Here is a 57,671-nt window from a genome sequence, read left to right on the forward strand (position 1 = left end):
TCAGGCCAGTTGAAGGCCTTAGACCGTGTCCTACGTGGTGAGGCGGACGTTGACCCGGTATGGGGCGGGGAACGTGGAGCTGGATCGTGCCGGACGGGTTGTGGGAGATCGCCAAGCCGTTGATCCCTCCGTCGCGGGTGCGGCCGCAGGGCGGCGGAACGCAGGACACGCCTGATGAGACGCTGTTCGCGGCGATCATTTACGTCCTGGTCAGCGGATGCGCCTGGCGTCAACTTCCGCCGTGTTTCGGCATATCGAAGTCGACGGCTCACCGCCGCTTCCTGATCTGGTCGAGAGCAGGAGTCTGGGGCCGCCTCCACGAAGCAGTGCTGCACCGGCTCGACGACGCCGGCCTCATCGACGTCACCCGCGTCGTCCTCGACACGGCGCACGTGAGGGCTAAAAAGGGGGCGAACACACAGGTCCGAGCCCCGTGGACCGGGGCAAGCCGGGTTCCAAGATGCACATCCTGTCGGACGCGAACGGCCTGCCCCTCCTTGTCGGCATCTCGGCCGGCAACACCCACGACAGCGAAGGGCTGAAGCCCATGATCGAGGGTCACCAAACGAGACACGACCCCCACCGCGGCCGGCACTTCAAGCCTCAGCGGCTGCACGCGGACAAAGCTTATGACCGTGCCGACCTGCGCAGATGGCTCCGATGGAAGCGGATCGGAGTACGCATCGCCCGCAAAGGGATCGAGTCCAGCGAACGATTAGGGCGACGCCGCCGGGTCATCGAGCGCACGATGTCCTGGCTGTCCGGCTACCGCAGACTCAGCTCTCGCTACGAACGAAATCCCCGCAACTACCTGGCCTTTCTCGGCCTCGCCGCCGCCCTGTGCTGCTACAAGCGACTCGTCCGCCTCACCACGTAGGACACGGTCTTAGACATTACGGTCGCGCTGGCCGAAAGGTAGATCGCGGCGATAACGCTCCACCCCGTGGATCACGTCGAAGCGTGCGAGGTAGGACAGGCGACCCGCGGTCCCCGAGGTGAGCGATCCATTGGTCGGCTTCGTCATGGTGCAGGGACTGGACGACGGGGCCCGCCGTTCGCGCCCACACCACGAATTCTGATCGCCTTGCCATACAAAGCCGCGTGGGCGCAATAACGAACCGGTCGTCATTGCGCCCACGCCCTACACGGCTCAGATGAGCCCATTGACGCGTGCACCTATTGCTGCGGCGGCCACTGGCCCTGAGGTGGGGTGGGCTGCTGCTGGTACGGGTTCTGTTGCTGCGGGGCAGGCTGCTGCTGGCCGTATTGCGGGTAGCCAGCCGGGCCTCCAGGGCCACCGTTCTTGTCCTTGTTGCGTCGGGACAGCTTCACGATCAGGAGGACGATGAGGCCAATTACGACCAGAACGACGACACCCAGGACGACGAGGAAGATCATTTGCTTCTGGTCTGCCTTTTCGTTTTCCGCAGCGTAATCAGCTTCAGACTTTCCGGTGCTCGGAGCGGCGGAGGGGCTCGCGGATTCGGCCACTGGGGCCTTGAGTGGTCCGTACTTCGAACCTGCGGGGATGTTCTCCGTCAATGCAGCGAGCGGGCGAATTTCTCCGTAGCCATACTTCTCGTCGGGAAGGGTAACCCCCTTGGCAGAGTTCGGCAGAACGGCGGTCTTTACGAGGCGATTCGCGATCTGACCTGCCGTGAGATCAGGGAACTTCGATCGCAGCAAGGCGGCGACTGCAGAAACGTAAGCGGCGGAGGCTGAAGTTCCATCTCCAATACGCAGCTTGTCTCCGGTAGCACCTGCGCTAACAATCCGCGTCGCAGGAGCTGCCAGCAGAACCTCGGGACCGTAGTTGGACTTCGTCCAAATCTCCCCACTTTGATCGACACCACCCACTGTCAGAGTACCTGGGTACTCTCCGGGGAAGTAAATATCGTGGGCTTTCCCATTATTTCCTGACGCTGTGACGATCAAGGCGTCATGCTGCAATGCATAAGCAACCGCCTCACGATCGGCAGGGTTATCTTCACCAACATACCCAGAAATATTGATGATGGAAGCACCCTGGCCTACCGCATAACGAATCTCATCGGCAAAACTGCCGTCGCGCTCGGTATCGTCTCGGATCGGCAAAATCTTTGATTCAGGTGCCAACCCCATTACTCCGTCAGCGGCACCTACCCCGTGGCCATGCCCAGCGATGATCGAGGCCATTTCGGTACCGTGATTGGTCTGGGCCTGCGAGGTTTCTGGCGAGGTGTCATCATCACCGTCGAGAAAATCCTTGCCCTTGAGCACATTCCCCTTAAGGTCAATGTGCTCGGCGTTTACGCCGGTATCGATTACAGCAACGGTGACACCTTTACCTTTCGAAATCTTCCAGACGGATTCAGCCTGCAGCGTGTCCAGTGCCCACTGGTCACGTCTGGTCTGGTCGGCAGATGAGGTGGGTGCCGACGCCAGGATCAGCGCGCCCGTCAGTGCTGTGGCGCCCAGTGCATGCACCACCGTTCGCGTGGAGGCCATTCCGTCTTCCCTCTGCCGTACTGAACGTGGGTGTGACCCGAAAGCCACACCCACGCATCCTGTCACGAGCCGGTGAGCGTCAAACGACTACTCGATGACTCGAGGCGCCACGTCGGTATGCGGAGCCCAGGTCTCCTCGTCCTCGACCAGGTAGTCGGGGCGCTCGTTCTCGCGCTGCTCCTCATCCTCGGGGCGCCCCTTGCGTCCGCCAGGAGCACCCACCATGCCTCCCTTGCGAACGGCACTGGCTCCCCGTCCTGCGGCTCCGCGGCTGCCGTGCAGGCCAGAGCCACCGGCAGTGCCCCTACCACCAGCGCCAGCACCGGCACCGGACTTGGGCGTGCCACCAACTACGCCATTACGAGCTGCGCCACCAACCCGTCCGCCTGCACCACCCTTGGCGGCACCTGCGCCCCCAGCGCCAGCGCGACCCGCCATGCCGGCAGCGCCGGCGCGAGCGCCAGCGGCCCCGCCAACCGCACCACCGACGAAGCCAGCACCGCCACCGACTCCCCCCACGCCGCCGCCAGTAGCGGAAACACCGCCGACCGTACCGGTGCCGCCAATTGTGGGCCCTCCGGTGCGACCACCGGAAATGCCGTCAATTGCGGTGCCGACCTGAGGCTGTGTCGTGGTCGGCTTGTGTGCCCCACCGGTAACACCCGAAGGTGGGGCTACGGGCTTCGACGATCCAATCGCCCCAACCTGACCACGGCGAGCAGTGCTCGAGGCTACGGCCTTCGGGCTTCGAGGATTGAACTCTGTCGGCACCACCACAGGAGCGGGTGCAGCGCCTCCGGGATCGGGCGGATATTCCTCGCTCTCCTCGCGCCTGCCCCCTGGTTTGATGGGCAGCTTCTGACTCCACGACCCCATCTCCGCAGCCCGACTGTTATAAGCCGCCCCGAGGATCTCCATCTGCGCAGCCATCTTGAGCTGCGCCTCGCGCCCCTCCGACAGACTGCCCGCATTGTTGTCGAGGGCTTCCTGCGAGCTACCGCCTTTCCTGATGGAAGCGTCCGTAGCCGAAGCGTCTCGGTGTCCCATGTTGCCGAGGAAGTCCATTCCGCTGGAGACCGTGCCCGGTTTCTCCATCGCCAGGACCGTCGGCTGAACCCTCTCAAGGATCACCGCGGCCCCCGTGAGGGACTGTGAAACGTTTTGAGCGTACGTCGCACTGTTCGTAATCTTCTTGGCGATCAGCTGCGCTCGCTGCTTGAACAAGTCCGCGCTCTGGCCTTCCCAATGGGCAAGAACGTGTTCAACAGCGGCGTCAAGGGTCTCCTTGATCCCGCCGCTTCCGACAAGATCGTTGTGGAGGTCTGCCCAACCACGTGAGACGGACTTCACAGTTGCCGGGTCGGCGCTTCGGACCATTTCCTTCATTTGGTCCATGTCGAAGTCGACTCCGAACATCGTGGTGTGCTTTGCAGCGAAGCACTGGTTCGCCGGAGCATACTCGAAGTTGTCGATGCCTTCGTCTTGGCCGGCCATGGCTACTGCCCCCTCATCTCCATGTAACAGAACACCTGGTCACTTCCGATTGAAAGCAGCGAGGTTCTGCGCCTCAGCATCACTGTACGAGGCGTGTGTCTTCTTGGTCTTCTGCCCGAAGTCGTCCAACACCTGTTCCAGGTACGCGACGATCTCGTAGAGGCGTTCCTTCATCGCTTCATGCGCGCCGTACAACTTGTCGGCCTCGCCGAAGCCTGTCCCGAGCGCGCCCTTCGGCAGGAACGTCTTGTTCTGGCAACTAGCCGAAGAAGTCGACATGTCCTTAAGGACACCGTTCAGCTTGGTGATCGTCCCCTCGATCTCACTCAGATCGACCTTGTACTGCTCAGCCATAATGCTCAGCTCCCCGTTGACTCCACGTTGTTACCCACACCCTGCTTGCGCCGCCAGTCACTCAGCACCCGTCCGCCCCCGAACAGCAGAAGCACGAGAGCGAAGCCGGCTGCCAGGACGTACAGCGCGTAGCGTTCCGTTCGTTGCTGTTCCGTCTCGCCGAGGACCAGCGTCGCGGCCTGGACGTCGGCGGAGCCGCCCGCGGGGCCGCCGACCGGGTCCGGCTTCGGGCCGTCGGCGGAGGGTTCCGTCGAGTCGTCGTTGACCGCGGCGGACGGGTCGATGACGCCCCAGCCCACGAAGTCGTCGCGGTCCGACTTGGTTCGGTCGGCGGTCTGCTCGATCTGGGTGATGACCTGCTTGTAGCCCCACTCCGGGTGCTTGGCACGGATCAGCGCGGCGACACCCGAGACGTACGGCGCCGCGAAACTCGTGCCCTGGTCCACGCAGTTGCCGCCCACCGGCACGGTCGAGACCATGTCGATGCCCGGTGCCGCGACCCCCACGAACGGGCCCGACTGGGAGAAGGGGGCGCGGGCGTTGTTGCGGTCCGAAGCCGCGACCGCCAGCACGCCCGGATACGCCGCCGGGTACGTCTCCTTGACCTTGCCGTCCGCCCCGTCGTTGCCCGCCGCGGCCACGATCAGCGCGTCCTTCGACTGGGCGAACTCGATGGCCGAACGGAAGGCTGCGTCGACCGACGGGTCCATCTTCGACGCGGTGTCCTGCGAGATGTTGATGACCTGGGCGCCCTGCGCGGCGGCCCACCTGATGGCCTGCATCATCGTGCCGACATTGCCGCTGCCCTGGTCGTCGTTCTGACGGATCGGGATGATCGTCGCTTCCGGGGCGAGGCCGATGAAACCGGTGCCGTCGAGCTTCCTGGCCGCGATGATGCCCGCCACCTTGGTGCCGTGGCCCACCTTGTCGATCTTGCCGTTGCCGCCGGAGTGCAGGTAGTCCTTGCCGTTGACGACGGCCGTCTTGAGCTGGGCGTTGACGGTGTCCACACCGGTGTCGATGACGGCGACCTTGACGCCCTTGCCCTTGGTGTTCTGCCACAACTGGTCGAGTACGACGCGCTGCAGCGACCAGGGCGTGCCCTTGATGATGTCGGACGGGAACGAGCAGCTGGTGTCGTCGACCTGGAAGCGCACGTCGTCGTCGGCCAAGACGGTCCGCACCCGGTCCGCGGCGGCTGCCGGCGCGGCGCCCGCGAAGGGCAGCCCACAGGCGAGAACCGCCAAGGCGGCGGTGCCTGCGGCGCTCCGATGCGCGGCGCGCGATGCCCCGGATCCCACTTTGTTACGTCCTCCCGTTTTGTTTCTGTACAGGGCGCATGAACCAGCTACGAGCCGATGACCCTCTATGGGTCGATGACCTGTTATGGGTCGATGACCGGCTATGAGCGGGAAAGTCCGCACGTCCCCGTGAACCGCCGATGGGGGCGAGCGCGCTGTCGCGCACCCGCCCCCATCGAGCGATCACGTCACGCGCCCCAGATCTTGGCGTTGCTCGACTCGGTCGCCTGGTAGTTCTGGGCGGCGCTGTCGAGGGCCTTGGCGATGGCCTCCAGCGTCTGCTGCATGGAAGCGGCGCGCTGGTCCCACTCGGCCTGCTTGGCGCGGTAGGACTCCTGCGCCGAGCCTTCCCAGCTGGCGGAGATCCGCTTCACGCCGCTCTCCAGCTCGTCCAGCTGCGTGCGGATCTTGCCCGCGGTGCTGCGGACGTCCTGCGCGGCCTGGGAGATCGTGGCGAAATTTACAAGAATCTGCCCGGACATCTCTTCTATGTCTCCTCAGATGTGTGGATGGTCAGTCACGGACGTGCGCCGCGGCGCACGGGTCCGATCATCCGAAGGGGGACGAGGCCGCGATGTTCTGGATGGACGCGCGCTGCTCCTCTTCCGAAGCCGCGTAGGCCTTGGTGCTCTGGTCGATCGCTTCCTTGATGTCGTTCAAGATCTGGTTGATCTTGTTCGCATCCTGGTTCACCTGCGACTGCAGGTTGTTGTACGCGGTGGCCGCCGAGCCCTTCCAGCCGCCCGTGATGGTGTCGATCACGGTCTGCAGCCGGGAGATTTCGCCCTGGATCGAGGAGTTGACCGAGGAGATCTTGCCGCTGAACGCGACCATCTCCTCCTCGGTCATGGTGAACTGCTGTCCAGCCATGTTGTGTCCCCCATGAGACGTAGGAGTTCTGAGTAGACCTCACTCGGAACGCCGTCACCGAATGGTGGCAGGCGTAGCCAGTCCGGTCTGGTTCCACTCTAGTCGCATCCGCTGACAGAGCGAACATCAGTTGGGGCTTGTAGCAACATCGCGATGAAGTCAACTCACCTCTTTCACAAGTGCGTTCGTGAAGTGTGAGTGGTGGACGGGCACACCCGCCCACCCGGACCGCGCCCAACCAACGGTCCGGGTTCGGGGTCCGGCAGGCCTACGACCCCTGCGCCTGCTCGGCGTTGCCACTGCTCAGCTCCGGCCCCGCCGCCAGCAGGTCCGCCCATGTCGCCGGAACCGACGCCGCGCGGATCTTGCCGTAGCCGAGCCGGACCTGGGAGGTGTTGGTGGTGGTCTGCTGGGAGTCGTCCGACTTCTCGCCGCCCGTCACCTCGCTGTCATTGCGGGCGGGGATCGAGTAGCGCAGGCCGGTGTCCGTCACCAGGAAGGTGCTGCCGCCGCCGGCGTCGGTGCCCGTGATCCGCTTGAAGAGCAGGCCGCTGCCGGGCGAGACGTATGTGCGGGAACCGCTCTGGGAGACGTCCTTCGGGAAGTCCTGGCCGGTCCAGACCGACATCAGCGGCCGGCCGGTCTTCTGGTTCGTCTCACCGCCGTGCCAGATGCTGCACGAGGTCTTCTCACCGCCCTTCTCCCAGACGGTGTTCGCCTGGGTCACCGGCTCGGCAGGCCAGTTCTTCTCCTTCAGCCACTCACCGGTCTCCGGCTGGATGTCGTTGAAGGTGACCTGCACCGGCTTCGGGACCGTGGCCCCGTACACGGCGCTGATGAAGGGGTTGCGCAACCACATCTGCGCCGTGAAGTCGGAGACGGCCTTGACCCCGTCCTTCAGCACGATGAACTTCTGCGTCGTACTGCCGGAAGGAGCCTCCAGGACGAGGCCCACCTTGGAGTACTGGGGCAGGAGTCCCTCGATGTTCGCCTGCGACCCCGCCTCCGCCCCCAGGTCCTGCAAGGTGGGGAACTCGAGAGTGCCCGCGACGTTCAGCGTCTTGATGAAGTCCGCGCTGACCTTCTGCGGCTCCTTGCCGTCACCGAACACGGCACGCTCGATGTCCTGCATCGTGTTGTCGGTCGCGAGCCGCCACGTCTGACCGCCGATCAGGTAGGCGCTCCCGTCGGAGGTGACCATGTACCGCTGGCCACGCCCGACCTGCGGGTCCGTCGGGCCCTCGATGTACATCACCTGGTTCTGCTTCAGCCGGCCGCCGCTCTTCTCGAACAGCTTGGTGCTGTCGCTCTTGTCCAGTACGTACGTCGCGCTGACGGGCTGCCCGTCCTCGCCGGGGGCCTGGCACAGCGCCCAGGTCTTCGCCGTCTTCGCGTCGTCCGCGGTGGGCAGCCGGTCCGGGGCGAAGGGGATGCCGACGGTCGCGCCCATCGGGTACTTGCTGTTGTCGAGCACCGACTCCTTGATCTTCATGACCTGGGGGTTCTCGCCGTTCAACAGCAGCTTGGCGGACGCCAGGTTGAGGACCGGGTGCAGACTGAGCTTGTCCTCGCCCTTGGTCTTCACCAGCACATAGCGCGTCGTCGACTCGCTGCCGACGAGGATGTTCTTGCCCTGGCTGTTCCAGCCCTTCGGCGCGGTCGGACTGAGCATGCCCCAGGCCCCGAATCCGATGAGCACCAGCGCCGCCACACCGAGACTCGGCAGGACGGTCTTGAGGGGCCGCGGCGCCGCCTCTTCCGAACCGTGCGGCGACGGCTGAAGAAACGCCGCCACCGTGCGCCTGCGCGCGAAGGAGTAAGCGTTCAGCTCATCCCGACGTGTCGCCATCGATGGGTCAACTCCCCGTTTTTTCGCTTTGTTGCCGAATACGGAACTCCCCAGGGCCGCCCGGTACTCCGTGGCGTTTGCTCCTGCAGGGGCCTCTACTATGCCGTGTGACGATCGCACCGTACGGTACGGGGTACGGTGATCCGCCGCCAGCTCAAGTCGCGGCCAGACAATGCAAAGGGGTTGTACCGGGGGATGAGCACTGCGACCAGGTCCCGGCGCCGTAACGGCCGCCGTCGTACCCAGGAGAACCAGGGGCCGGGGCCGGAACCGGCACAGCAATCCGCACCCCCGAGTCCGGCCTCGCCGTCGCTCGCCAGACGCCCCGGCAGCATCGGTCCCATCCGGGTCCAGCAGCTGGTCGGCATCGAACTGGCCGCCGCCGTCCTGCTGATCGGCTGGCTGCTGCGCCCCATCGGCCTCACCGTCGGCATCGTGCTCGCCGTACCCCTGGTCCTCGCCGGCCTGCTGCGCCGGCGCGGCCGCCCGCTGCCCGAGTGGTTCAGCACCGCCCGCGCGCTCCGGGACCGCCGCAAGCGCAACGCCGAACCCGTGCCGCCCGGCACCGACCCCGGCTTCGCCCCCGCCGTGGAGTGCGACCCGGCGCTGCGCACCTACAGCTTCCAGGACCGCGAGCAGCGCGAGATCGGCATGATCGGCGACGGCACCTTCCTCACCGCGCTGGTGCAGGTGCAGGCCGCCGACACCCCCCTGCGCCCCACCTACGGCACCGGGGACATCCCCCTCGATCTGCTCCAGGGCCTCCTTGAGGTGGACGACATCCGGCTCGCCTCGGTCCAGGTCGTCCAGCACACCCAGCCCGCGCCCGCCCCGCACCTGCCTCCGCAGGCCATGGCGGTCCGCTCCTACGGTCCGCTGCAGGCCCAGAGCATGACGCCGGCTCTGCGCATCACCTGGGTCGCGCTCAAGCTGGACCCGGAGCTGTGCCCGGAGGCCGTGGAGGCCCGCGGCGGCGGTATGCAGGGGGCCCGGCGGGCGCTGCTGCGGGTCGCCGACCAGCTGGCCAGCCGCCTCATGGGAGCCGGTATGCAGGCCAAGGTGCTGAGCGAGGCGGACATCTGCGGCGCCATCGCGACCTCCAGCTGTGTCAACCCGATGGCCACGACAGGCGGTGCCGCCCTCGACGGCAGCCGCTCGGGCCGTCGTACGGCGGAGAGCACCCGTACCTGGCGCTGCGACGACCGGCTGCACACCACGTACTGGGTCTCCCGGTGGCCGCAGTTCGGCGGCGCCGGTCCGGCGTTCCCCCGCCTGGTCGGCGCGCTGACCTCGGCGCCGACGCTCGCCAGCACCTTCTCGCTCACCATCAGCAGGCGGCGGGGCAACGTCCTGGCCCTGTCCGGCCATGTGCGCCTCACCGGCCGCGGTGAGAACGAACTGGGCGAGGCGGCCCAGCACTTGGAGCGGGCGGCGTCCGCCTTCAAGGTGGGTCTCGTACGACTCGACCGTGAGCAGCTGCCCGGAGTTCTGGCCACCCTGCCGCTGGGAGGTACCCGCTGATGTCCGCTCCCACCGTTCGTCCCTCGGGCCGCTCCGGCTTCGGATCCTCCAACGCCCCCGGTTTCCCCGGCCAGCGTCCGGGCCATCTGCCCCGCACTCCCGAGCCCGCCCGGCTCGGTCCGGAGCGGCGGCTGCGGGCGGCCTTCGGTCTGCTCGGTCCCCGGCGTGAGCGTCATCTCGTCGACGCCGACGTACTGGCGCAGCTGTCCCTGCCCGTCGGCGACGACGGTCTGATTCTCGGCATAGATCAGGACAACCAGCCCGCGGTGCTGGGGCTGTGCCGCCCCACGCGTCTCGACATGGTGCTGGTGGGCGGCACCTGGATGGCCCAGGTCATCGCCCTGCGGGCGGCGGCGATCGGCGCGCGCGTGGCCGTCGAGACGGCGCGTCCGCAGCTGTGGGCGCCGATGGCGCAGGCGGCCGGCGGCGGCCAGCAGTGCGTGACCGTGCACCAGGTGGGGCGGATCGCCCCGCAGGGCCCGTCCCCTGCCAGCCCGGTGCTGATCATCCGCGACCTCGGTATCCGCCCGCCGCGCAGCCGTCTCACCACGGCGCCCTGGCAGTCGGTGCTGACCCTGCTCCCCTACCTCGGCCCCACCGCGCCCCGCCTGCTGGCCAACGCCGATGTCGTCGGCATACAGCGGATCTCCCCCCAGGAGTCCCAAGTGGTCGGCAAGTCCATGCGGTTGCCCCAGGGCGACGCCGCGTCCCTGTCGTCACTGTCCGACAACGTCGCCCTGTGGTGCACCCAGAAGCACCGGCAGTACGTGATGACCCAGCCGACCGACGCGGAGACCGGTCTGCTCGGGGCGCCCCGCCGTATGGACTGACGGACCGACCCGTGCTGCGGCCAAGGTGTCGGCCCTCCACGTGAGTTCGTAACCGAACCGTTGCGCCGTGTGAGAGGGCCGAGGCCAAGTAGGGTGCTCCTGCACCAGGTTCGCTCATGAGAAAGGGCCCGCCGACCATGACTGACGCGGACGACATCGCCGCAAAGACACCGGACGACGACGTCAAGGCGCGAAAGGCGAGGGAACGGGACGAGCTGTACGGGCTGGACATCTCCGGCGTCGAGTGGCACAGCGCGCCCGGCACCGAGGAGCACGAGGAGCGCGTCGAGATCGCCTACCTCCCGGAGGGCGCGGTGGCCATGCGGTCCTCCCTGGACCCGGACACCGTGCTGCGCTACACGGAGGCGGAGTGGCGGGCCTTCGTACTCGGCGCCCGCGACGGCGAGTTCGATCTGGATCCCACACCGCACGACGACGGCCTCGCGGCGGAGCAGGCCGAGTAGCGGAGCAGGCACCGCAGCCCGGCCTCAAGAGACAGACAACCGCCACAAGGACGACAAGGACGACATCGAGGCAGGCAGCGGTCCGCGGTGCGTGCGAGCGCACAGCGGACGGGCCTGCCCCGCCGACCCCTGTGGCGTTTACGCTTGATGCGGGTGCGACGTAAGAACCCACGGGTGGGTTGTTCGCGTCCAGGGGACTTCAGACGGATCGGACAACAGGAACGGTCGCCCCCCAGCCCGGCACATGAGTGCCCACACGGCACGAGGGTGCTCGACCACACCAGGAGGAATTGTGCAGAGCGATCGGGACGGGCTGCGCGCGGGCTGGACCACGCCCAGCGACGACCAGTCCGACGCGGAGTCCGCCACCGAGATGACGGGCGAGTTCACCATCGACTACGCCGCACCTGCCTGGTACACACAGAGCGCGGCGCCCGAGGCCGAGGCGCCCGCCCCTGCCCCCACCGCGCCTGCACCCCACCCCGGTTACCCCGATACATCCGGTTCCGCACCGTCGCCGGTCGGCGCACCGGCACCCGGCCCGCAGTTCGACCCGTCCACAGGCGCGCCCGGCACGACACCGCCGCCGCCCCCGCCGCCGTGGGCGGGCAGCCCGGGCGCGGGCCCGCAGCCGCCCGCTCCTCCGAACCCGCAGACCGGCTACGGCTACCCGCAACCACCCGCGCCCCCGAACCCCCAGGGCGCTTACGGCTATCCGCAGCCCCCCGCACCGCCGAACCCCCAGAGCGGCTACGGCTACCCGCAACCCCCCGCCCCTCAGAACCCTCAGGGTGCGTACGGCTACCCGCAGCCCCCTGCTCCTACGGCACCCCCCGCGGCCCAGGCGCCTCCGGCCACCCCGGCCGCTCCCGCACCTCCGGTGGCCCCAGCAGCTCCCGCACCCCCCGTGGCCCCCGCACCGCCGGTCGCTCCCGTGGCCCCCGCGCCCCCGGGACCGCCCGGCGCCCAGGGCGTCGACGCCGCCGCAGCCGCGACCGGCGGGGACGCGGACGGCCGTAGCGACACCCCGTCCGCCGCCGCTACGACGACGAGCGCACCGCAGCCCCCCGCCGCCCCGTCGGCCGAGGCACCCGCCCCGCCCACCGCCCCCGAGCCGCCGGCCCCCGCCGAAGTCCCGCCTGCGTCCCCGGAGTCGGAGGCAGGCTCCGAAGCGGCGGCCGCCCCGGCTCCGAGCGAGGCGGCGGCAGCCGCATCTGCCACCGACGACGAGCCCGGAACCACCGGCCAGGGCGCGGACGCCGCCCAGACGCCCACCGCCGAGACCACAGCAGCGGAAGCCCCGGAAGCCCCCGCACCCGAGGCCGCCACCCCGGGCAACGAGACCGTCGCCGAACCGCAGACCGCCGCCCCGGACGCCCCGGCCACGCAGACCGCCGTACCGGAGCAGCCCCCGGCCGCCCAGAACCCCGTACCGGAGCAGCCCGAGGCACAGCCGGACGGCTGGCGGCCCCCACCGGCTCCACAGGGCGCCGTCCCGCCGCTCCCGCCGCAGTTCGCGTCGGCGGACTCCGGCGCGATGCCGCCGTCGGCTCCGGAGTGGTCGACGGGCGGGCAGCCGCAGCCGCCGGCCGCACAGCCCGGCACCCCGCCTCCGCCCGCGCAGCCCCAGGCGCCGCAGCCCGCGCCCTCGGGCTGGTCGACCACCCCGCCGCAGCCCGAGGCTCCGGCGGCACACGGCGGTTACGGCTTCCCGCAGCCCCCCGCTCCCCCGAACCCCCAGGGCACTTACGGCTTTCCGCAGCCCCCCGCACCGCAGCCGGGCCAGGGCGGCTACGGCTACCCCCAGCCCCCCGCACCCCAGAACCCCCAGGGCGGCTACGGCTTCCCGCAACCGCCCGCACCCCAGCCCGGCCAGGGCAGCTACGGCTACCCCCAGCAGCAGCCCCACGCACAGCCCGGCCAGCCCGGCCAGCCCGTGCCGCCTCCCCCGGCCCAGCCGCAAGGGCAGCCGGGACAGCCGCAGTTCCCGGGGCAGCCGCAGCCGAACCCGCAGGCACCCCACCCCAACCCCTACGCGGGCGCGCCCGGCCAGCCCGGTGTGGACCCCCGCACCGGTGCGGCCTGGCCGGCGGCCGTCCAGCACGACCAGCGTCAGCAGGTGGCCGGCGCGGGTGCGCCGCTCGGCTACAACGCGGCCGTCGAGCTGACCTCGGACCGACTGGTCAACAGCAAGAAGCAGAAGGCCAAGAGCAGCCGTCCCGCCCCGGGCGGTTCGAAGTTCAAGCTCGGCGGCAAGAAGGAGGAGCAGGAGAGGCAGCGCAAGCTCGACCTCATCCGCACCCCGGTGCTGTCCTGCTACCGGATCGCGGTGATCAGCCTCAAGGGCGGCGTGGGCAAGACGACCACGACCACCGCCCTCGGCTCGACCCTCGCCACCGAGCGGCAGGACAAGATCCTCGCCATCGACGCCAACCCCGACGCCGGCACGCTCGGCCGCCGGGTGCGGCGCGAGACCGGCGCCACCATCCGTGACCTGGTCCAGGCGATCCCGTACCTCAACTCGTACATGGACATCCGGCGGTTCACCTCGCAGGCGCCCTCGGGTCTGGAGATCATCGCCAACGACGTCGACCCGGCCGTGTCCACGACCTTCAACGACGAGGACTACCGGCGCGCGATCGACGTACTGGGCCGCCAGTACCCGATCATCCTCACCGACTCGGGCACGGGTCTGCTCTACAGCGCCATGCGCGGGGTGCTCGACCTCGCCGACCAGCTGATCATCATCTCGACGCCGTCGGTGGACGGCGCGAGCAGCGCCAGTACGACGCTGGACTGGCTGTCGGCGCACGGGTACGCGTCGCTGGTCTCACGGTCCATCACCGTGATCTCGGGTGTGCGCGAGACCGGCAAGATGATCAAGGTGGAGGACATCGTCACCCACTTCGAGCAGCGCTGCCGTGGCGTGATCGTCGTACCGTTCGACGAGCACCTGGCGGCCGGTGCCGAGGTCGACCTCGACATGATGCGGCCGAAGGTCCGCGAGGCCTACTTCGACCTGGCCACCATGGTGGCCGAGGACTTCGTGCGGGCCCAGCAGGAGCAGGGGCTGTGGACGGGGCAGGGCGGCAACCAGCCGCCGACCATGGCCCCCCCGATGCCGGGCCAGCAGCAGCCCCCGGCCGGACAGCCGCAGCAGCCCCAGCCCCCGTTCCAGGGCTTCCCCGGCGCCCAGCCCGGCCAGCCCTGGCAGACGGGCCAGCCCGGTCAGCCGCAGCCCGGTTTCCCGCAGCCGCCGTACGACCCGAACGCGGGTCGGCCGCCGCAGCAGTAGCCACCACAAGGAAGAGGGCCGGCACCGTAAAGGTGCCGGCCCTCTTTTCGCGTCCTCGATCAGGCCTCCGCGCCCTCGATCAGCTCACGGCAGCGCTTGACGTCGTCGGCCATGGCCCTCAGCAGCGCGTCCAGCGACTCGAACTTCTGCTGCCCGCGCACGTAGGCGAGGAAGTCCACCGCCACGTGCAGCCCGTACAGGTCGAGCCCGACGCGGTCGATCGCGTACGCCTCGACCGTGCGCTCGGTGCCGTCGAACTGCGGGTTGGTGCCGACGGAGATCGCGGCCGGCATCGCCTCGCCCTGGGCGTGCAGCCAGCCGGCGTAGACGCCGTCGGCGGGGATGGCGGTGTGCGGCAGCGTCTCGACGTTGGCCGTGGGGAAGCCCAACTCCCGCCCCCGCTGGGCGCCGCGCACGACCACGCCCTCCACCCGGTGCGGACGGCCCAGGATCTCGCCGGCGCCCTCGACGTCCCCCTCGGCGACCAGACGCCGGGTCAGCGTGGAGGAGAAGGGCTCTCCGCCGCCCGCCGCGCCGGACACGTACAGGTCGACGACCTCGACCTCGAAGTCGTACGTCTTGCCCTGTTCGACGAGGAACTCGACATTGCCCGCGGCCTTGTGGCCGAAACGGAAGTTGGGACCCTCGACGACCGCCCTGGCGTGCAGCTTGTCGACCAGGACCTTGACGACGAACTCGGCCGGCGAGAGCTTCGAGAACTCGGTGGTGAACGGCAGGATCAGGAGCGCGTCCACCCCCAGCCCGGCCATCAGCTCGGCGCGCCGGTGGTGCGGGGCCAGCAGCGGTGGGTGGCTGCCGGGGCGGACGACCTCGCTGGGGTGCGGGTCGAAGGTGACGACGACCGAGGGGACGCCCAGCTCGCGCGCCCGGTCCACGGCATGCCGGATGATCAGCTGGTGCCCGCGGTGGACCCCGTCGTAGGAACCGATGGTGACGACGCTGCGCCCCCAGTCCTCGGGGATGTCCTCCAAGCCACGCCAGCGCTGCACTGTGACCGCTCCTCGTCGAACCCGTGTCCGTATTGACTCTCAAGACCTGCGCAGGTCTAAGGGTGCCATGCCGTGTGCCCGTGGCCCGCATCGGCATGGGGGCTGTGACCCGACGCACGCGGCCCCGGCAGGCTCCGCAGGCCCGCCGGATTCCGCGGACTCAGGCGGGAACCCGTACGCCCGCCAGGTTCTCGATCATCCGCCGGGTGCTGGGACCGACCACCGCCGCCCACTCCTGCGGGGCATCGGCGAGCCAGCCGGCCACCAGCGCGGCGAATCCGGGGACGTGCCGGCCGAGATCGACGAGGCCGCGGTCGAAACGGGTCGCGCCGTCCGGGGTGCGGACGAGGAGGAGGCCGACGCGGTGGACGAGGTCGCGGATGCCTGAGTCCGCGCGCGCGGCGGCCGCGGGCAGCAGGGCGAGCAGGACGGCGGGATCTTGTTCGTGGTCGAGGAGGGCTTCGAGGAGTTCCTGGCGCAGCGGCCGGGAGACGGGGGCGCCGGGCCCGGCGAGGACGGCCGCCAGCGCGGCCCGTACTCCTTCAGGGCCGCCGTCGAGCAGCCCTGTGACCAGCGGGAGGAGGACGGCCCTGGCGGCGGGGCCCTGGTCGAGGCGCCGGTCGACGTACGCGGCCACGTCCCCGGCGGTCTCCGGACGCCGCTGCACCGCCTCCCGCACCAGCACGGCGACCCGGCGGGCCGGCGCGGGCGTGGTGACGTCCGCCAGGGTGCGCAGCGCCTTGCCGGCGCCGGGGCGCCGCAGCCGCTCGCGGAAGGCGTCCAGGACCGGGTCGGGGTCGGTGGCGAGGGCGGGGACCAACGCGTCGGCCGGGAACTGCGGGTCGCCGGCCGCGAAGTGCCCGAGCGCCTGCGGCAGATGACGGGCACGCGTGCACGGGTCGCGGACCAGCAGGGCGAGCGCGCCGCCGTGCAGGGTGCAGTCCTCGGGGCGGGCCAGCAGGGCGAGGGCGGCGTAGCGCAGGAGTTCACGGTCGGCCTCGGTGCGGAGGTGCGGGGCGGCACGCAGTCCGTACGCCACCGCGGCCACCCTCCTCGCGGGCCGCTCGTCGTGGGCCCACCGGTCCACGGCCCGGCACACCGCCGACGGCTCGTCCTCGGCCAGCGCGGCGAGCAGTTCGTCGGCCCGCCGGTGCGCACAGCCGACGAGCAGCTCGGTGAGATCGTCCAGGGCCCGGGTCCGGTGCGTGTGCAGCAGCGCCTGCGCGGCCTTCGCCACGGTCGCGTGCGGGGTCGCGGGCAGCGTCCGCTCGTCGTCGAACCAGCGGGTGAGATGCGGCTGTACGGCGGTGGGGTCGACGGCGAGCAGCTCCGCCGCGGAGTCCAGGAAGCGTGGGCCGGGCTCGTGCGGGGGCCCGTCGGCGAGAACGAGCCGGCGGAGCAGGTCGATGCGGGTGCCCAGAGGTAGCGGAAGCGCGCTCCAGAAGGCGGGCCCGAACGCGGGCGGGAACGGTTCCCCTCTCCGGCGCCGGGCCACGAGGCGGTCGGCGAGCTGCCGTAGGACATCCGTGTACGGCGTCGCGTCGGGCACGCGCAGCAGGGTCTCGGTGAGGAGGCGGGTGGCCCACCAGGAGTCCGGGTCGGCGTCCAGGGCGTGCAGCAACTCCTCCAGGCGGTACGCCAGTTCGGGTGTGCCGTGCTGGCGGGCGACGAGGAGCAGGGCCTGGACGACAGGGCCGATGCGGTGGTGCGGAACGGGGAGGGGGTGTTCCTGTCCGGTGCCCTGACGGTGGACCAGGGCGCGCAGGGCCTCGTCGAGGTCCAGGTGCATGCCCTGGATCCAGTCGGCGAGCTCCTCATGGGCGAAGCGGTAACCGGTGCCCGCGGGGACCAGGAGGCCCTCGGTGAGGACCGCGGAGGCCCAGCCGGTGCCGCCGAGCCGCTTCGGGGCCGGGCCCCAGGGGAACACCGCCTCGAACGACTCCCGGTCCAGTTCGCCCTGTCCGGGGCCGAGGCTGCGGCGGGCCGCCTCGTGGACCTGGCCGGAGACCTTGGCGGCGAGCCGGCGGACGGCGGTGCCGCGCAGCCCGCTCGGGGTGGCCAGCCGTACCGCGATGCGCAGGCACATCAGGTCGAGATACGCCGAGAGGACCTCGTCCCGGTCCACGGGGGCGTGCGGAGCGTGCGGAAGGGCCGCGCGGACTTCGGAGAGAAGGCGGAGGGTGAGGGGGTGGCGGGCGTCGGGGCCGGTGAGGATGCCGTCGGGGAGGGCGTAGCGGGCCCTGGCCCGGCGGGCCTCGTCGTCGGTGAGGTCGGCGAGGCGTACGCAGGGTGGGAGGTGCCGCTCCGGGGTGCCGTACGCCGCCTCCGCCGGGAAGTGGGCTCCTTCCCAGTACTCCTTGCGGCAGGCCACGACCAGCCGTGCCCCCGTCTCGGTGAGCCACTTCGCGGTGCCTTCCGTCCACTCGGCGAGGCGGTGGGCGAGGACCGGGGGCATCTCCTCGGGGCCGTCGAGCAGGAGGAACAGGGGGCGGGCCGCGGTGTGGGAGAGCTGGGCAAGTCGCTCGGGGGTGAGGTCACCGAGGTCGGCGGGGACGGTGTCCGCGGAGGCCGCCACGATCCGGGCGGCCCTGGTGAGCGCGCGGCGGGCCGCGTCGGCCACCGAGGCGTCGGTGTCCTCCAGGTCGGCGCCGCGCAGCCACAGGGTGGGCGCAGGGGCGGGGCCGTGGTGGCGGCGGGCGGCGAGGGCCGCGAGTTCCGTCGTACGGCCGCTGCCGGGCGGTCCGACGAGCCCTAGGACGGCTGCCGGGCTCTCGGCGAACGCGGCGAACTCCCTTGCGACAGCGGCCCGTTCGACGAGTTCCGTCGCGACTCCGCGGCCCACGTGACCGGCCGACGCGCCCGGCGGGCCGTCCTGGCCCACCGACGTGGCGGTCAGCTCCAGCACACCGGCCAGGTTGAGGTCGGCGCCGTACGCCGGGACCGTCGCCGCGTTCTCCGCGAGCAGGTCGGCGAGGGTGCCGGTCCGGACGGAGCGCAGCGGGACCGCGTATCCGGAGTCCCGGTGGCCGCTCTGCAGCGCGGTGCCGAGGACGGCGACCACCGCGCCGGTCTCGGCGTCGAGCACCGGGCCCCCGGCGGCCCCGCCGCCCAGCCGCAGTGCGTCCCGTCCTGCGGTGCCGATCGCCAGCTCCAGCGCACCGTCGAGGAGATGGAGGCGGTCGGTGGCCATGTAAGTCACGGTGGCCGGGCCCAGCACCCGGGCCTCGCGCCAGCAGCCGGCGGGGAGGCGAACATAGCTGCCGGTCTCGACGGTGTCGCGTACGGACACCGGCAGCGGGTCCACTCCGAGGCCCTCGGTACGGACGAGCGCCAGGTCCAGCTCGGGCAGCGGGGTCACCGCGTCGGCGGTCACCACACAGCTGCGGTCGCCGGCGTGCAGCAGGAGCCGGGGCAGCCCGTCGACGGCTTCGTGACTGGTGACGACGGTGCCACGATGATCGGCCACGAAGCCGCCGGCCTGCCCTACGTCCCCGGCCCGGCCGGCCTGCCCTACGTCCCCGGCCCGGCCGGCCTGCCCTACGTCCCCGGACCGGCGGGCCTGACCAGCATCCCCACCTCGACCAACCTGCCCGAAGTCCCCGGCCCGACCGACCTGACCAACATCCCCGGCCCGACCAGCCCGCCCGAAGTCCCCGACCCGGCCAGCCTGACCAACATCCCCACCTCGACCAACCTGCCCGAAGTCCCCGGCCCGACCGACCTCACCGACATCCCCGCCCCGACCGGTGTCCTCACCCCGACCTGCCTGACCGACATCACCACCCCGACCAGCCCGCCCGAAGCCCGGGGTCGGACCAGCCTGACCGTTGCCCCACCGTCGACCGACCTGACCGATGTCCCCGGCCCAACCGACCTGACCGACATCCCCGCTCCGACCGACCCGACCGACGTCCTCACCCCGACGTGCCTGACCGATATCACCACCCCGACCAACCTGCCCGAAGTCCTCACCTCGACCTGCCTGTCCGAAGTCCTCACCTCGACCTGCCTGTCCGAAGTCCCCGCCCCGACCGGCCTGTCCGCCGTCACCGGTCTCGCGATCGTCGGTCCGATCCGGCCCCGCGGGCCCGCCCGGCGCCCGATCCCCCTGTCGAGCATCACGGTCTGCCTGTCCAGCGACCCCGTCGCCCTCCCGGCCCCCGTGTCGAGCCGCACGATCCGGCTGCCAGGTGGCCTCGTCCGGACTCGGGGCTTCCCGGCGGACTCTCCGGGCCTCCTGTCCCGCCTCGCGGTCGTCGTGCCCGCTGGGGCCTGCCGTCGGGGCGCCGCCCGGTCGTGGGTGTCGGATCTCGTCATGGGCCGTGCCGTTGCCCCACTGGACCCGCCTACCGGTCTCAGGCTCCTCCCGGCCCCCCTGCCCCGTGGGCTGAGCCGGCACCCGTGCGGTCCCGTCCCCCGGTCCCCTGCTGTCCGCGCCGGAGGCGAGAGGAACCGCGCCACCGACGGAGTCCCGTGTCGCCATGATCGAACCTCCCCGCCGTACGCACGTTCCTGCTGTCGACGGTAGGCGCGGGGTGATCAGCGGGACAGATCGCGTCGTGAACGCGCCCCCTCCCACTCCCCCGGTTCACTCCGAGCGCCTGCCCGCGCGGGTGAATGGAAGGGGAGCGGCGGATACACCCTAGGGGTGGGGGAACCGAGGGGGGACCGTGGAGCGGCGGGCACAACCCCGTGATCGCCGCTCCACGGGCGGAACATCCTCGGCGCCCCCGCCCGGTGCGGGCAGCCCGGTGTCAGGCGAAGACCGCCAGGCTCTTCGCCTTGCCCTTCTGTTCCTCCACGAGGGCGAGGAAGCGGCCCTCGGGGTCGAAGACGGCCACCGCGCCGACGCCCGCGTACACGTCGGGCATGTCGAGCCGTACGCCGTTGGTGAGCAGCGCGGCCCGCCTGGCGTCGACGTCCCAGCGGGGGAACGCGGCCGTGGCGGCCTCGGCGATCGGCATCACCGCGAGCTCCTGCTGGAGCTGGTCGAGGGTCTTGGCCGCGTCCAGTTTGTACGGACCCACGCGCGTGCGCCGCAGAGCCGTCAGATGGCCACCGACGCCCAGATCGGCGCCCAGGTCGCGGGCGAGGGCCCGGATGTAGGTGCCGGACGAGCAGACCACCGACACGACCAGGTCCACAACGGCCGTGCCGTCCTCGGCGACCGTGTCCCGGACGTCGTGGACCGCGAAGGACGAGATGGTGACGGGCCGCGCGGGGATCTCGAACTCCTCGCCCTCCCGTGCCCGCTTGTAGGAGCGCACCCCGTCGATCTTGATGGCGGAGACCTTGGACGGCACCTGCATGATCTCGCCGCTGAGCTTGGCGATACCGGCGTCGACGGCTTCCCGGGTGACCTTCGAGGCATCGACCGACCCCGTGATCTCGCCCTCCGCGTCGTCGGTCAGAGTCGTCTGACCGAGCCGGATCGTGCCCAGGTACTCCTTCTCGGTCAGCGCGAGGTGCCCGAGGAGCTTGGTCGCCTTCTCGACGCCGAGGACCAGCACGCCCGTCGCCATGGGGTCGAGGGTGCCGGCGTGTCCGACGCGGCGGGTCCTGGCGATCCCGCGCATCTTGGCGACCACGTCGTGCGAAGTGAAGCCCGACGGCTTGTCGACGATGACAAGGCCGTCGGGCGTCCGGTTCTTCTCGGTCATTCGGCGGCGTCGTCCGTCTCGTCCTCGTCGCCTGGCTTGCGGTACGGGTCCGCCTCACCGGCGTAGGCGGCGCCCGCGGAGACCTCGCGCACCTTCTCGTCGGACTGGCGGGCCTTGTCGAGGAGGTCCTCGATCGTCTTGGCCGTGTCGGGCAGCGCGTCGGCCATGAAGGTCAGCGTCGGCGTGAACTTCACACCCGCCGCCGCCCCGACGGCCGACCGGAGCACGCCCTTGGCGCTCTCAAGACCGGCGGCCGCGGCCGCCCGCTCCTCGTCGTCCCCGTACACGGTGTAGAAGACGGTCGCCTCCCGCAGATCACCCGTGACCCGGGTGTCCGTGATGGTGACGTGCGAGCCGAGCCGCGGGTCCTTGATCCCACGCTGCAGCTTCTGGGCCACCACCTCTCGGATGAGGTCCGCCAGCCTCTTGGCGCGCGCGTTGTCGGCCACTGGTCCGTCTCCTTAAGTACTTACTTGTTGCTTCAGTCTTCGTCGCTGTGGAGCCTGCGTCGAACCGAGAGCAGTTCCACCTCGGGCCGCCCGGCGACCAGCCGCTCGCAGCGGTCCAGTATGTCGGTGAGGTGTCCCGTGTCCCCGGAGACCACCGCGAGCCCGATCTCGGCCCTGCGGTGGAGATCCTGACTGCCCGTCTCCGCCGCGCTCACCGCGTACTTGCGCTGGAGCTCGGCCACGATCGGACGGACGAGAGAGCGTTTCTCCTTCAGTGAGTGGACGTCACCGAGGAGCAGGTCGAAGGACAGAGTCCCCACATACATGTGTGTATCCGGATGTCCCGCCGGTTCGGGGTACGGGCGCCACGCTTCGACGCCGATACGGGAACCGTACACGCAACGGCCGGGGCCGATCGACGGATATTACGTCCGCCGACCGGCCCCGATCGCGTGCTGTGTCGGTCAGCCTCGCGGCTTCTCGCGCATCTCGTACGTCGCGATGACGTCGTCGATCTTGATGTCGTTGAAGTTTCCGAGGTTGATACCGCCCTCGAAGCCTTCGCGGATCTCGGTGACGTCGTCCTTGAAGCGGCGCAGGCCCTCGATGTTGAGGTTCTCCGCGATGACCTTGCCATCGCGCAGCAGACGGGCCTTGGTGTTGCGCTTGACCTCGCCGGAGCGGATGAGAACACCCGCGATGTTGCCCAGCTTGGACGAGCGGAAGACCTCGCGGATCTCCGCCGTACCGAGCTCGACCTCTTCGTACTCCGGCTTGAGCATGCCCTTGAGGGCCGCCTCGATCTCCTCGATCGCCTGGTAGATGACCGAGTAGTAGCGGACGTCCACGCCTTCGCGCTCGGCCATCTGCTGTGCCCGCCCGGCGGCGCGCACGTTGAAGCCGATCACGATGGCGTCCGAGCCCATCGCCAGGTCGATGTCCGACTCCGTGACCGCACCGACACCGCGGTGCAGGACGCGGATGTCGACCTCTTCGCCGACGTCCAGCTGGAGCAGGGAGGACTCGAGAGCCTCGACGGAACCAGAAGCGTCACCCTTGATGATGAGGTTGAGCTGCTGGACCTCGCCGGCCTTGAGCACCTTGTCCAGGTCCTCGAGCGAGACGCGGCGCGTGCGCTTGGCGAAGGCCGCGTTGCGCTCGCGGGCGGCGCGCTTCTCGGCGATCTGACGGGCCGTACGGTCCTCGTCGACCACCAGGAAGTTGTCGCCCGCACCCGGGACGTTGGTCAGACCCAGCACCTGGACCGGCGTGGACGGACCCGCCTCGGCGACGTTGTTGCCGTTGTCGTCGAGCATGGCGCGCACACGGCCGTAGGCGTCGCCCACCACCATCGTGTCGCCGACCCGCAGGGTGCCTCGCTGGACGAGGACCGTCGCCACGGCACCGCGGCCGCGGTCGAGACGGGACTCGATGGAGATGCCCTGCGCGTCCTGGTTCGGGTTGGCCCGCAGGTCGAGCGAGGCGTCCGCGGTCAGGACGACCGCTTCCAGCAGGGAGTCGATGTGCAGACCCTGCTTGGCGGAGATGTCGACGAACATGGTGTCGCCGCCGTACTCCTCGGCCACCAGGCCGTACTCGGTCAGCTGACCGCGCACCTTGGTCGGGTCGGCGCCCTCGACGTCGATCTTGTTGACCGCGACGACGATCGGGACGTCGGCCGCCTTGGCGTGGTTGAGCGCCTCGACCGTCTGCGGCATGACGCCGTCGTTGGCCGCGACGACCAGGATCGCGATGTCCGTCGACCGGGCACCACGGGCACGCATGGCGGTGAACGCCTCGTGACCCGGGGTGTCGATGAAGGTGATCGCGCGGTCCTCTTCGTTGACCTGGGTCGAGACCTGGTAGGCACCGATGTGCTGGGTGATGCCGCCGGCCTCGCCCGCGATGACGTTCGTCTTGCGGATGGCGTCGAGGAGTCGGGTCTTACCGTGGTCGACGTGACCCATGACGGTCACGACCGGCGGACGGACGACCAGGTCCTCGTCGTCGCCCTCGTCCTCACCGAACTCGATGTCGAAGGACTCGAGCAGCTCGCGGTCCTCCTCCTCGGGGCTGACGATCTGAACCGTGTAGTTCATCTCGCCCGCGAGGAGCTGCAGCGTCTCGTCGGAGACGGACTGCGTGGCCGTGACCATCTCGCCGAGGTTCATCATGACCGCGACGAGGGACGCCGGGTTGGCGTTGATCTTCTCCGCGAAGTCGGTGAGGGAGGCACCGCGCGACAGGCGAATGGCTTCGCCGTTGCCGCGAGGCAGCATCACGCCGCCGACCGACGGGGCCTGCATGGCCTCGTACTCCTGGCGCCTCTGCCGCTTCGACTTGCGACCGCGACGCGCGGGACCGCCGGGACGACCGAAGGCGCCCTGCGTGCCACCACGGCCACCGGGACCGCCGGGACGACCACCGAAGCCGGGACGACCGCCGCCGCCACCGCCGGGACCACCCGGACGGCCGGCGAAACCGCCGCCACCGCCACCAGGACCCGCGGGACGACCGGCGAAACCGCCGCCACCGCCACCGGGACGACCGGCGAAACCGCCGCCACCGCCACCGGGACGACCGCCGCCACCGCCACCGGGGCGACCGCCACCGCCACCGGGACCGCGGCCGCCGGGGCCACCGCCACCGGGACGCGGGCCGGCAGCCGGACGCTGCGGCATCATGCCGGGGTTGGGACGCGGGCCGCCGGGGCCACCGCCGCCGGGACGGGGACCGCCCTGCGGACGGGGCATGCCGCCGGGGCTGGGACGAGCGCCGCCCGGAGCCTGCGGACGGGGACCGCCCGCCGCGCCCTGGGGACGCGGACCACCCGGGCCCTGGCCCTGCGGGCGAGGGGCGCGATCGGGACGCTCACCGGGGGCACCCGGACCGCCCGGACGCGGGGCACCGCCGGGACGGGGCGCCTGCGTGCGCGCCATGCCGGTGGAGCCACCAGAGGTGAAGGGGTTGTTGCCCGGACGGGGACCGGCCGGACGGGCGCCGGGACGGGCACCCTGGCCGCCCTGACGCGGAGCGCCGGGACGGTCGCCGCGGCCCTGGCCGCCCTGACCGGGACCGCCGGCCGGACGCGGGGCGCCGGGACGCGGGGCCTGCTGGCCGGCCGGACGCGGAGCACCCGGACGTGTGCCGGAGCCCTGGCCCTGGGAGGCCGGTGCGGCGGGAGCCGACGGCGGCGCGGTGAACTCGGGCGTGGTCGGAGCCGGGGACGCCGGGGCGGGCCGCGGCGCGGGCTTCGGGCCCGGAGTGGGACGGGGGCCGGGAGCGGCCGGCGCGGCGGGAGCCGCGGGCCTCTCGGCGGCGGCCGGCTTGGGGGCCGGCGGACGCGGGGCGGCCGGACGGGCGGCCTGCGCGGGAGAGGGGGCTGCCGGACGAGCCGGGGCAGCCTTGCGTGCGGAAGCGGGCTTGCCGCCTCCGTTGCCCTGCTGGAGGGCGTCCGTCAACTTACGGACGACGGGCGCTTCGATGGTCGAAGACGCCGAACGGACGAATTCACCGAGTTCTTGGAGCTTGGCCATGACGACCTTGCTCTCCACCCCGAACTCCTTGGCGAGTTCGTATACCCGGACCTTAGCCACTTCGCTCCTTTTAGGTCCGGTTGCGTCCGGACCGTCGCTACTTCATGGGCGTACTCATCGCGTGCTCATCGAGTGCTCATCGCAATCTCGACCTACTTCCAACTCGCGGGGTACCAGGGCCGCACGGGGGTTCCGCGCGACGCTTCTTACGGTGTTGCCTGCTCAGCAAGTGTGCTCAGCAACTGTCTGTCTGCTCGACGTACCGGCGCAACGCCTTTGTGTCGAGCGCTCCCGGGGCGCGCAGCGCCCGCGTGAACGCCCGGCGGCGTACCGCCTGGTCGAGACAGACCAGGGCGGGGTGTACGTACGCACCCCGGCCGGGCAGCGTACCGCGATGATCGGGGACGCATGCGTCCTTGATCGCCACGATGCGCAGCAGATCGGTCTTGGCCGCTCGCTGCCTGCACCCCACACAGGTGCGCTCAGGGCATGCGCGGGCGCGCGTCCGGCCAGACACTCTTAAGTCTACCTCCCCGTACCGACCTCACCCCTTCGGGGCAGGGATCGAACGGACGTTGTCGTGATCTAAGCCACCTACGGCTTGGATCTATTCCCCGACGCTATTCGCCTGCCTGTTCGGTGTCCGGCCGGATGTCGATCCGCCAGCCGGTCAGCCGGGCCGCGAGCCGGGCGTTCTGCCCTTCCTTGCCGATGGCGAGGGAGAGTTGGTAGTCGGGGACCGTCACGCGCGCGGAGCGGGCGGCCATGTCCACGACCTCGACCTTGGAGACCCGGGCCGGCGACAGCGCGTTGGCCACCATCTCGGCCGGGTCGTCCGACCAGTCGACGATGTCGATCTTCTCGCCGTTCAGCTCACCCATGACGTTGCGCACACGCCCGCCCATGGGGCCGATACAGGCACCCTTGGCGTTCAAGCCCGAACGGGTGGACCGTACCGCGATCTTGGTGCGGTGACCGGCCTCACGCGCGATGGCGGCGATCTCGACGGACCCGTCGGCGATCTCCGGCACCTCAAGGGCGAAGAGCTTCTTCACCAGGTTCGGGTGCGTGCGCGACAGGGTCACGGACGGACCGCGGACGCCCCTCGCCACGCGTACGACGTACGACCGAAGCCGCATGCCGTGCGGGTACGTCTCACCGGGGACCTGTTCCTGCACCGGCAGGATGGCCTCCAGCTTGCCGATGTCCACGAGGACGTTCTTCGGGTCGCGGCCCTGCTGGACCACGCCCATGACGATGTCGCCCTCACGCCCCGCGTACTCGCCGAGCGTCGCGTCGTCCTCGGCGTCGCGCAGCCGCTGCAGGATGACCTGCTTGGCGGTGGTGGCGGCGATCCGGCCGAAGTCGGACGGGGTGTCGTCGAACTCCCGTGGCTCCTGGCCCTCTTCGAGCTCCTCGGGGTCTTCCTTCGCCCACACGACCACGTGCCCGGAGTCCCGGTCGAGCTTCACGCGCGCGTGGCGGTGGCTTCCCTCGGTGCGGTGGTAGGCGATGAGGAGGGCCGACTCGATCGCCTCGACCAACAGGTCGAAGGAGATCTCCTTCTCCCGTACCAAGCCCCGCAGGGCACTCATGTCGATGTCCACGGCTACGCCTCCTCTTCGTTCTTGTCCTTGCGGTTGAACTCGACCTGCACACGCGCCTTGTCGATCTCGGAGAAGGCGAGTTGGCGGGTGGTGGCCTTGCGGCCCTTCACGCCGGGCACTTCGAGTTCGAGGCTCTCGTCGTCGACCTTCAGGATCCGGGCGACCAGCTCACCGCCCTCGGTCAGCTGGAACTTCACCAGCCGGTTCACGGCGCGCGCGTAGTGGCGGTGCTCCTTGAGGAGGCGCTCGGCGCCCGGGGTGCCGACCTCCAGGGTGTACTCGCCCTGGCCCATCGCGTCCGTCTCGTCGAGCTTCGCCGAGAGCGCGCGACTCACATCGGCGATCTGGTCGAGGTCGGCACCGGTGTCCGAGTCGACGACGACACGCAGCACTCGCTTTCGTCCGACGGAGTCCACTGCGATCTCTTCGAGATCCAGGCCCTGGGAGGTGACGAGCGGTTCCAGGAGCTCTCGCAGCCTCTCGCTCTGGGTGGTGCTCATCCGGGTGACTCCTCGGCCGCGTGTGCTGTTGTGGGTAGGTCGCGTGTCTGGTCAAAGGGTATCCGGTCGCGGGGGGTGTTGCCGTCCAGGTGGCATCGGATGCGCGGGTACCGTGATCGCCGGCGGGCTCGACCTCCCGCCTGTGTGTTCGTACGAGCTTCCCGAGGACGTCTGCCGTGCCGTACCCCCCTCCGCCGCGCGTCCCCTCGGGGCCGCGCAGAAGGTCCCTGCTCGCCTCGGTCGCCGGGGGTGCCCTGCTGGTGGGGTGCTCCGACGGGACCGGAAGCGGCGAGGAGGGCACCGCGGGCAGTCCCTCCGTCGTCGAGCGGGCACGCGTGCGTGCGGCCCGGGACAGTCGGAGCATCGTCGAGCGGTACGACGCCGTCCTGGCCGCTTACCCGGCCCTGGCCGAGCGGGTGGGGCCGTTGCGGGCGGAGGCGCTGCGGCATGTGGAGGCGTTCGGGGAGACGGTCACCAAGGCCTCCCCCGACGTGTCCCGCAGCGCCTCGCCCTCGCCGCCGCTTGTGGCCCCCGGCACCGAGAAGGACGCCCTCGCCCAGCTCGCCGCCGCCGAGCGGGCCCTCGCCGACCGGCGGGCGAAGGCGCTGCTGGACGTCCCGGGCGAGCTGGCCCGGCTGCTGGCCTCGGTGGCGGCGGCCGGAGCGGCGCACGCGTATCTGCTGATGGAGGGGGTCCAGTGAGCGACGAGAACGAGAAGGAGCTGGAGGCCCTGCAGAAGGCGCTGGCCGCCGAGCACGCGGCCGTCTACGGCTACGGCGTCGTCGGCGGGCGGGTCCGTGAGGGGCGGCGGACGGAGGCCAAGGCCGCCTATGACGCCCACCGGGCCCGGCGGGACGCGCTGGCGCGTGAGGTGCGGGATCTGGACGGGACGCCGGTGGCCGCGGCGGCGGCGTACGCGCTGCCCTTCCCGGTGCCGGACTCGGCCGCGGCGGTGCGGCTCGCCGCCGAGCTGGAGGACCGGGTGGCCGACGTGTACTCCGACGTGGTGCGGGCATCCGAGGGCGGGCGGCGGAGCACGGCCGCGGAGGCGCTGCGGGAGGCCGCGGTGCGGGCGGTGCGCTGGCGCGGGGAGAGCGTAGCCTTCCCTGGGCTCGCCGAGCGGGCGGCCACGGGGGCACCTTCGGCTTCCGCTTCGGCTCCTTGGGCCACACCCACGACCTGACGAGGTACGGGAAGGGACGACTCGCGCATGGCTTTCGAACCGCCGCAGCGGCTGGTGCGTGCGCTCGGTGAGAGCGCGCCGGACGGTGACAGCTGGGTGGAGAAGCTTCCCGAGACCGCCGGAAAGGCCGTCGCGCTGCGCGAGTTGACCGTGGAACGGGTGCAGGTGCCCGGCGGACGCAGCAGCCTCGTCGTACTCGTGCGGCGGGCGGACGGGACACCTGCCGTGCTCAAGCTGGTGCCGCCCCGGTCCCGGCCGGAGAGTGAGCGGGCGGCTCTCGCGCACTGGGGTGGGCGGGGGGCCGTACAGCTGATGGAGCCCTTCGTCGCGGAGGGGGTGCTGCTGCTTGAGCGGCTGCATCCGGATGTGTCGGTGCGGTCGCTGCCGGAGGCGAAGGCGCTGCTTGAGGCTGCCGGGACGCTGCGGCGGCTGTGGGTGGAGCCGCCCGGTGACCATGTCTTCGAGACGGTGGCCGAGCGGACCGGGCGGCAGGCCGACGCGATGCGGGGTGCTTCCGCGGACGTCGGGGCTCTGGTGAGCGCCGCTCTTGATGCGCGGGAGTCGTTGCTGGACGCGCCGACGGAGCGGTTGTTGCTGCACGGGACGTTTCGGCAGAGCAAGGTACTGGCGGCTGAGCGGTCTCCCTGGCTGGCCGTGGGGCCGGATCCCGTCGTCGGGGAGTGTGCGTTCGATCTTGCTCGGCTGGTGCGGGATCGGGTGGAGGATCTGATTGCCTCGCCCTCGGGGGCGGCGACGTGCCGGCGGCGGGTGAAGCGGCTCGCGGAGTCGTTGGAGGTGGATCAGGAGCGGTTGCGGGGGTGGACGTTGTTCCGGGCCGTGGAGTCGGGGGTGCGGGCGCTTCGGGTGGGGCGGCCGAAGGATGCCGAGCTGTTGCTGGAGTTTGCCGGGTGGCTTTGAGGTTGTGGATCGGCTGACGGCCGGGGGGGCTTGTCGCGCCCACGCGGCGGAGCCGCAGAACGATACGGCCCCGCGCCCCTAGGGAGTTCCCCTCGCCGTGAGCTTGAGAGCCAGGACCGGACAGTCGGCGGCTGCTCTGCGGGCGCGTTTGAGCGTCCGCGCCGGGACTGGGGAGTTGTCCACCAACGGGTAGCCCCACTCATCCAGCCCCACGTGCTCCGGAAGAAGTTCCGCGCACAGGCCATGGCCCTCGCAGGAGGTCCAGTCGACGGTGATGCGCTGGTCCATGTCAGCCCTCCTGGGGGACGGGGAGCAGGGGTGTGCGGTCGGTCGCCGTGCACAAGCCCCTTGCGTGGGCGTCGAGTTCGGGGGCGAAGGTGGTGAGGGCGCTGCGCACCAGGCGGACCGTGCCGTCGGGGTGGTGGCAGGCGCCCCGGCCCTCGACCAGGCCGGCCCAGCGGGAGACGTCCGCGCGGGTGGTGCCCTGTGGGCCCGGGGTCGCCAGGGTCTGGAAGGCCGCGGCCATGCGGGGAAGGCCGTTGAGGCAGGGGCCGCACTGGCCGGCCGACTGGAGGGCCAGGTAGCGCAGGACCCTGGCCGTCTCGGCGAGGCCGCAGCGGTCCGTGGGGAGAGCCGCGAGGACTCCGGCCCCCATCGAGCCCGCGTCCAGGGTCAGCGTGGCCGCTTCGGCCGCCGGGATCCAGGTGCCGTGGTAGCCACCGAGCAGGATCGCCGACAGGCCCTGCATCGGGAGCAGACGGCCCAGCGGGATGCCGAACGGGGCTTCCACCACCCGGACTTCGCGTCCCGGAACATGGACCGTGCACAGGGCGCTGCCGGGCTGGGCCGCGGTGCCGGCCGTGCGGAACCAGTCGGCGCCGTAGCGGGCGATCAGGGCGAGGTGGGCCAGGGTCTCGACGTTCTGGACCAGTGTCGGGGCACGGCCCACGCCGCGTTCACGGACCGGCGGGTCCTGGTGGACGGGGAGCGGGGCACCGCCGCCGACGTACTGGGCGAGGGCCGAGGACTGGCCGGACAGGAAGCTCTTGGGCAGCCGTACGACCTTGACCGGGACGGGGTCGCCGCGCTGGGCCAGGGCCTGCTCCAGCCAGGACGCGCCGTCCTCCACGGCCAGGTGGGCCTCCCCCGCGCCGATGGCGGCCGCGGCGACCTGGATGCCGTCCAGGACGAGGTGGGGTGAGAGGCGCAGGAGCGTCTTGTCCTTGCGGGCCGCGGGCTCACCCTCGGCACCGTTGGCCACGACGACCGGTTCACGTCCGGTACGGCGGCCCGCGTCGGCGACCGACACCAGCTTGCGGAACACCGGGAACGCGGCGCCGCCCCGCCCGGTGAGCCCGGACTCGGCCACCGTGCGGAGGACCGTGTCGGGATCGCCGTACGGCAAAGGGCCGTAGCGCTGCTCGTGTGTGGTCAGGTCGGCCGGGCCGCCGCCGGGGGCGAGGAGGCGGGGGGACATGTGGACGTCGGCGAAGGTCATGGTCACGGTCGGGCTCCTTCGGCCGTGCGGAGAAGGGCGGCGGAGGTGTGCCGGGCGGCTCGGGCGGAGTGCGCGACACGGATGCCTCCGGCGGTGAGGACGGCGGCCACGCAGGTGATCGTCAGCCAGGTCATCCAGTCGGTGCCGGTGTCCGTGCCGATGCCTGTGCCGTGGATCAGGGCCATCGGCCAGCAGGCGTACGCCAGCCAGTGGACTGCTCGCCAGGCGCGGTGCCCGATGCGTTGCCTGAGCAGGCTGGTGATGACGACCGCGAGCATCAGGTCGAAGGCGACCGTGCCGAGGCCCAGCCACAGGGGCTGGTAGTCGGAGACGAACGGGACGATGGCGTCCAGGGCGGTGATGTTGACGTAACCGTCGAAGACCGCGAAACCGATGTGCAGGGCGAGGAAGGCGGTGGCGGAGAGGGAGAGTGTGCGGTGGAGGCCGATGGTGCCGAAGCGGGGGAGGCCGGGGAGGCGGGTTCTCAGCCGGACCGCGATGCCGAGCAGGACCACGATCGTGAAGAGGATCAGGCAGATCGCGCCAGTAGCCCGGTTTGCGTACCAGAGGGTTTCGGAGGTCATGCGGCCGACTCCTGGGTGGGGGCCGATCGCGCGGTTCCCCGCGCCCCTGGGGTGATCGGCCAGCCCGGTGTTGTGACTACCAGGCCCTCCTGGGTCACCAGGCGTGCCGGGAGGCCCAGCCTGGTGAGCCAGTGCTCCGCACCCTTGCCCTTCACCAAGGCCGCTGTCGTCGCCGCGTTGGCGTCCGCGCAGGTGGGGGCCGCCACCGAGACCGTGCGCCAGGGGGTGCGGACGGGGAGGCCGGTGTGGGGGTCCACGATGTGGTGGAGGGTGTGGCCGTCGCGGCGCCAGTTGCGGGCCGCCGTGCCCGAGGTGGCGAGGCCTCCACTGCGGAGGCCGACCGTGGCGTACGAGCCCTGCGTCGGGGTTTCGTCGACCGCGCCCGTGACGTCCTGGACGCGGATCTGCCAGCCGCCGGCCGGGGGTTCGCCCGCTACCGCGGTGTCGCCGCCGAGGCTCACCAGGACACCGCAGCCGGCTGCCTCGGCGAGCACGGTCGCTGCCTTGTCGGCGGCCCAGGCCTTGGCCGTGGCGCCGAGGTCCAGGCGGACGCCGGACGGGACGGTGACCGTGCCGGTCGCGAGGTCCAGGCGGACCTTGCGCCAGCCGGGTGCGCGCTTCACGGTCAGGCGGACCGGGCGGTCGTCCTCGCGGACGAGGGTGAAGTCGCGGTCGTAGCCGATGGCCTCCATCGCCGAGCCCACCGTGGGATCGACCGCTCCGTCCGTCGCCTCGGCGGCGCGCAGGGCGACGTCCAGGGCTTCGGCGAGGAGGGGGCTGACGCGGACCGGGCGGCCCTGCGAGCCGTCGAGCAGGGCGAGTTCGGAGTCCGGGCGGAAGCGGCTGCACGCCGCGTCGACCTCGGCGAGGTGCCGGGCCAACAGCAGGTTGCAGGAGTCCAGCAGCGCCGGGTCGGTGACGACCAGGCGGACGGCGGTACCGAGGGCACGCCAGTCGGCGGCGGCCGTGGTGCGGTGGTCGAGGGTCGCGGCGGTCATCACGACGCCCCCGAGGTGGAGTCGGTCGAGCCGCCGGAGGAGGAGGTGAGACCGGAGGAGGAGTCCGTCGAGGAGCTGCTCGACGAGGAGTCGTCCGAGGAGGAACTGCTGGAGTTGTCGGACGAGGACGAGGAGTCCGTACTGCTGGACGAGGTGCTCGTGTCGCTGCTGGAACTCGTGGTGCTGCTCGTGTCGCTGTCGGCACTCGTGCTGCTGCTCGTCGACGAGGCCGAGGTGTCGGCGTCCGCCTGCATCGTGCCGATCAGGGCGAACATCCCGGCCGCCGCCGCGAGCGTGATCGCCGCGGCGGTGGCCGCCGTACGCCGGGCTCCTCTGCGGACCAGCGCGGCGGCGCCCCGCTCCGTACCCCTGCCTCTTGTCATGGCCGTACCCCTCCGTAGCCGTAGTGACGCTGTGTCACCCACTACGTTCGGGTACGGCCCTGAGAGAAGTCTGTGAGATCCCTTTAGGTCCCCAGAGACGTACCTGAGGAGTTTCTTTAAGCGCTGAGGCGGGCGATCGCCTCGTCCACCGTCAGCTCCTCTCGCTCGCCGGTGCGGCGGTCCTTGAGCTCCAGGACGCCCTCGGCCGAACGGCGCCCCGCGACCAGGATCTTCGGTACGCCCATGAGCTCGGAGTCGGTGAACTTCACACCCGGGGAGACCCCGGCGCGGTCGTCGACGAGGACCCGCAGGCCGGCATCGCGCAGCTTCTCGGAGACGTAGAGGGCCAGTTCGATCTGGAGGGCCTTGCCTGCGGCGACGACGTGCACGTCGGCCGGGGCGACCTCGGCGGGCCAGCACAGGCCCTTGTCGTCGGCGGACTGCTCGGCGAGGGCGGCGACCGCGCGGGAGACGCCGATGCCGTAGGAGCCCATGGTCACGCGGACCGGCTTGCCGTTCTGGCCGAGGACGTCGAGCTTGAGGGCGTCGGCGTACTTGCGGCCCAGCTGGAAGATGTGGCCGATCTCGATGGCGCGGTCCAGCTTGAGGCCGGTGCCGCACTTCGGGCACGGGTCGCCCTCCTGGACGACCACGACGTCGACGTACTCGTCGACCTCGAAGTCACGGCCCGCGACGACGTTCTTCGCGTGCGTGTGCTCCTTGTTGGCGCCGGTGATCCAGGCGGTGCCGGGGGCCACTCGCGGGTCGGCGATGTACGTCAGCTTCTCGTCCCGGCCCTGCGGGCCGACATAGCCGCGGACGAGGTCGGGGCGGCCGACGAAGTCCTCCGCCGTCACCAGCTCCACGGCGGCGGGCGCGAAGTGCGCCTCGACCTTGCCCATGTCGACCTCGCGGTCACCGGGGACACCGACGGCCACGATCTCGCCGTCGACCTTCACGAGGAGGTTCTTGAGGGTGTCGGAGGCCTCGACGCCGAGGTGGGCCGCGAGGGTCTCGATGGTCGGGGTGTCGGGGGTCGGGATCTCCTCAAGGGCCGCTAGTCCTTCGGCGTCCACCGGCTTGAGTTCGTACGTGATCGCCTCGGTGTTCGCGGCGAAGTCGCAGTTCGGGCAGTCCGCGAAGGTGTCCTCGCCGGCCTCGGCGGGGGCGAGGAACTCCTCCGACTTGGAGCCGCCCATCGCGCCCGCGGTGGCGGCGCAGATGCGGTAGTCGAGGCCGAGGCGCTCGAACACCTTCTGGTAGGCCTGCCGGTGCAGGGCGTAGGACTGGGCGAGACCCTCGTCCTCGGTGTCGAAGGAGTACGAGTCCTTCATCAGGAACTCACGGCCGCGCAGGATGCCGGCGCGGGGGCGGGCCTCGTCGCGGAACTTCGTCTGGATCTGGTAGAGGATGACCGGCAGGTCCTTGTAGGAGGACGCCTGGTCCTTCACCAGCAGGGTGAAGATCTCCTCGTGGGTCGGGCCGAGGAGGTAGTCGCCGCCCTTGCGGTCCTGCAGCCGGAACAGCTCCGGGCCGTACTCGTCCCAACGGCCGGTCGCCTCGTACGGCTCCTTCGGCAGCAGCGCGGGAAGCAGTACCTCCTGGGCGCCGATCGCGTCCATCTCCTCACGGACGACCCGCTCGACGTTGCGCAGCACCTTCATGCCGAGCGGCAGCCAGCTCCAGACGCCGGCGGCGGTACGGCGGACGTATCCCGCCCGGACCAGCAGCTTGTGACTGAGGACCTCGGCGTCCGCCGGGTCATCGCGCAGCGTCTTCGCCATCAACTGGGACATGCGCTGGACCGGTGCGTTCGCCATTGTTCTCGTACTCCTGCCGGGAAAGGGTGCTGGCTGGGGGTGCCTGACACATTCCCGTCGTCCGCCCGAAGGGCGGGCCGCGCGGGGTCCGGTGCGTGCGATCGCAAGGCGCCGGAGCGCCCTCGTGGCGGAGCCACGTGGGCGGTTCGGTAACGCGGCGAGCGTGCGTGCCAGACCCCGCGCGGCAGGCGGGAATGTGTCAGGGGCCCCCTAGGAGGTTAGCCGGGGGCCCTGTGCCGGTGGAAATCCGTCAGCGGCGGCGCAGCGGCAGGGGGGCACCCATCACGGCGTACGGCTTCGGGGCGCTCGGGAAGAGTACCTGACGGGCGAGGTCCTGGTAGCCGAGGGAGTGGTACAGGCCGCGGGCGGGACTGTCGGTGTCGATCGCGGAGAGGATCGAACGGGGTTCGGCGACGCCGTCGGTGATCGTGGTGATCAGGGACCTGCCGATGCCGCGGTTCTGGTGGTGGGGGTGGACGTGGAGCTCGGTGATCACGAAGGAGTCGTCGAGCCAGGCGTCGTTGTGCTGGGCGCGGAGGTAGGGCTCCACGACCGTTGACCACCAGTGGGTGCGGTCGTTGGGCATGCCGTAGACGAATCCGACGAGGTTTCCGTCGACCGTGGCGCCGAGGGCTCTCGCGCCGGGGTAGGTCATGTGGCGGAGGACGATCTGACGGCGGACCGCCACCTCGTCCGCGCCCAGTCCGAACGCGATGGCCTGGACGGCTAGAGCCTCGTCTACGTGGGCCGGCAGGTCTAGGGGGCCGATGACGAGGTCCATGCGGGGAGCGTACAGGGGAGTTCCGGTTGTGTGCCGGGGGCGGGTTCGCCGTCGTTGCCCGTGCCCCTGTGGCCGGGTTCAGAAGAGGACGCTCATGAACGCGCCGACCTCTTGGAAGCCCACCCTTGTGTACGCCCTTCTCGCCGGCGTATTGAAGTCGTTGACGTACAGGCTCACCACCGGGGCCACGTCCGCGAGGGCGTATCGCAGTACCGCCGCCATTCCCGGGGCCGCCACTCCCCTGCCCCGGTATTCGGGGGCCACCCAGACGCCCTGGATCTGGCAGGCGCGGTCCGTCGCGGCGCCGATCTCGGCCTTGAAGACGACCTTGCCGTGTTGGTCGAGGCGGGCGAAGGAGCGGCCGGAGCCGACGAGTTCGGCGACGCGGGCCTGGTACAACAGCCCCCCGTCTCCGGCCAGCGGGGAGACGCCGACCTCTTCCGTGAACATCGCCACGCACGCCGGCATGATCGTCTCCATCTCGTCCTTGCGGATGCGGCGGACGTACGGATCCGGGGTGATGTCGGTGGGCATGTGGTCGGTGACCATGAGGGGTTGGTGGGCGCGGACGTCTCGGGCCGGGCCCCAACTGGGTTCCAGCAGACGCCAGAGCTGGGCGGTGGGTTCGCCGGGGCCGACGATCGAGGAGCAGCGGCGGCCGGCCCGTCGGGCACGGTCGGCGAAGGCGCGGACGGCTCGCGGGGTCGCGCAGATCGGGACCAGGTTGGCGCCGGCGTAGCAGAGGGACGTGAGCATGCCGTCCTCGTACCAGCCCCACATCTCGCCGCCGAGCCGCCACGGGTCGAGGCCGGCGACCTGGACCCGCGACGTCACGAAGGCGTTCGCGACCGGCTCGCGGTCGAGGACGGCGAGCGCGGCGTCCAGGTCGCTCGGTTCGAGGACCCGGGAGGTCGTCTGGGTCAACACGGGCGGGGCCTCACGCTGGGGTCTGCTGATCTCCGCACTGTACCTGCGGAAGCTGAGCCACGCCGCCCCCGTGTTTCGGTGCCGCCTGTCTCCGGGCGCCCGGTGTTTCGGTGGCCCCCTGGGGGCTGCCGCCCCCAGACCCCCGCTTCGGCCCTGAAGGGGCCTCGTCCTCAAACGCCGGACGGGCTGGGATTGCCTGAACCGGCGCTGAGAAGCCAATGCCTCACAGCACCCCAAGCAAATCCAGCCCCGAGAGCCTGCGATTGAGCCCCCGCCACCAAATCCAGCCCCTCCGGCGTTTGAGGAGCGGGGGTCGAAGGGGGCAGCGCCCCCTGGGGATGGGTCGGGTAGGGGCGGCGGGGGCGAGGAAACGCCCCGCGCTCACACCGTCAGCCCGCCACCGACACCGACGGCTCGCCCGACTCCACGCCCGCGTCCTCCATCTGCTCGGCCAGCTTCATGGCCTCCTCGATGAGGGTCTCCACGATCTTGGACTCGGGGACGGTCTTGATGACCTCGCCCTTGACGAAGATCTGGCCCTTGCCGTTGCCGGACGCGACACCGAGGTCGGCCTCGCGGGCCTCACCCGGGCCGTTCACCACACAGCCCATGACGGCGACGCGGAGCGGGACCTCCATACCGGTCAGGCCCGCGGTGACCTCCTCGGCCAGCTTGTAGACGTCGACCTGGGCGCGGCCGCAGGACGGGCAGGAGACGATCTCCAGGCCGCGCTGCCTGAGGTTCAGGGACTCCAGGATCTGGTTGCCGACCTTGACCTCCTCGACCGGCGGGGCCGAGAGGGACACGCGGATCGTGTCGCCGATGCCCTGGGAGAGAAGGGCACCGAAGGCGACGGCAGACTTGATCGTGCCCTGGAAGGCCGGGCCCGCCTCCGTCACACCGAGGTGGAGGGGGTAGTCGCACTGGGCGGCGAGCTGCCGGTACGCCTCGACCATCACGACCGGGTCGTTGTGCTTGACCGAGATCTTGATGTCCCGGAAGTCGTGCTCCTCGAAGAGGGATGCCTCCCACAGCGCGGACTCGGCCAGCGCCTCGGGGGTCGCCTTGCCGTACTTCTGCAGCAGACGCCGGTCCAGGGAACCCGCGTTGACCCCGATCCGGATCGGCGTGCCGTGATCGCGCGCGGCCTTCGCGATCTCCTTGACCTTGTCGTCGAACTGCTTGATGTTGCCGGGATTCACCCGGACCGCAGCACAGCCGGCCTCGATCGCCGCGAACACGTACTTGGGCTGGAAGTGGATGTCCGCGATCACCGGGATCTGCGACTTGCGGGCGATGGTCGCGAGGGCGTCCGCGTCGTCCTGCGTGGGACAGGCCACGCGCACGATCTGGCAGCCGGAGGCCGTGAGCTCGGCGATCTGCTGGAGGGTGGCGCCGATGTCGGACGTACGGGTCGTCGTCATCGACTGGACCGAGACCGGGGCGTCGCCGCCCACCGCGACCGTGCCGACCTGGATCTGCCGGCTCTTCCGGCGCTCGGCGAGCCTGGTCGGAACGGACGGCATGCCGAGAGAAATCGCAGTCATCTGCTGTGCAACCCCAAGTCGTGGATCAAGGTCCCGGTCCCGTCAGCGGCGGGCTCCAGGCTTCGAGATTACGGCACCGGCGCAGGCACGAGCACATCCCCAAGGTCAAACCCACCCAATCGAAGGCGACCCGGCATGGAGCACACCGGGCCGCCTCGAACGCCGTATGGCTAGGAGATTCTGACCGGGTTAACGACGTCCGCGATCAAGACCAAGATCGTGAAGCAGATGAAGATCCCCGCCACGACGTAGGCCACCGGCATCAGCTTCGCCACGTCGAACGGGCCCGGGTCGGGGCGCTTGAGGAGCTTCGCGAGGTTGCGGCGCAGGGACTCCCACAGGGCGCCCGCGATGTGGCCGCCGTCCAGAGGCAGCAGCGGGAGCATGTTGAAGAGGAACAGGGAGAGGTTGAAGCCCGCCACCAGCATCAGGGCCATCGCGAGTTGTTGGGTGGGCGGGATGTCGAGGGTGAAGATCTCGCCGCCGACCCGTGCCGCGCCGACCACGCCCATCGGGGAGTCCGGCTCGCGCGGGGCGTCGCCGAAGGCCGCGTTCCACAGGGCCGGGATCTTGCCGGGGAGGGCGGCCAGGGAGTCGACGGCGTCGCCCACGCGGTCGCCCATCCACACCACGGAGTCGCCGAAGTCCTGCTTCACGATGCCGGTGGCGGCGCTGAAGCCGAGGAAGCCGGCGGTGACGTACTCGCCCTGGACGTACTGGCCGCTGGAGTCCTTCTTGGCGACCTGGTTGGAGGCGATCTTCGCCGTCAGGGTGACGTCCTTGCCATCGCGCTCGACGACGATCGGGACCGTCTTGTCGGGGTTGGCACGGATGAGGTCGGAGAGCTTGTTCCAGTCGTCCGTGCGCACGCCGTTGAACGCGACGATCTTGTCGCCCGCCTTGAGCCCCGCGGCCGCCGCCGGGGAGGCGGGGTCGGAGGCCTTGCAGCTCTCGCGGTTCTCGCTCTGGGCGATCACGCACTTGGAGACCGAGCTGACCGTGTTGGTCTGCTGGGAGATGCCGAAGCCCATCAGGACCGTGAGGAACAGCGCCACCGCGAGGATCAGGTTCGCGAAGGGGCCCGCGAACATCACGATGACGCGTTTCCAGGGTTTACGGGTGTAGAAGAGGCGTTTGTCGTCGCCGGGCTGGAGCTCCTCGAAGGCGGCCGAGCGGGCGTCCTCGATCATGCCGCGCCAGGGGGACGTCGAGCGGGCGCTGATACGGCCGTCGTCGCCGGGCGGGAACATGCCGATCATGCGGATGTAGCCGCCGAAGGGGACGGCCTTGATGCCGTACTCCGTCTCGCCCTTCTTGCGCGAGAAGATCGTCGGTCCGAAGCCGACCATGTACTGCGGCACGCGGATGCCGAAGAGCTTGGCGAAGGACAGATGCCCCAGCTCGTGCCACGCGATCGACACCAGGAGGCCGAAGGCGAAGAGCCCTATGCCGAGGATGAACATCAGGGTCGTCATGCACGGGCCTCCGCCGTCTGTGCCGTCAGTTCCCGGGCCCGGGTCCGCGCCCAGGTCTCCGCTTCGAGGACGTCCGCGACGGTGAGTGAGGTTCCCGTCACGGGGGTGCCGTGCTCGTCCACCACCCGGGTCACGGTCTCCATGATCCCGTTGAACGGCAGCGCGCCGGCCCGGAAGGCCTCGACGCACTCCTCGTTGGCGGCATTGAACACCGCCGGGGCCGTGCCCGCGAGCTCACCCACGTGCCTCGCAAGGTTGACCGAAGGAAACGCGTCGTTGTCGAGCGGGAAGAACTCCCAGGTGGACGCCTTGCTCCAGTCGAACGCGGGCGCCGCGTCGGGGACCCGCTCGGGCCAGCCGAGGCCGATGGCGATCGGCCCGCGCATGTCGGGGGGCGTCGCCTGGGCGATCGTGGATCCGTCCGTGAACTCAACCATCGAGTGGACATACGACTGGGGATGCACGACCACCTCAATGCGGTCGAAGGGAATGTCGTAGAGGAGGTGCGCCTCGATGACCTCAAGGCCCTTGTTGACGAGGGTCGCGGAGTTGATCGTGATCACCGGACCCATGGCCCAGGTGGGGTGGGCGAGGGCGTCCTCGACGGTGACGTCGGCGAGTTCTTCCTTCGTACGACCGCGGAAGGGGCCGCCGGACGCCGTGACGACGAGCTTGCGTACGTCGGCCCTCGTCCCGGAGGCCAGCGACTGGAAGAGGGCCGCGTGCTCGGAGTCGACCGGCATGATCTGTCCGGGCTTGGCGAGCGCCTTGACCAGCGGGCCGCCCACGATGAGCGACTCCTTGTTGGCGAGCGCGAGGGTACGGCCCGCCTCCAGGGCGGCGAGGGTGGGGGCGAGGCCGATGGAGCCGGTGATGCCGTTCAGCACGGTGTGGCAGTCGGAGGCGGCCGCCTGGGTCGCCGCGTCGGGGCCGGCGAGGATCTCGGGGAGCGGTTCCCCCGCGCCGTAGAGACCGCTGAGCGCCTCGCGCAGCTGCGGTACGACGTCCTCGCGGGCGACCGCGACGGTCCGCGCCCCCAGCCGGTGCGCCTGCTCGGCGAGGAGTGCGACCCGGCCGCCGTTGGCGGAGAGCCCGGTCACCCGGAACCGGTCGGGGTTGCGCAGCACGAGATCGATGGCCTGGGTGCCGATGGAGCCCGTGGAGCCGAGGATCACCACGTCCTTGGGGCCGTCGCCCGCGACGGGGTCGTAGACCAGGTGCGGGTCGGCGAGGCCTCGGGGGGCTGGACTGTCGCTCATGGCTCCATTGTGGCCGTAAGGACGGTGTAGGAGGACAGCGCGTCCCCGGTCGGGGACGCGCTGTCCTGAGACCGTCACCGGATCGGCCGGTGGACGTTCTCCCGTTCGCTCGGGCCGGGTGTCGCGTCCGCGATCCAGACGCCCTCGCCGGAGGGGTCGACGATGCCGTCCTCCAGCCAGGTGTAGGTGCCGGTCATGACTCCCTTGACGACCTTGCGGTCCTGGTCGTCGGTGTTGTTCCAGAGGCGTCCGAAGAGTTCCTCGACGCGCAGGCGGGACTGGTGGCAGAAGGTGTCGGCGAGCTGGTAGGCCTCGCGGCCGTGGGGCTCGGTGGTGTACAGGAGTTCGGCGCGGACGCAGGCCGCGCTCATCGCGAAGAGCTCCGCGCCGATGTCGACGATCCGGCCGAGGAAGCCCTGCTTGGACTCCATGCGGCCCTGCCAGCGGGACATGGCGTAGAAGGTGGAGCGGGCCAGCTTGCGGGACGTGCGTTCGACGTAGCGCAGGTGTGCCGAGAGGTCGACCTCGCGCTTGAACTCGGCGTACGAGGAGGGCAGTTGGCCGGGTCCCGCGACCAGTTTCGGGAGCCACTTGGCGTAGAAGACGCCGGCGTTCGCGCCCGCCTTCGCCTTGTCGGACAAGGACTTCTCCGGGTCGATGAGGTCGCCGGCGACGGACAGGTGGGCGTCCACCGCCTCGCGGGCGATCAGCAGGTGCATGATCTCCGTCGAGCCCTCGAAGATGCGGTTGATGCGCAGGTCGCGCAGGACCTGTTCGGCGGGGACGGCCTTCTCGCCGCGGGCCCGCAGCGACTCCGCGGTCTCGAAGCCCCGGCCGCCGCGGATCTGGACCAGTTCGTCGGCGACGAGCCAGCCCATCTCGGAGGCGTAGAGCTTGGCGAGGGCGCCCTCGATGCGGATGTCGTTGCGGTCCTCGTCGGCCATCTGGGAGGACAGGTCGAGTACGGCCTCCAGGGCGAAGGTCGTCGCCGCGATGAAGGAGATCTTGGAGCCGACGGCCTCGTGGTGGGCGATCGGCTTGCCCCACTGTTCGCGGGCCGCCGACCACTCACGGGCGATCTTCAGGCACCACTTTCCGGCGGCCACGCAGGAGGCGGGCAGGGAGAGGCGGCCGGTGTTCAGGGTTGTCAGCGCGATCTTCAGGCCCGCGCCCTCCGGGCCGATGCGGTTCGCCGCCGGGACCCTGACCTGGTGGAAGCGGGTGACGCCGTTCTCGATGCCGCGCAGGCCCATGAAGGCGTTGCGGTTCTCGACCGTGATGCCGGGTGAGTCGGTCTCGACGACGAAGGCGGTGATGCCGCCCTTGTGGCCCTCCGACTTGGGCACGCGGGCCATGACGACGAGGAGGTCGGCGACCACACCGTTGGTGGTCCAGAGCTTCACTCCGTCGAGGACGTAGTCGTCCCCCTCGGGTACGGCCGTGGTGGCGAGGCGGGCCGGGTCGGAGCCGACGTCGGGCTCGGTGAGGAGGAAGGCGCTGATGTCGGTGCGGGCGCACCGGGGCAGGAACTTCTCCTTCTGTTCCTGGGTGCCGAACAGCTTCAACGGCTGGGGGACGCCGATCGACTGATGGGCCGAGAGCAGCACGCCGATCGCGGGGCTCGCGGAGCCCGCCAGGGCCAGCGCCTTGTTGTAGTACACCTGGGTGAGGCCGAGGCCGCCGTACTTGGTGTCGATCTTCATGCCGAAGGCGCCGAGTTCCTTGAGCCCGTTGACGATGTCGTCGGGGATGCGGGCCTCGCGTTCGATGAGCGCCCCGTCGACCTTGGACTCGCAGAAGTCGCGGAGCCCCGCGAGGAACTCCTCGCCGCGCCGGGCGTCCTCGGCCGGGGGCATCGGGTGGGGGTGGATGAGGTCGAGCCGGAAACGCCCGAGGAACAGTTCCTTGGCGAAGCTGGGCTTGCGCCAGTCCTGCTCCCGGGCGGCCTCCGCCACCTCGCGGGCCTCGCGCTCGGTGACGACAGGCTTGGTGGACGGTGCGGACATCAGGCTCACCTCGTCGCGAATGGGGATCTTGGGGCCGATGTATTACTGACCGGTGCTACTCGATCGTATTTACCCGATCCCGGGCGAGGTCACCACCCCGCGCGCGGCCGTTCAGCCGATGTCGACGGAATACGACTTGGTGTCCAGTCGCCCGGTGCCCTTGAAGACCTCGGTGCCGGACTCGATGCCGGAGACGTACTTGTCGTTGCTGAGGAGCTTGCGCCGAACGAGGGCCTGGGTGAAGTCGTCGAGGTTCAGCGAGGCCTTCGTGGTGTTGGTGCGGCGGACGAAGGAGTAGACGTTCCAGCCGATGTCGCCCTGGTAGATGTCCCACATCGCGCCGCCGAGGCTGACGCTGCCGTACAGGCTGCCGAGGGGGCCCGCGCCGCCCTGGCGGTTGAGCCAGATCATGATCTCGTCGGTGGGCTGGTCCTGCCAGTCGGCGGTGTTCTTGGTGTGCAGCCAGAGGTCGTAGGCGACGTTCATGGTGCCGGGGCTGTTCGGCAAGGTGAACTCCCAGCTGGTCCTCACCGGCTTGCGGTCGCCGACGCGGATCGGCAGGCCGGTGGACGACTTGTCGACCTTCCAGCCCCAGTGCCAGCCGAGCACGGTCGATGCGTACGACTTCACGTCGTAGTCCTTGCCGGTGGCGCTGTTGGCGAGGCTGTAGCTCGTGCCCCACGAAATGGTCGAGCCCGACTGGGAGTTGGACCAGACGCACTGGGTGCCGGTGTACTTCCCCTCGTTCCAGAGGTTGTTGTTCACGTAGTACTTGCCGAGCGTGATCGTGTCGAAGGCCGTGCACTTCTTGCTCGACTCGTCCGCCTGGGCGACGGTGATACCGGCGGCGGCCGCGAGGGCGACCGCGGCGGAGACGAGGGTCTTCGCCTTCGTGGACAGGCGGGGGCGGCGGTGCTGCATGGGGGTCCTTCCCGGCGGTTCGTGTGACGTCCCCCAGTGGCCGCCCGCCCGGGAAAGGTTGCCGTCAGGTCGTACGGGGTGGTGCCCGCGGGTTCCGTCCCGGTGTCCTCGGGTGCCGGCTTCCTGTCGGGTGCCCGCCTTCTGGAGGACGACGCCGTCATCGCCCGCCGGGCCGACACCGGGGCACCGCCGTGGAGCCGCGCCCTGACCACCACCGCCACGCAGATCGAGACGGAGGCGGCCGGGCCCGCGACGAACGCCATGCCGTGCCCGGCGGTGACCGTGCGGTTGAGGCAGGTGAGGTCGGCGTCCGCCGTCGCCTTTCCGGCCCGTTTCTCGGCGATGTCAGACCGCTTGAGGTCGCGGTAGACGCGTCCGGCCTCGTGGATCACGGCGACCGTGCGGGCCGGCTCGGCCGGCAGTGCCCGCGCGCTCTGGCCTCGGTTACCGCGCCCTGGCCTCGGTTAGCGCCCCCTGCGCTGGCACGGCTCCGCGAAAGCCCTGTGCTCCGGCACGGCCTCGGCCGAACTCGGCCCCGCCGGACACACGGCGGCGATCCAGGGGACGGCCCGTCGAGGTCGTAGCCGAGCAGCGGTGCCACGGCGGGTCCGCGCACCGCCGACGCCGTCTGCGCCGTCTGCGCCTCGCGCCGGAAGCGCCGCGCCCGTCGACTCGTCCCGTGCCGGTTCGCCCCGCAGTACCTTCACCGCCGCGGGCCGCCCGCGTGCGTCCCGTCCAGGTGTACGGTGCCCATCCCGCCCTCGCCGAACACGGCGACGATCCGGTACGGGCCGATTCACCGGCCGGGTTCCGCCGCCCTCGCTCCATGGCCCCCCGCGGCCGGTCATGGTAGGCAGGTGGCCGCGGCCCGACCACCCCGCCCACCTCGTCTCCACAAGTCTCTGTCGAAGCGCTTCGACAACCTATGGACACCCACCCCCGGTGGAGCTACTGTCGAACCACCCTCACCCGCCCATGTTCGTACTGCGCACTGTCGAAGCGCTTCACAAAGCTTGGAGAGCTGGATGGTCACCCTCGCCGAGGTCGCCCAGCACGCCGGAGTCTCGGCGAGCACGGTGAGCTATGTCCTCAGTGGCAAGCGGTCCATCTCCACGACCACCCGGCAGCGGGTCGAGCAGAGCATCCGCGAACTCGGCTACCACCCGAACGCGGGCGCCCGCGCGCTGGCCAGCAGCAGGTCCAACATCATCGCGCTGATGATCCCGCTCCGCACCGACATGTACGTGCCGGTGATGATGGAGATCGCCATCGCCGTCGCGACCACCGCGCGGACGCACGGGTACGACGTCCTGCTGCTCACCGGCGAGGAGGGTCCCGACGCGGTGCGCCGGGTCACCGGCAGCGGGCTCGCCGACGCGATGATCCTGATGGACGTCCAACTCGACGACGAGCGGCTGCCGTTGCTGCGCGGCACCGACCAGCCGTCCGTACTCATCGGCCTCCCCGCCGACACCTCCGGACTGACCTGCGTCGACCTCGACTTCCGGGCCACCGGCGCCCTGTGCGTCGAGCACCTCGCGAAGCTCGGTCACCGCGACATCGCCGTCATCGGCGAGGCCCCCGCGGTCTACGAACGGCACACCGGTTTCGCCGAGCGCACCCTGGACGGACTCCGGTCCCGCGCCCAGGAGTTGGGCGTACGGCTGCTGCACCGGCCGTGCGACGGCGGGTACGACGCGATGGCCGTGACCCTCGCCCGCATCCTCGACGAGCGGCCGTCCACCACGGGCTTCGTCGTGCAGAACGAGCAGGCCGTCGAGCCGCTGCTCGCGCTGCTGCGCCAGCAGGGCCGGGCCATTCCCGAGGATGTCTCGGTGGTCGCGATCTGCCCCGAACAGGTCGCCGTCCAGGCCTCGGTGCGGCTGACCTCGGTCGCCATCCCCGCCCAGGAGATGGGCCGGCACGCCGTGGAGCGCCTCGCCGCCAAGCTGGAGGGCCGCGGTGAGGACGAAGTCGTCCTGATCGAACCCGAGTTGACGGTCCGGGCCAGCACCGGCCCGGCCGCGTCCTGACCCAGCCTCCTCACCACGACCTCCTGCACAGCCCCCTGCCGGGGCACCCCCTTGTCTGTCCTCCCCTTCAGGAGCACCCTCCGTGACTCAGCCTGCCGACATCCAGCCCAAGGTCAGCCTCGCGCAGTCGTCCCCCACCGTCGGCACCTTCCGCGAGCGGGACGGCGCGCTGGAGTGGAGCGGCCGCCAGGAGACCGTGCGCATCGAGCCCTGGGGCCCGGACGCGGTCCGGGTGCGGGCCCGGCTCGGGGGGCCGATCCTCGAAGGGCTGCCGGGCGCCCTGCTGGACGAGTCTCCGGTCACCGAGAGCACGGTCAAGATCGGTGACGGGGAAGCGCAGTTGACCGTGGGCGCGCTGACCGTCCACGTCGACGCCGAGGGGCAGCTCCGCTTTCTGCGCACCGACGACTCCGCCGAACTCCTCGCCGAGGCCCGCGCCCACTTCTGGTGGCCCGGCTCGCGCCTCTACACCGCCGTCGGCAACGGCCACCACCGCCTGGAGCAGCGCTTCGCCGCCTACGACGACGAGAAGCTGTACGGCCTCGGCCAGCACCAGCACGGCCGCTTCGACCAGAAGGGCCTGGTCCTGGACCTGATCCAGCGCAACGCCGAGGTCTCCATCCCGGTCCTCGCCTCCAGCCGCGGCTACACCCTGCTGTGGAACAACCCGGCGGTCGGCCGCGTGGAGCTCGCCCACAACGGCACGCGCTGGGTGGCCGACTCGGCCCGCCAGATCGACTACTGGATCGCCGCGGGCAGCCCGGCCGACGGCCAGCGCCGCTACAGTGCGGTGACCGGCCGTACGCCGATGCTGCCGGAGTGGGCGGCGGGGTTCTGGCAGTGCAAGCTGCGCTACCGCACCCAGGACGAACTCCTGTCCGTGGCAAGGGAGTACAAGCGCCGGGGACTTCCCATCTCGGCGATCGTCTGCGACTTCTTCCACTGGACGCACCTCGGCGAGTGGAAGTTCGACCCGGCCGAGTGGCCCGACCCGGCGGCGATGGTCCGTGAACTGGACGAAATGGGCATCAAGTTGGTGGTCAGCGTCTGGCCGTCGGTGTCGCCGCTCAGCGAGAACCACCCGGTCATGGAGCAGCGCGGCTACTTCATCGGCACCCAGTACGGCCCGATGGCGCACGCCGACTGGCCGGACAAGGGGGTCGCCTCCACCGTCCAGGTGGCCTTCTACGACGCCACGAACCCGGAGGCCCGGGAGTTCATGTGGTCGCGCGTGAAGGAGAACTACCTGGAGCCGTACGGCATCACGGCCTTCTGGCTGGACGCCTGTGAGCCCGAGCTCAAGCCCGGTTTCCAGGAGAACCTGCGGTACTGGACGGGTCCCGGCCTTGAGGTCGGCAACAGTTATCCGGCCGAGAACTCCCGCACCTTCCACGAGGGCCTGACGGCCGCCGGTGAGGAGGTCATCACCCTCAACCGCTCGGCCTGGGCGGGCAGTCAGCGTTACGGCGCCGCCCTGTGGTCCGGCGACATCGGCACCGACTTCACGACCCTGCGCCATCAGATCGCGGCCGGTCTCAACACCGCGATGTCCGGCATCCCCTGGTGGAACACCGACATCGGCGGCTTCCACGGCGGGGATCCGGACGACCCGGCGTACCGCGAGGTCATGGTCCGCTGGTTCCAGTTCGGTGCGCTGTCGCCCTTGATGCGGTTGCACGGCTTCCGCGACCCCGGTATGCCGCTGGGGCCGGACATGACGGGCGGCCCGAACGAGGTGTGGTCGTACGGGGAGGAGGCCGGCGCGATCCTGGAGAAGTTCCTGCGGTTGCGGGAGCGGTTGAGGCCGTATGTCCTTCAGGTCATGCGGGAGGCGCATGAGGAGGGGCTGACTCCGATGCGTCCGCTGTTCCTGGAGTTTCCGGAGGACCAGGCGGCGTGGGGGGTCGACGACGCGTATCTCTTCGGGGCGGATCTGCTGGTGGCGCCGGTGCTCACGGCTGGCGCGACCGCCCGGACCACGTATCTTCCGGCAGGCGCGGCCTGGACCGACGCGTGGACCGGAGAGACGTACGAGGGTGGGACGACGGTGACCGTGGATGCGCCGTTGGACCGGATTCCCTTGTTCCTGCGGGATGGGGCGCGGTTGCCGATTCAGGATGTGCCGCGGTAGGTCGTGAGTCGGCTGCGGGTTCGTCGTGGCTTGTCGCGCAGTTCCCCGCGCCCCTGAAAACCGTGCTGTTTGGTACCTCCAGGCGGACAGGTACGCCACCGGGTACAGGCCCGTGGGCTTGGGTGCCGCCGCCGCGCTGCCCGGCACGGCGAGCAACGCGGCGGCGGCGATCAGGGTGACACTGAGGGGGGCGGAGTTGCGCAGAAGTCCGATGAAACCCCGCCCCGCCGGGTCAACTGCTGCTGACGGTCAGGTTGTTGGCCGCGAAGTCCAGTCCGCCGGACGAGCTGGTGATCTCGAAGCCGAACTGCACGTCGCCGATGGTCTCGTTGCCGAACCAGCCCTTGGTGTCCTTGATCCACTTCAGGATCGGCAGGATGTTGACGGTGCCGGAGCTGGAGTTGGAGGTGCGGACGAAGGAGAAGACCTCGTTGGCCCCGTTGTTGCCCTTGTAGACGGTCCAGGTGTGGCCGCCGAGCGTGAGGTTGCCCTGTGAGGTGCCGAGCGGGCCGACGGCTCCGGTCTTGTTGACCCAGAGCATGATCTCGTAGTCGTAGTCGGTGTCCCAGATGTCGTACGACGTGTTGTACGCGCCGGACGACGGCACCGTGACGTTGTAGCTGCTGGAGAGCGAACCGAGCGAGGTGATCGACTTGTTGATCACCTTCTTGGAGTTGGGGTAGGACTTGATGCCGCCGGTGTTGGGGTGGTTGGCGTTGACGCCCCAGTTGGTGCCGGAGTTGGCCCAGATGCACTGGGCGCCGGCGCCGGAGCCCCAGATGTTGTTGTAGAGGGTGTAGCCGTTGAGGGTCGTGTTGCCCCACTGGTCGCAGGAGCTCCAGACGGCGGCCGAGGCGGGGGCGGAGGCGAGTCCGACGGTGGCGCCGATGGCCATCGCCGGTGCCAGCACGGCCATGGTGATCTTGCGCAGAGTGCTCTTTGCCATGGTGTCCCTTTCCATGGGTGGGGGGAAATGCGGGGGTTACCACGCCTCCAGACGGAGGACGTGGTCTTCTCCTGCGACGAGGTCGAGCGGTTCGGCGCCGGAGGAAGTCCTCAGTTCGACGCGGTGGGTCCGGGTGGGGCGGATCACCGCGATCACTTCGGTGGGGTTCCAGACGAGGTCAAGCTCCGCCCCGAACCGGGTGCGGATGCCTCGTAGTTCGCCCTGGGGGCAGGTGGCGGGCACCGCCGGCAGCAGCACCAGCCGGTCCGGCGTCGAATGCACGAGCATCTCGACGAGCACGGCGGGCAGGGTGTGGGCGGCGTCCGCGTTGTAGACGTCCCGGTTCGGGTAGTGCGCGCTCATCAGCGAGTCGTGGAAGAAGTCGCCTTCGAGCACCTGGCCGAGGGCGTGCGCGACCCGCTCGCCGTCGCGCAGACGGGCGGCGACGAGGGCGTGGTGCAGATGGCCGTGGGCCGAGTCGTTCTCGGAGCCCCGGAGTTCGAGGGCTCGGTGGGCCGCCTTGGCGAGGTCGGGGGTGTCGTAGGGAGTGATCTCGTCGAGCGGCCACACGCCGTAGAGATGGCTGAGGTGGCGGTGGTCGTAGGTGTCGTCGAGGCCGGGCCAGGCCCACTCGGCGAGGGCGCCGTCGGCGTTGGTCCGGTGGGAAGGGAGGCGGTCGGCGAGAGCGCGCCAGACCTCCGCCCTCTCCGGGTGGTACGCGGCGGCCGTGAGCAGGGCGTGGCGGGCGGCCGAGAGGTCCATGGCCGCGTTGATCGCGCCCCAACTGGCGTTCGCGGGGCGGTTCTCGGGCGAGTAGGAGGGGACGACGACGAGCTGGCCGTCGGCGTCCGTGCGGGTGAGGAAGTCCTCGTAGAACAGGGCGACTTCGGCGAGGGCGCGCGCGGTGCGCGGGTCCTGTTCGCCGCGGGTCTCGTCGTGGTCGACGAGGGGCTTGAGCAGCCAGTCGGCACCGGCCGTCCACAGGTGCAGCGGGTACTCGCGGCTGAAGTGGTACGTCAGCCCGGACTCGCCGTCGGAGTGCGGCGGGGCCACGACTCCCCGGGCACCGAAGATCTCGCGGGCGTTGTCCTGCCAGTCCGGTATCTGACGCTGAATCAGGGAAGCCAGGGCTTCGGTGACTTCGGGGAGCGCCGCGCAAGCTGCCGACGCGGTCTGGAGGTTGACGTTGGCGTCGTTGGTGAAGGCTCCCGCCCATGCCGTGTCCCAGTCGCCGGTCCACAGGCCGGTGAGGCGGGGCGGGCAGAGGCCGCTGGAGGAGAGCAGGTGGTAGCGGCCGGCGGCGAAGAGGCGTTCCAGGAGTGCGGGGCTGTCGGGGCACCGGAGCAACTCCGACCCCGGCAGAGCACGTTCGGCGGGGTCGGCGCCGAGGTCGAGGGTCACGCGCCGGTAGGCGGCGCGGTGCGACTCGGTGTGACGGGCGAGGAGGTGGGCGTACGGGTCGCCGTGGCCCTCCGGCAGCAGCTCGCCCAGGGCGCGGGCCTCGGCGAGCGCGTCGGGCTCGTCGGTGTGCCGTAGCACCCGGGTCAGGAGCAGGACGGAGTCCGCGCCGGTGATGCGGAGGCCGGGCGGCGTGAGGGTCGTACGGCCGCCCGTGACCGCGACGAGTGTGACGCCGGTGTAGGCGCGGTCGCTGCCGGGGTAACGGGCGCGCAGGGTGAGCAGGGCGCCCTCGGGGGTGAGGACGGCGCCGTGGCCGACGGCGAGGTCGTGAGGGGCGTTCGGGAGCCGGTGGTCGAGGGCGATCTCCAGGTCCGGGGTGGTGACCTGGATGACGATGACGTCGTCGGCGCGGGAGACGAAGACACGGCTCAGGTCACCGTCGTACTCGGTCTGCGCGACGCCGGTGGTGAAGTCGACGGAACGGCGGTGGTCGGCGTTCTCGACCTGGGTGGGCCGTCGCAGCCGTATCGCGAAGGCCGGGTGGAAGGGCTGCACCCACTGGAGCTCGCGCCGGTCGGTGAAGCCCTCGGCAGCGTGCAGGTCTCCGGCGAGCAACCGGTCCTGGAGCGCGGGGAGTTCGGCGGCGAGCCGGGGCGGGCGGGCGTGTTCGGCACCGTTGGGGCGGACCAGGGTGTGGTGGGTGACGACGACCCGCTCGTCGTTCGGAGCGCCGAACAGAAGAGCGCCGTGACGGCCGTTGCCGCTCAGGAAGCCGTCCTCCCAACGGGCGGCCGGAGCGGGTTCCCAGGTTCCGTGGACGGGGCCGTCGCTCATGGTTTGAGTACCGCCACTCCGTAGCGGTCCAGGGTCACCTGGTCCGTGCGGGGCTCCCCCGTCAGCAGGTCCTCGTGGGTGCCGGGCACGTCGACCGTCACCGACTCGCGCCCGTGGTTCAGCAGGAAGAGCAGCTCGCCGCGGCGGACCGCCTCGACGCGGTCGGGCAGTCCGTCGAGGACGGGGTGCGCGCCCGCGTCGTAGGCGATACGGCTGAGGAGCTCGCGCAGGGCGCCCGGCTCGGGGAGCGTCGAGAGGTACCAGGCGCGCCCCTTGCGGAGCACGGCCGGCAGCCCGTCGAGCTCACCGCCCTCGTAGGCGGCCTCTGTTGTGGCCTCCTCGGCCTTGTCGATCTCCTCCGACCACAGCGTGCCCCGGAACCCGTCGCACTCGGCGTGCTCGCCCGCGTCGAGCGGCCACCACTCGTGCAGGGTGCGGATGCCGAACAGTTCACGCAGCCGGGCGTCCATGCCGCCGGGGCGCACCCGGTCGTCCTCGTCGGCGATGCCGGTGAGGAAGCCGGAGACGAGGGTGCCGCCCTGGCGGACGTAGGCGAGGAGGTTGTCGATCGCCGTGTCGGTGAGGGCGTACAGCTGGGGTACGACGACCACCTTGTAGGCGGTGAGGTCGTGATCGGGGTGGGCGAAGTCGGTGGTGAGGTGGGCCTCCCAGAGGGCGCGGTGCCAGGACTTCAGGACGTCCGGGTAGTCGACCTCGCTGGACAGGCGGCCGTCCTGGGTGCCGGCCCACCAGGAGTGCCAGTCGTGCAGGATCGCGATGGTGTTGGCGGTGTGACTGTCCGTCACCTCGCCGGAGATCCGCGCCAGTTCGGCGCCGAGCTGCTTGACCTCCTGGTAGGTGCGGCCCTCCTCCCCCGCGTGACTGACCATCCCGGAGTGGAACTTCTCCGCGCCCTGCCGGGACTGGCGCCACTGGAAGTAGCAGACGGCGTCGGCGCCGCGGGCGACGGCCTGAAGGGACCAGAGGCGGTTCAGGCCACGGGGTTTGGGGTGGTTCACGCCCCGCCAGTTGACCGGTCCGGCGGCCTGCTCCATGAGCATCCAGGGCCCGCGGGCCTGCGAACGGGTCATGTCCTGTACGAGGGCGCCCTGTTGGGCCCCCAGGGGATCACGGGGGTCGGGATAGAGGTCGACGGAGACGACGTCCTCCTCCTCGGCCCACCGCCACGCGTCCTGACCGACCCACAGCGGCATGAAGTTGCTGGTCACCGGGATGTTCGGGGTGGCCTGCCGGACGATGTCCCGCTCGGCGAGGTAGCACTCCAGGAGCATGTCGGAGGTGAAGCGCCGGAAGTCCAGCACCTGGGTGGGATTCTTCATGTAGTGGGCGTGGCGGGGGGTGTGGATCTCGGCCCAGTCGCCGTAGCCCTGGCTCCAGAAGGCGGTGCCCCAGGCGGTGTTGAGGGCGTCGAGGGAGCCGTATCTCCGTTGGAGCCAGCCTCTGAACCGGGCGGCGGCCTCGTCGCTCCAGTCGAAGGTGCAGTACTCGTTGTTGATGTGCCACATCGTGAGGGCCGGGTGGCCGCCGTAGCGGGCGGCGAGGTCCTCGGTGATGGCGGCGGCACAGCGGCGGTAGGTGGCGCTGGAGTGCGAGAAGTGCTGGCGCCCGCCCCAGTACTCGGTGCGGCCGTCCTGGTCGACGGGGAGCGTGTCGGGGTGGAGGTGGCCCATCCACGGCGGGGGCGAGGAGGTCGGGGTGGCGAGGACGACCCCGATGCCGTTCTCGTGCATCAGGTCCATCAGCTGGTCCAGCCACCCGAAGTCCCGCTCTCCGGGCCGGGGTTCGAGCTTCGCCCAGGAGAAGACGCCGAGGGTGACGGAGTTGACACCGGCGGCCTTCATCAGCCGGACGTCCTCGTGCCAGGTCTCCTCGGGCCACTGCTCGGGGTTGTAGTCGCCGCCGTAGAGGATGCGGCCGCGGGTGGCGTCCTGGAGTCCCGGTGTCACGCCGGCTCCCCGTACTGGATGCCCCGGCCGTTGGTGGCGATGTAGACCCGGCCGTACAGCCGCGGGTCGGCCGCGATCGTGGCGCCGATCCAGCCCCACTGGTGCTGGTCGTCGTTGACGCGCACCCAGGTCTTCGCGCCGTCGTCGGAGCGGTACACGGCGGTGATCGTCTCCGTGGAGCCGACCTGGTAGACCGCCGGGTAGTCGGCGCCGTCGGCGGCCTTGCCGAAGGCGAGGGTGTACGAGGCCCAGCAGCTGGTGAGCTTGGTGAAGGTCGCGCCCCCGTCGGTGGACCGGTAGAGGCCGTTCCACTTGGTGCTCAGCCACAGGTCGCCGGAGCGCCCCGGGGCCGCGGCCAGCTGGAACTGGCTGTCACCGGAAGGCAGTCCGCCCGCACGCCCGGTGAAGGTGAGACCGCTGTCCGTGCTGGCGAACAGGGTTCCGGTGTCGGTGTCGTAGGCGTAGAAGCGCGTCGGGTCGGCCGGGTCGGCGATCGGGGTGGCGCCCTTGGGGAAGGTGGCGACCTCGGACCAAGTGGCCCCGTTGTCGGTGGAGCGTTGCGCGGGGTACTTGGTGCCGTCCCAGTGCACGAAGGTCCACAGCAGCACGCTGCCGTCGCTGTTGGTGGCGATCGGCCCCGGCGCGTCCTTGGCGAGGGCGGGCTGGGCCGCGAAGGGCGCCCAGGACCTGCCGCCGTCGTTCGAGAAGGCGCCGTTGCCGTGGTCGCCGAAGCCCGTGCGGACGACGTACGAGGGCTTGGCCGCGGCCTGGGCGAGCCCCGTCGCGGACCCGAACACGGGGTTGTCCGCCATGCCCCGCGACGGCGACGCCGTGAGCCGCTCGTGGTACATCACCCCGATGTCCCCGAGGCCGCTGAGCAGGTGCGCCTCCCCGGCCGGGGGCGAGATCAGCTGACGTACGGAGGTCTCTTCCAAGCCGCGGATCTGTGGGGCCCAGTGCTTGAGGTCGCGGGTGCCGTAGAGGGTGGCGCCGGTGCCGTAGACGATGTGCTTCGAGTCGTACGGGTCGACGGCGAGGGCCTGGATCCACCAGCCGAACTTGGGCTCGTCGGCGCCGAAGGTGAGGAACGGGGTCTCGGACACGTCGAGGACCGCGGACTCCTTCAGAGAGGTCCAGGTGCGGCCGGCGTTCGTGGTCCGGTACAGGGTGTCGCCGGCCGTCCACCGGTTGTTGGTGGAAACGACGACGGTGCCGGGGCGGCGGGCGTCGACGGAGACTCCGCCGTACCCGAAGGTGTCACTGCCACCGGGCGGGACGGGGGTGACGTCGGTCCACTTGCCGCTCACCGTGGCCAGCTTGTGCACACTGCCGTCGGACTGCCCGTTGGGCCCGGGTGCGTTGGCGTAGGTGACGTACAGCTCATGGGTGTGGCAGTCGTACGCGGCCCGGATCGGCACCTTGGCGTTCGTGCCGGAGGGCTGCGAGGGGACGGCTTCCCAGGTGGTGCCGTCGGCGGTTCTGTAGAGGTTCGGGGTGCTGCCGTCGGAGTCACCCCAGCCGACGTAGAGGACCCGCCCGGCGGCGACGAGAAGGGTGACGCCCTGACCGCTGCCGCTCGGGGCCCCCGGGAAGCCGCTCGCGACGGCCCAGGTGGCGCCCCGGTCGGTGGACTTGAGCAGCCCGTCGTGTCTGGTCCCCAGCCACAGCGTGTCACTGTCCCGGGGATCGACGAGCAGCCGCTCCCCGGCCCCCCGCCCGTCCTCGTTCCCCCCGAGCTTCACGGACAGATCGGCACGGGCCCAGGTCGCCCCCCGGTCCTCGGACCGCAGCACGGCCCCGTTGCCGGCCCAGGACTGCGCATAGGTACCGAGTGCGAGGTAGAGCCGGTCGGGATGGGCGGGGTCGACGGCCATGGCCTCGACACCCAGCAGGTTCCAGTCGTCCCACCCGAGATCGTCGTTGAGCGGAATCCAGCGCGCGCCCCGGTCGTCCCACCGGTAGGCCCCGCCGATGTCGGTGCGGGCGTAGGCGAGCCCGCGCACGGAGGGATGGAAGAGCACACCGGTGACGAACCCGGTACCGCCGATGACGACGTTGCGCCAGCGGTAGGAGGGCGTGGCGGAGTCGGCGGCCGCGGCGACCCCCGGGAAGGACGGAAGAGCGGTGATCGCGGCGGCGGCAGCGGTCCCGGCAAGAACAGCACGTCGACTAAGCCCGAACGCAAGCATGACAAACCTCGCTCTGAACTAAGGGAAAGTGAACCCACTCAGGGGCGCGGGAACTGCGCGACCAGCCACACGGCAGCCGCAGACAACAAACGACCGTCAGCCCTTGACCGCGCCCGTCAACATGCCCTTCTTGAAATGCCGCTGCACGAACGGAGAAGCCACCGCAACAGGAATCAACGCCAGCACCATCACGGCCATCTGCAACCCCAGCGACGACAACTGCCCCGTACGAACCGCCTGCTGCAACCCCGTAGGCGCTTCCGTGTTCTTCTGCACCAGCTGAATCAGCACGTTCTGCAACGGCATCATCGACTGATCGCTGAGATAGATCGACGCGTTGAACCAGGCACTCCAGTACCCGACCGCGTAGAACAGGGAGATCACGGCCAGCACGGCCCGGGACAACGGCATGATGATGGTCAGCAGAATCCGCATGTCCCCGGCGCCGTCGATCCGTGCGGACTCGGTGAGTTCGGGCGAGATCCCCATGAAGAAGGCCCGCAGCACAAGGATGTTGAAGACACTCACCGCACTCGGCAGGATCAGCGACAGATACGTGTCCGTCAGACCCAGCGACTGCACCAGCAGATAGGTGGGAATCAGCCCGGCCCCGAAGAACATCGTCGCCATCATGGTCATGAGGAAGAACCGATGGCCCAGACTCCCCGGCCGCGACAGCCCGTACGCCGCCAGCACCGACACCGCCATCGAGAACAGCGTGCCGACGAGGGTGACCCCGACCGACACCATGATGGCCCGGCTGACCTGCCCCCCGCTGAGGAGTTCCTTGTAGTTGACGAAGGTGATGCCCTGGGGGATCACGACGAGCCCGCCGACCCGGTCGATCACCGGCTTCGGGGAGAGGCTGGTGACGATGACGATCCACAGCGGACCGAGCACGCCCAGGCTGCACAGGAGAAGGAGACCGCCCTTGGCGGTGAGTCCGGCCTTGTTGGGCTCCTCCTCCCAAACGGGCCGGGCGGGGGCCTTGAGACTGCGGATGAGCTGCGTGTTGAGGCTCACTTCTGGTACACCCCCTGCTCGCCGAGCAGGTGCGCGAACTTGTTCGCACCCAGGACGAGACACACTCCGATGGCTCCCTTGACGAGGCCGACCGCGGCCGCGTAGCTGAAGTCGCCGTTCTGGATACCCATGTTCCACACATAGGTGTCGAGGACCTCGCTGGCCCCGGCCCCGACCGCGTACCGCTGGAGCAGGAACTGCTCGAAGCCGACGCTGAGCGCGTCACCGACCCTGAGGACCAGCAGCAGCGCGATCACCGGGCGCAGCGCGGGCAGCGTGACGTGCCACATACGGCGCCAGCGCCCGGCGCCGTCCATGGCGGCGGCCTCGTACAGATCGGTGCTGACGGCTGCCAGTGCGGCGAGGAAGACGATGATCCCCCAGCCGGCGTCCTTCCAGACGGCCTGCGCGGTGACCAGGTACTTGAACAGGCCCGCGTTGGTCATCAGGTCGAAGCCGCTCCAGCCGTGGTCCTCCAGGGTCTGGGCGATGATGCCCGCGCCGCCGAAGATCTGCTGGAACACGGTGACGACGAGGACCCACGAGAAGAAGTGCGGCAGATACATGATCGCCTGCGCCACGGCCCGGACCCGGGGCCGGACCACGCTGTTGATGAGCAGCGCGAGGGCGATGGGGATCGGGAAGAACAGCACCAGTTGCAGCACGAACAGCACGATGGTGTTCTTCGCGGCGCTCCAGAACAGCGGGTCGTCGATCATCCGCGAGAACTGCTCGACGCCGACCCAGGGGCTGTGGAAGATCGCGGTGACGCCGTTGCTGGAGACGTACGGGTCGTACTCCTGGAAGGCGACGACGTTGCCGAGCAGCGGGACGTAGTTGAAGAGCAGGAGCAGGACCGTGACCGGCAGCGTCATCAGGATGAGCGTGCGGTCGCGGCGCAGCCGGATCTTGAAGGGCACCTTGCCCGCCCTCCCCGCCTTGCCTTGCCTGCGCGGCGCCCTCTCCTTCGCCGAGGCGGCCACCGCGGCGGCGACCGCGGCCGTCGGTTCCTCGACGGCCGCGGGAGGACGAGTCCCGTCGGGCCTGCTCCCGGCCGTGAGAGACATCAGTTGCCGCTGCCGTTCTTGTCGATGAGCTCCTTGTACCAGTCGCGCAGCTTGTCGCCGCCGGAGGACTTCCAGGTGGAGATGGCGGCCTGTACGTCCGAGAGCTTGCGGTTGCCGCGCACGTAGTCGATCTCCAACTGCTCGAACTGGCTGGAGAGGTTGGCGTAGCGGGTCGGCTCGACGATGTTCATGCCGAAGGTGGACGTCTTCTTCATGAAGGCGCCCATCCGCTGCTGCCACTCGACCTGCTTGCGGGCGATGTCGGGGAAGTCGGGGTGGGCGTAGTAGGCGGCCGGCGCGGCCAGCATCACCCAGGCGTTGATGACCTCGGAGTTGCCGAGGTCGTTCTTGACCGGGACGCCGTCCTTGACCGTGTAGTGGGTGCCCTCGACGCCGTAGTCGACGAGCATCCGCTCCTTGGTGCCGTAGGGCGCGGCCGCGAAGTCGGCGGCGGCCAGGGCGTTCTCGATCGTGGTCTTGGAGGCGCCCTTGCGGATCATCGACCAGATGCCAGCGGGCTGGGCCGCCCACAGCGTCGGGTCGCCGCCGTCGG

At 70.4% G+C, this 57,671-nt stretch carries 48 protein-coding genes (1 of these 48 only partly in view); 13 read left to right on the forward strand and 35 right to left on the reverse strand.

The genetic code is table 11. The features are described 5' to 3' along the window. The first annotated feature begins 59 nt into the window (after positions 1–59). Positions 60–877 (forward strand): IS5 family transposase gene (locus tag ACI2L1_RS25850; RefSeq protein ID WP_404741738.1). Its coding sequence is split into 2 segments (ribosomal slippage): positions 60–402 and positions 402–877, totalling 819 coding nucleotides; the frame shifts between segments, so codons are not numbered across the junction. Positions 878–1,176: 299 nt separating this feature from the next. Here the strand turns inward: ACI2L1_RS25850 and ACI2L1_RS25855 are convergent. The 7 genes from ACI2L1_RS25855 to eccB form a co-directional block, all read right to left on the reverse strand. Then, positions 1,177–2,487, reverse strand: a complete 1,311-nt coding sequence (locus ACI2L1_RS25855; protein ID WP_404741739.1) for a S8 family serine peptidase — start codon at positions 2,485–2,487, stop codon at positions 1,177–1,179. Positions 2,488–2,574: 87 nt separating this feature from the next. After that, positions 2,575–3,981 (reverse strand): WXG100 family type VII secretion target, encoded by a 1,407-nt coding sequence (locus ACI2L1_RS25860; protein ID WP_404741740.1) that lies wholly within the window; start codon positions 3,979–3,981, stop codon positions 2,575–2,577. Between the two features lie 39 nt (positions 3,982–4,020). After that, positions 4,021–4,335 carry a hypothetical protein gene (locus tag ACI2L1_RS25865; RefSeq protein WP_404741741.1) on the reverse strand — a complete coding sequence of 105 codons (315 nt, stop codon included), beginning with the start codon at positions 4,333–4,335 and terminating at the stop codon, positions 4,021–4,023. 5 nt (positions 4,336–4,340) lie between these two features. Further along, the gene (gene mycP / locus ACI2L1_RS25870; RefSeq protein ID WP_404741742.1) at positions 4,341–5,636 is read right to left on the reverse strand and encodes a type VII secretion-associated serine protease mycosin; all 1,296 of its coding nucleotides are present in this window, start codon (positions 5,634–5,636) and stop codon (positions 4,341–4,343) included. A gap of 188 nt (positions 5,637–5,824) precedes the next feature. Further along, the gene (locus ACI2L1_RS25875; protein WP_404741743.1) at positions 5,825–6,118 is read right to left on the reverse strand and encodes a WXG100 family type VII secretion target; all 294 of its coding nucleotides are present in this window, start codon (positions 6,116–6,118) and stop codon (positions 5,825–5,827) included. A 67-nt stretch (positions 6,119–6,185) separates the two neighbouring features. After that, the gene (locus ACI2L1_RS25880) at positions 6,186–6,506 is read right to left on the reverse strand and encodes a WXG100 family type VII secretion target (RefSeq protein WP_007385064.1); all 321 of its coding nucleotides are present in this window, start codon (positions 6,504–6,506) and stop codon (positions 6,186–6,188) included. A gap of 268 nt (positions 6,507–6,774) precedes the next feature. Further along, positions 6,775–8,355 carry a type VII secretion protein EccB gene (gene eccB / locus ACI2L1_RS25885; protein WP_404741744.1) on the reverse strand — a complete coding sequence of 527 codons (1,581 nt, stop codon included), beginning with the start codon at positions 8,353–8,355 and terminating at the stop codon, positions 6,775–6,777. A gap of 195 nt (positions 8,356–8,550) precedes the next feature. Between eccB and eccE the strand changes: the two genes are divergently transcribed. The 4 genes from eccE to ACI2L1_RS25905 all read left to right on the forward strand — a co-directional run bounded on the left by eccE (position 8,551) and on the right by ACI2L1_RS25905 (position 14,465). Beyond that, positions 8,551–9,876: a type VII secretion protein EccE gene (eccE, locus tag ACI2L1_RS25890; RefSeq protein ID WP_404741745.1), complete on the forward strand. Its 1,326-nt coding sequence runs from the start codon at positions 8,551–8,553 to the stop codon at positions 9,874–9,876. Continuing rightward, positions 9,876–10,706: a hypothetical protein gene (locus ACI2L1_RS25895; RefSeq protein ID WP_404741746.1), complete on the forward strand. Its 831-nt coding sequence runs from the start codon at positions 9,876–9,878 to the stop codon at positions 10,704–10,706. Before eccE ends, ACI2L1_RS25895 begins: the two co-directional genes overlap by 1 nt. 137 nt (positions 10,707–10,843) lie before the next feature. After that, positions 10,844–11,170, forward strand: coding sequence for a DUF397 domain-containing protein (locus ACI2L1_RS25900; RefSeq protein ID WP_404741747.1), 327 nt, complete (start codon positions 10,844–10,846; stop codon positions 11,168–11,170). A 292-nt stretch (positions 11,171–11,462) separates the two neighbouring features. Next, positions 11,463–14,465, forward strand: a complete 3,003-nt coding sequence (locus ACI2L1_RS25905) for an SCO5717 family growth-regulating ATPase (RefSeq protein ID WP_404741748.1) — start codon at positions 11,463–11,465, stop codon at positions 14,463–14,465. Positions 14,466–14,524: 59 nt separating this feature from the next. Here ACI2L1_RS25905 and ACI2L1_RS25910 read toward each other — a convergent pair whose 3' ends face one another. Together ACI2L1_RS25910 and ACI2L1_RS25915 are read right to left on the reverse strand one after the other, a co-directional pair. Next, positions 14,525–15,475, reverse strand: coding sequence for a bifunctional riboflavin kinase/FAD synthetase (locus tag ACI2L1_RS25910; protein ID WP_404741749.1), 951 nt, complete (start codon positions 15,473–15,475; stop codon positions 14,525–14,527). Between the two features lie 160 nt (positions 15,476–15,635). Further along, a complete protein-coding gene (locus ACI2L1_RS25915) occupies positions 15,636–18,941 on the reverse strand; it encodes a serine protease (RefSeq protein ID WP_404741750.1) in 3,306 nt (1,101 codons plus the stop codon). Here ACI2L1_RS25915 and ACI2L1_RS25920 point away from each other — a divergent pair. Then, positions 18,930–20,003 carry a hypothetical protein gene (locus ACI2L1_RS25920; RefSeq protein ID WP_404741751.1) on the forward strand — a complete coding sequence of 358 codons (1,074 nt, stop codon included), beginning with the start codon at positions 18,930–18,932 and terminating at the stop codon, positions 20,001–20,003. The genes ACI2L1_RS25915 and ACI2L1_RS25920 overlap by 12 nt on opposite strands. Positions 20,004–20,229: 226 nt before the next feature. Here ACI2L1_RS25920 and truB read toward each other — a convergent pair whose 3' ends face one another. The 7 genes from truB to rimP form a co-directional block, all read right to left on the reverse strand. After that, positions 20,230–21,135 carry a tRNA pseudouridine(55) synthase TruB gene (truB, locus tag ACI2L1_RS25925; RefSeq protein WP_404741752.1) on the reverse strand — a complete coding sequence of 302 codons (906 nt, stop codon included), beginning with the start codon at positions 21,133–21,135 and terminating at the stop codon, positions 20,230–20,232. Continuing rightward, entirely contained in the window at positions 21,132–21,584 is a 453-nt protein-coding gene (gene rbfA, locus ACI2L1_RS25930) for a 30S ribosome-binding factor RbfA (RefSeq protein ID WP_404741753.1), read from the reverse strand. Before rbfA ends, truB begins: the two co-directional genes overlap by 4 nt. A 32-nt stretch (positions 21,585–21,616) precedes the next feature. Beyond that, complete coding sequence (locus ACI2L1_RS25935; protein WP_404741754.1) at positions 21,617–21,910, reverse strand: DUF503 domain-containing protein; 294 nt, start codon at positions 21,908–21,910, stop codon at positions 21,617–21,619. Positions 21,911–22,048: 138 nt separating this feature from the next. Continuing rightward, complete coding sequence (gene infB / locus ACI2L1_RS25940; protein ID WP_404741755.1) at positions 22,049–25,180, reverse strand: translation initiation factor IF-2; 3,132 nt, start codon at positions 25,178–25,180, stop codon at positions 22,049–22,051. A gap of 175 nt (positions 25,181–25,355) precedes the next feature. After that, positions 25,356–25,637 carry a YlxR family protein gene (locus tag ACI2L1_RS25945; RefSeq protein WP_404741756.1) on the reverse strand — a complete coding sequence of 94 codons (282 nt, stop codon included), beginning with the start codon at positions 25,635–25,637 and terminating at the stop codon, positions 25,356–25,358. Between the two features lie 103 nt (positions 25,638–25,740). Further along, positions 25,741–26,727, reverse strand: a complete 987-nt coding sequence (gene nusA / locus ACI2L1_RS25950) for a transcription termination factor NusA (protein WP_037708676.1) — start codon at positions 26,725–26,727, stop codon at positions 25,741–25,743. Positions 26,728–26,729: 2 nt separating this feature from the next. After that, positions 26,730–27,227, reverse strand: coding sequence for a ribosome maturation factor RimP (rimP, locus tag ACI2L1_RS25955; RefSeq protein ID WP_404741757.1), 498 nt, complete (start codon positions 27,225–27,227; stop codon positions 26,730–26,732). 176 nt (positions 27,228–27,403) lie between these two features. Between rimP and ACI2L1_RS25960 the strand changes: the two genes are divergently transcribed. From ACI2L1_RS25960 to ACI2L1_RS25970, 3 genes are read left to right on the forward strand one after another with little or no spacing between them, the layout of a single operon-like run. Next, positions 27,404–27,928: a hypothetical protein gene (locus ACI2L1_RS25960; RefSeq protein WP_404741758.1), complete on the forward strand. Its 525-nt coding sequence runs from the start codon at positions 27,404–27,406 to the stop codon at positions 27,926–27,928. Then, positions 27,925–28,410 (forward strand): ferritin-like domain-containing protein, encoded by a 486-nt coding sequence (locus ACI2L1_RS25965; RefSeq protein ID WP_404741759.1) that lies wholly within the window; start codon positions 27,925–27,927, stop codon positions 28,408–28,410. The genes ACI2L1_RS25960 and ACI2L1_RS25965 overlap by 4 nt, the downstream gene beginning before the upstream one ends. A gap of 27 nt (positions 28,411–28,437) precedes the next feature. Beyond that, positions 28,438–29,328, forward strand: a complete 891-nt coding sequence (locus ACI2L1_RS25970; protein ID WP_404741760.1) for an aminoglycoside phosphotransferase family protein — start codon at positions 28,438–28,440, stop codon at positions 29,326–29,328. A gap of 78 nt (positions 29,329–29,406) precedes the next feature. Here the strand turns inward: ACI2L1_RS25970 and ACI2L1_RS25975 are convergent, their stop codons facing one another. From ACI2L1_RS25975 to ACI2L1_RS25990, 4 genes are read right to left on the reverse strand one after another with little or no spacing between them, the layout of a single operon-like run. Continuing rightward, on the reverse strand, positions 29,407–29,616 hold the full coding sequence (locus ACI2L1_RS25975; protein WP_404741761.1) for a ferredoxin: 210 nt from the start codon (positions 29,614–29,616) through the stop codon (positions 29,407–29,409). 1 nt (position 29,617) lies between these two features. Continuing rightward, the gene (locus ACI2L1_RS25980; protein ID WP_404741800.1) at positions 29,618–30,826 is read right to left on the reverse strand and encodes an NADH-ubiquinone oxidoreductase-F iron-sulfur binding region domain-containing protein; all 1,209 of its coding nucleotides are present in this window, start codon (positions 30,824–30,826) and stop codon (positions 29,618–29,620) included. Between the two features lie 2 nt (positions 30,827–30,828). Further along, the gene (locus ACI2L1_RS25985; RefSeq protein ID WP_404741762.1) at positions 30,829–31,410 is read right to left on the reverse strand and encodes a ferric reductase-like transmembrane domain-containing protein; all 582 of its coding nucleotides are present in this window, start codon (positions 31,408–31,410) and stop codon (positions 30,829–30,831) included. After that, positions 31,407–32,408, reverse strand: a complete 1,002-nt coding sequence (locus ACI2L1_RS25990; RefSeq protein ID WP_404741763.1) for an FAD:protein FMN transferase — start codon at positions 32,406–32,408, stop codon at positions 31,407–31,409. The genes ACI2L1_RS25985 and ACI2L1_RS25990 overlap by 4 nt, the downstream gene beginning before the upstream one ends. On the opposite strand from ACI2L1_RS25990, the gene ACI2L1_RS25995 reads away from it, so the two are divergent. Then, on the forward strand, positions 32,385–32,867 hold the full coding sequence (locus tag ACI2L1_RS25995; protein WP_404741764.1) for a hypothetical protein: 483 nt from the start codon (positions 32,385–32,387) through the stop codon (positions 32,865–32,867). The two genes, ACI2L1_RS25990 and ACI2L1_RS25995, sit on opposite strands and share 24 nt — an antisense overlap. Positions 32,868–32,907: 40 nt before the next feature. Here the strand turns inward: ACI2L1_RS25995 and ACI2L1_RS26000 are convergent, their stop codons facing one another. The 8 genes from ACI2L1_RS26000 to ACI2L1_RS26035 all read right to left on the reverse strand — a co-directional run bounded on the left by ACI2L1_RS26000 (position 32,908) and on the right by ACI2L1_RS26035 (position 43,527). Beyond that, positions 32,908–34,611 carry a proline--tRNA ligase gene (locus ACI2L1_RS26000; RefSeq protein ID WP_404741765.1) on the reverse strand — a complete coding sequence of 568 codons (1,704 nt, stop codon included), beginning with the start codon at positions 34,609–34,611 and terminating at the stop codon, positions 32,908–32,910. A gap of 250 nt (positions 34,612–34,861) precedes the next feature. Beyond that, positions 34,862–35,392: a GNAT family N-acetyltransferase gene (locus ACI2L1_RS26005; protein ID WP_404741766.1), complete on the reverse strand. Its 531-nt coding sequence runs from the start codon at positions 35,390–35,392 to the stop codon at positions 34,862–34,864. 78 nt (positions 35,393–35,470) lie between these two features. Next, on the reverse strand, positions 35,471–36,319 hold the full coding sequence (locus ACI2L1_RS26010; protein ID WP_404741767.1) for a GNAT family N-acetyltransferase: 849 nt from the start codon (positions 36,317–36,319) through the stop codon (positions 35,471–35,473). 389 nt (positions 36,320–36,708) lie between these two features. After that, a complete protein-coding gene (gene ispG, locus ACI2L1_RS26015) occupies positions 36,709–37,866 on the reverse strand; it encodes a flavodoxin-dependent (E)-4-hydroxy-3-methylbut-2-enyl-diphosphate synthase (protein WP_404741768.1) in 1,158 nt (385 codons plus the stop codon). A 170-nt stretch (positions 37,867–38,036) separates the two neighbouring features. Then, the gene (locus tag ACI2L1_RS26020; protein WP_404741801.1) at positions 38,037–39,329 is read right to left on the reverse strand and encodes a M50 family metallopeptidase; all 1,293 of its coding nucleotides are present in this window, start codon (positions 39,327–39,329) and stop codon (positions 38,037–38,039) included. An 8-nt stretch (positions 39,330–39,337) separates the two neighbouring features. Then, positions 39,338–40,600 carry a 1-deoxy-D-xylulose-5-phosphate reductoisomerase gene (gene dxr / locus ACI2L1_RS26025; protein WP_404741769.1) on the reverse strand — a complete coding sequence of 421 codons (1,263 nt, stop codon included), beginning with the start codon at positions 40,598–40,600 and terminating at the stop codon, positions 39,338–39,340. Between the two features lie 74 nt (positions 40,601–40,674). Continuing rightward, the gene (locus ACI2L1_RS26030) at positions 40,675–42,606 is read right to left on the reverse strand and encodes an acyl-CoA dehydrogenase family protein (protein WP_404741770.1); all 1,932 of its coding nucleotides are present in this window, start codon (positions 42,604–42,606) and stop codon (positions 40,675–40,677) included. Between the two features lie 111 nt (positions 42,607–42,717). Continuing rightward, positions 42,718–43,527: an endo-1,4-beta-glucanase gene (locus ACI2L1_RS26035; RefSeq protein WP_404741771.1), complete on the reverse strand. Its 810-nt coding sequence runs from the start codon at positions 43,525–43,527 to the stop codon at positions 42,718–42,720. Between the two features lie 36 nt (positions 43,528–43,563). On the opposite strand from ACI2L1_RS26035, the gene ACI2L1_RS26040 reads away from it, so the two are divergent. From ACI2L1_RS26040 to ACI2L1_RS26050, 3 genes are all read left to right on the forward strand, one after another. Next, positions 43,564–43,896 carry a hypothetical protein gene (locus ACI2L1_RS26040; protein WP_404741772.1) on the forward strand — a complete coding sequence of 111 codons (333 nt, stop codon included), beginning with the start codon at positions 43,564–43,566 and terminating at the stop codon, positions 43,894–43,896. Positions 43,897–44,552: 656 nt separating this feature from the next. After that, the gene (locus ACI2L1_RS26045) at positions 44,553–45,560 is read left to right on the forward strand and encodes a LacI family DNA-binding transcriptional regulator (protein WP_404741773.1); all 1,008 of its coding nucleotides are present in this window, start codon (positions 44,553–44,555) and stop codon (positions 45,558–45,560) included. Positions 45,561–45,642: 82 nt separating this feature from the next. Further along, positions 45,643–47,691 (forward strand): TIM-barrel domain-containing protein, encoded by a 2,049-nt coding sequence (locus tag ACI2L1_RS26050; protein WP_404741774.1) that lies wholly within the window; start codon positions 45,643–45,645, stop codon positions 47,689–47,691. Between the two features lie 232 nt (positions 47,692–47,923). On the opposite strand, the gene ACI2L1_RS26055 is transcribed toward ACI2L1_RS26050, so the two are convergent. The 7 genes from ACI2L1_RS26055 to ACI2L1_RS26085 form a co-directional block, all read right to left on the reverse strand. Then, complete coding sequence (locus ACI2L1_RS26055) at positions 47,924–48,637, reverse strand: hypothetical protein (protein ID WP_404741775.1); 714 nt, start codon at positions 48,635–48,637, stop codon at positions 47,924–47,926. Positions 48,638–48,673: 36 nt separating this feature from the next. Further along, positions 48,674–50,872, reverse strand: a complete 2,199-nt coding sequence (locus ACI2L1_RS26060; RefSeq protein WP_404741776.1) for a glycosyl hydrolase family 95 catalytic domain-containing protein — start codon at positions 50,870–50,872, stop codon at positions 48,674–48,676. Next, positions 50,869–52,839: a beta-galactosidase gene (locus tag ACI2L1_RS26065; protein ID WP_404741777.1), complete on the reverse strand. Its 1,971-nt coding sequence runs from the start codon at positions 52,837–52,839 to the stop codon at positions 50,869–50,871. Before ACI2L1_RS26065 ends, ACI2L1_RS26060 begins: the two co-directional genes overlap by 4 nt. After that, entirely contained in the window at positions 52,836–55,028 is a 2,193-nt protein-coding gene (locus tag ACI2L1_RS26070; RefSeq protein ID WP_404741778.1) for a WD40/YVTN/BNR-like repeat-containing protein, read from the reverse strand. The genes ACI2L1_RS26065 and ACI2L1_RS26070 overlap by 4 nt, the downstream gene beginning before the upstream one ends. 96 nt (positions 55,029–55,124) lie before the next feature. Further along, positions 55,125–56,051, reverse strand: coding sequence for a carbohydrate ABC transporter permease (locus tag ACI2L1_RS26075; RefSeq protein WP_404741779.1), 927 nt, complete (start codon positions 56,049–56,051; stop codon positions 55,125–55,127). Next, positions 56,048–57,118, reverse strand: coding sequence for an ABC transporter permease (locus ACI2L1_RS26080; RefSeq protein WP_404741780.1), 1,071 nt, complete (start codon positions 57,116–57,118; stop codon positions 56,048–56,050). The genes ACI2L1_RS26075 and ACI2L1_RS26080 overlap by 4 nt, the downstream gene beginning before the upstream one ends. Beyond that, positions 57,118–57,671: the end of an extracellular solute-binding protein gene (locus ACI2L1_RS26085; RefSeq protein ID WP_404741781.1), read on the reverse strand. It continues 1,126 nt past the right edge of the window; the window shows 554 of its 1,680 coding nt (coding positions 1,127–1,680); its start codon lies off the right edge, out of view; it ends in the stop codon at positions 57,118–57,120. The genes ACI2L1_RS26080 and ACI2L1_RS26085 overlap by 1 nt, the downstream gene beginning before the upstream one ends.

The sequence above is a fragment of the Streptomyces sp. NPDC019531 genome (assembly GCF_044903305.1).
Classification (GTDB): Bacteria; Actinomycetota; Actinomycetes; order Streptomycetales; family Streptomycetaceae; genus Streptomyces.

Excerpts from the sequence above, each read along its gene's own strand:
- eccE (WP_404741745.1), top strand. The coding sequence starts at position 8,551 with ATGAGCACTGCGACCAGGTCCCGGCGCCGTAACGGCCGCCGTCGTACC.
- ACI2L1_RS25970 (WP_404741760.1), top strand. The coding sequence starts at position 28,438 with ATGGCTTTCGAACCGCCGCAGCGGCTGGTGCGTGCGCTCGGTGAGAGC.
- ACI2L1_RS25860 (WP_404741740.1), bottom strand. The coding sequence starts at position 3,981 with ATGGCCGGCCAAGACGAAGGCATCGACAACTTCGAGTATGCTCCGGCG.
- eccB (WP_404741744.1), bottom strand. The coding sequence starts at position 8,355 with ATGGCGACACGTCGGGATGAGCTGAACGCTTACTCCTTCGCGCGCAGG.
- ACI2L1_RS25935 (WP_404741754.1), bottom strand. The coding sequence starts at position 21,910 with ATGTATGTGGGGACTCTGTCCTTCGACCTGCTCCTCGGTGACGTCCAC.
- ACI2L1_RS26000 (WP_404741765.1), bottom strand. The coding sequence starts at position 34,611 with ATGGCGAACGCACCGGTCCAGCGCATGTCCCAGTTGATGGCGAAGACG.
- ACI2L1_RS25975 (WP_404741761.1), bottom strand. The coding sequence starts at position 29,616 with ATGGACCAGCGCATCACCGTCGACTGGACCTCCTGCGAGGGCCATGGC.
- dxr (WP_404741769.1), bottom strand. The coding sequence starts at position 40,600 with ATGAGCGACAGTCCAGCCCCCCGAGGCCTCGCCGACCCGCACCTGGTC.
- ACI2L1_RS25880 (WP_007385064.1), bottom strand. The coding sequence starts at position 6,506 with ATGGCTGGACAGCAGTTCACCATGACCGAGGAGGAGATGGTCGCGTTC.
- ACI2L1_RS26055 (WP_404741775.1), bottom strand. The coding sequence starts at position 48,637 with ATGGCAAAGAGCACTCTGCGCAAGATCACCATGGCCGTGCTGGCACCG.
- ACI2L1_RS26035 (WP_404741771.1), bottom strand. The coding sequence starts at position 43,527 with ATGCAGCACCGCCGCCCCCGCCTGTCCACGAAGGCGAAGACCCTCGTC.
- ACI2L1_RS25980 (WP_404741800.1), bottom strand. The coding sequence starts at position 30,826 with ATGACCTTCGCCGACGTCCACATGTCCCCCCGCCTCCTCGCCCCCGGC.
- ACI2L1_RS25865 (WP_404741741.1), bottom strand. The coding sequence starts at position 4,335 with ATGGCTGAGCAGTACAAGGTCGATCTGAGTGAGATCGAGGGGACGATC.
- ACI2L1_RS26070 (WP_404741778.1), bottom strand. The coding sequence starts at position 55,028 with ATGCTTGCGTTCGGGCTTAGTCGACGTGCTGTTCTTGCCGGGACCGCT.
- rimP (WP_404741757.1), bottom strand. The coding sequence starts at position 27,227 with ATGAGCACCACCCAGAGCGAGAGGCTGCGAGAGCTCCTGGAACCGCTC.
- ispG (WP_404741768.1), bottom strand. The coding sequence starts at position 37,866 with ATGACTGCGATTTCTCTCGGCATGCCGTCCGTTCCGACCAGGCTCGCC.
- ACI2L1_RS25855 (WP_404741739.1), bottom strand. The coding sequence starts at position 2,487 with ATGGCCTCCACGCGAACGGTGGTGCATGCACTGGGCGCCACAGCACTG.
- ACI2L1_RS25920 (WP_404741751.1), top strand. The coding sequence starts at position 18,930 with ATGATCGGCCACGAAGCCGCCGGCCTGCCCTACGTCCCCGGCCCGGCC.
- ACI2L1_RS25875 (WP_404741743.1), bottom strand. The coding sequence starts at position 6,118 with ATGTCCGGGCAGATTCTTGTAAATTTCGCCACGATCTCCCAGGCCGCG.
- ACI2L1_RS25990 (WP_404741763.1), bottom strand. The coding sequence starts at position 32,408 with ATGACCGCCGCGACCCTCGACCACCGCACCACGGCCGCCGCCGACTGG.
- ACI2L1_RS26030 (WP_404741770.1), bottom strand. The coding sequence starts at position 42,606 with ATGTCCGCACCGTCCACCAAGCCTGTCGTCACCGAGCGCGAGGCCCGC.
- ACI2L1_RS26045 (WP_404741773.1), top strand. The coding sequence starts at position 44,553 with ATGGTCACCCTCGCCGAGGTCGCCCAGCACGCCGGAGTCTCGGCGAGC.
- truB (WP_404741752.1), bottom strand. The coding sequence starts at position 21,135 with ATGACCGAGAAGAACCGGACGCCCGACGGCCTTGTCATCGTCGACAAG.
- ACI2L1_RS25895 (WP_404741746.1), top strand. The coding sequence starts at position 9,876 with ATGTCCGCTCCCACCGTTCGTCCCTCGGGCCGCTCCGGCTTCGGATCC.
- ACI2L1_RS25900 (WP_404741747.1), top strand. The coding sequence starts at position 10,844 with ATGACTGACGCGGACGACATCGCCGCAAAGACACCGGACGACGACGTC.
- ACI2L1_RS26060 (WP_404741776.1), bottom strand. The coding sequence starts at position 50,872 with ATGAGCGACGGCCCCGTCCACGGAACCTGGGAACCCGCTCCGGCCGCC.
- ACI2L1_RS26020 (WP_404741801.1), bottom strand. The coding sequence starts at position 39,329 with ATGTTCATCCTCGGCATAGGGCTCTTCGCCTTCGGCCTCCTGGTGTCG.
- ACI2L1_RS26005 (WP_404741766.1), bottom strand. The coding sequence starts at position 35,392 with ATGGACCTCGTCATCGGCCCCCTAGACCTGCCGGCCCACGTAGACGAG.
- ACI2L1_RS26080 (WP_404741780.1), bottom strand. The coding sequence starts at position 57,118 with ATGTCTCTCACGGCCGGGAGCAGGCCCGACGGGACTCGTCCTCCCGCG.
- ACI2L1_RS25985 (WP_404741762.1), bottom strand. The coding sequence starts at position 31,410 with ATGACCTCCGAAACCCTCTGGTACGCAAACCGGGCTACTGGCGCGATC.